At 48.9% G+C, this 46031-nt stretch carries 50 protein-coding genes; 8 read left to right on the top strand and 42 right to left on the bottom strand.

Annotated elements, in window-relative coordinates; all coding sequences use genetic code 11:
* The 9 genes from VGA08_00685 to VGA08_00725 all read right to left on the bottom strand — a co-directional run.
* Positions 1-767 (bottom strand): type II secretion system F family protein (locus VGA08_00685; GenBank protein ID HEX9679121.1); only part of this gene is annotated, 767 nt, incomplete at its 3' end.
* 3 nt (positions 768-770) lie between these two features.
* Positions 771-1835, bottom strand: coding sequence for a type IV pilus twitching motility protein PilT (locus tag VGA08_00690; protein HEX9679122.1), 1065 nt, complete (start codon positions 1833-1835; stop codon positions 771-773).
* A 17-nt stretch (positions 1836-1852) separates the two neighbouring features.
* Positions 1853-3652 carry a GspE/PulE family protein gene (locus VGA08_00695; GenBank protein HEX9679123.1) on the bottom strand — a complete coding sequence of 600 codons (1800 nt, stop codon included), beginning with the start codon at positions 3650-3652 and terminating at the stop codon, positions 1853-1855.
* 12 nt (positions 3653-3664) lie between these two features.
* Positions 3665-3919: a hypothetical protein gene (locus VGA08_00700; protein ID HEX9679124.1), complete on the bottom strand. Its 255-nt coding sequence runs from the start codon at positions 3917-3919 to the stop codon at positions 3665-3667.
* A complete protein-coding gene (gene pilO, locus VGA08_00705; protein HEX9679125.1) occupies positions 3916-4536 on the bottom strand; it encodes a type 4a pilus biogenesis protein PilO in 621 nt (206 codons plus the stop codon). The genes VGA08_00700 and pilO overlap by 4 nt, the downstream gene beginning before the upstream one ends.
* 1 nt (position 4537) lies before the next feature.
* Entirely contained in the window at positions 4538-5254 is a 717-nt protein-coding gene (locus tag VGA08_00710; protein HEX9679126.1) for a hypothetical protein, read from the bottom strand.
* Entirely contained in the window at positions 5251-6300 is a 1050-nt protein-coding gene (gene pilM / locus VGA08_00715; protein ID HEX9679127.1) for a type IV pilus assembly protein PilM, read from the bottom strand. The genes VGA08_00710 and pilM overlap by 4 nt, the downstream gene beginning before the upstream one ends.
* 54 nt (positions 6301-6354) lie before the next feature.
* Positions 6355-8796, bottom strand: coding sequence for a hypothetical protein (locus tag VGA08_00720; GenBank protein ID HEX9679128.1), 2442 nt, complete (start codon positions 8794-8796; stop codon positions 6355-6357).
* A gap of 47 nt (positions 8797-8843) precedes the next feature.
* Complete coding sequence (locus VGA08_00725) at positions 8844-9353, bottom strand: CDC27 family protein (GenBank protein ID HEX9679129.1); 510 nt, start codon at positions 9351-9353, stop codon at positions 8844-8846.
* Between the two features lie 75 nt (positions 9354-9428).
* On the opposite strand from VGA08_00725, the gene ychF reads away from it, so the two are divergent.
* Both ychF and VGA08_00735 read left to right on the top strand, forming a co-directional pair.
* Positions 9429-10520 carry a redox-regulated ATPase YchF gene (gene ychF / locus VGA08_00730; GenBank protein ID HEX9679130.1) on the top strand — a complete coding sequence of 364 codons (1092 nt, stop codon included), beginning with the start codon at positions 9429-9431 and terminating at the stop codon, positions 10518-10520.
* Positions 10513-10890 carry a DUF4260 domain-containing protein gene (locus VGA08_00735; GenBank protein ID HEX9679131.1) on the top strand — a complete coding sequence of 126 codons (378 nt, stop codon included), beginning with the start codon at positions 10513-10515 and terminating at the stop codon, positions 10888-10890. The genes ychF and VGA08_00735 overlap by 8 nt, the downstream gene beginning before the upstream one ends.
* Here VGA08_00735 and VGA08_00740 read toward each other — a convergent pair.
* From VGA08_00740 to VGA08_00805, 14 genes are all read right to left on the bottom strand, one after another.
* Positions 10869-11597 carry a TlyA family RNA methyltransferase gene (locus tag VGA08_00740; protein ID HEX9679132.1) on the bottom strand — a complete coding sequence of 243 codons (729 nt, stop codon included), beginning with the start codon at positions 11595-11597 and terminating at the stop codon, positions 10869-10871. The two genes, VGA08_00735 and VGA08_00740, sit on opposite strands and share 22 nt — an antisense overlap.
* 5 nt (positions 11598-11602) lie before the next feature.
* A complete protein-coding gene (locus VGA08_00745; protein HEX9679133.1) occupies positions 11603-11878 on the bottom strand; it encodes an ArsR family transcriptional regulator in 276 nt (91 codons plus the stop codon).
* Positions 11879-11990: 112 nt separating this feature from the next.
* Complete coding sequence (efp, locus tag VGA08_00750) at positions 11991-12638, bottom strand: elongation factor P (protein HEX9679134.1); 648 nt, start codon at positions 12636-12638, stop codon at positions 11991-11993.
* A complete protein-coding gene (gene rpsR / locus VGA08_00755) occupies positions 12559-12750 on the bottom strand; it encodes a 30S ribosomal protein S18 (GenBank protein HEX9679135.1) in 192 nt (63 codons plus the stop codon). Before rpsR ends, efp begins: the two co-directional genes overlap by 80 nt.
* Before the next feature lie 9 nt (positions 12751-12759).
* Positions 12760-13233, bottom strand: coding sequence for a single-stranded DNA-binding protein (gene ssb / locus VGA08_00760; protein HEX9679136.1), 474 nt, complete (start codon positions 13231-13233; stop codon positions 12760-12762).
* 4 nt (positions 13234-13237) lie between these two features.
* Positions 13238-13609, bottom strand: a complete 372-nt coding sequence (gene rpsF, locus VGA08_00765; GenBank protein HEX9679137.1) for a 30S ribosomal protein S6 — start codon at positions 13607-13609, stop codon at positions 13238-13240.
* A gap of 106 nt (positions 13610-13715) precedes the next feature.
* Entirely contained in the window at positions 13716-14330 is a 615-nt protein-coding gene (locus tag VGA08_00770) for a helix-turn-helix domain-containing protein (GenBank protein HEX9679138.1), read from the bottom strand.
* Positions 14305-16446: a DNA translocase FtsK 4TM domain-containing protein gene (locus tag VGA08_00775; GenBank protein ID HEX9679139.1), complete on the bottom strand. Its 2142-nt coding sequence runs from the start codon at positions 16444-16446 to the stop codon at positions 14305-14307. The genes VGA08_00770 and VGA08_00775 overlap by 26 nt, the downstream gene beginning before the upstream one ends.
* Positions 16447-16478: 32 nt before the next feature.
* On the bottom strand, positions 16479-18476 hold the full coding sequence (locus VGA08_00780; GenBank protein HEX9679140.1) for a ribonuclease J: 1998 nt from the start codon (positions 18474-18476) through the stop codon (positions 16479-16481).
* A gap of 8 nt (positions 18477-18484) precedes the next feature.
* A complete protein-coding gene (locus VGA08_00785; protein ID HEX9679141.1) occupies positions 18485-19051 on the bottom strand; it encodes a uracil-DNA glycosylase in 567 nt (188 codons plus the stop codon).
* Between the two features lie 34 nt (positions 19052-19085).
* Positions 19086-21197: a polyribonucleotide nucleotidyltransferase gene (locus tag VGA08_00790; protein HEX9679142.1), complete on the bottom strand. Its 2112-nt coding sequence runs from the start codon at positions 21195-21197 to the stop codon at positions 19086-19088.
* A 143-nt stretch (positions 21198-21340) separates the two neighbouring features.
* Entirely contained in the window at positions 21341-21607 is a 267-nt protein-coding gene (rpsO, locus tag VGA08_00795; GenBank protein ID HEX9679143.1) for a 30S ribosomal protein S15, read from the bottom strand.
* 33 nt (positions 21608-21640) lie between these two features.
* Entirely contained in the window at positions 21641-22333 is a 693-nt protein-coding gene (truB, locus tag VGA08_00800; GenBank protein HEX9679144.1) for a tRNA pseudouridine(55) synthase TruB, read from the bottom strand.
* Between the two features lie 41 nt (positions 22334-22374).
* Entirely contained in the window at positions 22375-23949 is a 1575-nt protein-coding gene (locus VGA08_00805; protein ID HEX9679145.1) for a hypothetical protein, read from the bottom strand.
* 322 nt (positions 23950-24271) lie between these two features.
* Here VGA08_00805 and rpsT point away from each other — a divergent pair, with 322 nt between their 5' ends.
* The gene (gene rpsT, locus VGA08_00810; protein ID HEX9679146.1) at positions 24272-24619 is read left to right on the top strand and encodes a 30S ribosomal protein S20; all 348 of its coding nucleotides are present in this window, start codon (positions 24272-24274) and stop codon (positions 24617-24619) included.
* Here the strand turns inward: rpsT and holA are convergent.
* The 3 genes from holA to VGA08_00825 form a co-directional block, all read right to left on the bottom strand.
* The gene (holA, locus tag VGA08_00815; GenBank protein HEX9679147.1) at positions 24616-25548 is read right to left on the bottom strand and encodes a DNA polymerase III subunit delta; all 933 of its coding nucleotides are present in this window, start codon (positions 25546-25548) and stop codon (positions 24616-24618) included. The genes rpsT and holA overlap by 4 nt on opposite strands.
* Entirely contained in the window at positions 25545-26438 is an 894-nt protein-coding gene (mutM, locus tag VGA08_00820; protein ID HEX9679148.1) for a bifunctional DNA-formamidopyrimidine glycosylase/DNA-(apurinic or apyrimidinic site) lyase, read from the bottom strand. Before mutM ends, holA begins: the two co-directional genes overlap by 4 nt.
* A gap of 101 nt (positions 26439-26539) precedes the next feature.
* On the bottom strand, positions 26540-28150 hold the full coding sequence (locus VGA08_00825) for a hypothetical protein (GenBank protein ID HEX9679149.1): 1611 nt from the start codon (positions 28148-28150) through the stop codon (positions 26540-26542).
* 113 nt (positions 28151-28263) lie between these two features.
* Between VGA08_00825 and VGA08_00830 the strand changes: the two genes are divergently transcribed.
* On the top strand, positions 28264-29268 hold the full coding sequence (locus tag VGA08_00830) for a hypothetical protein (protein HEX9679150.1): 1005 nt from the start codon (positions 28264-28266) through the stop codon (positions 29266-29268).
* 2 nt (positions 29269-29270) lie between these two features.
* On the opposite strand, the gene VGA08_00835 is transcribed toward VGA08_00830, so the two are convergent.
* Positions 29271-29831 (bottom strand): HAD family phosphatase, encoded by a 561-nt coding sequence (locus tag VGA08_00835; GenBank protein ID HEX9679151.1) that lies wholly within the window; start codon positions 29829-29831, stop codon positions 29271-29273.
* 106 nt (positions 29832-29937) lie between these two features.
* Between VGA08_00835 and VGA08_00840 the strand changes: the two genes are divergently transcribed.
* A complete protein-coding gene (locus tag VGA08_00840; protein HEX9679152.1) occupies positions 29938-30111 on the top strand; it encodes an AbrB/MazE/SpoVT family DNA-binding domain-containing protein in 174 nt (57 codons plus the stop codon).
* On the opposite strand, the gene VGA08_00845 is transcribed toward VGA08_00840, so the two are convergent.
* Both VGA08_00845 and polA read right to left on the bottom strand, forming a co-directional pair.
* Entirely contained in the window at positions 30108-30512 is a 405-nt protein-coding gene (locus VGA08_00845; GenBank protein ID HEX9679153.1) for a hypothetical protein, read from the bottom strand. The genes VGA08_00840 and VGA08_00845 overlap by 4 nt on opposite strands.
* 164 nt (positions 30513-30676) lie before the next feature.
* Complete coding sequence (gene polA / locus VGA08_00850) at positions 30677-33331, bottom strand: DNA polymerase I (protein HEX9679154.1); 2655 nt, start codon at positions 33329-33331, stop codon at positions 30677-30679.
* 55 nt (positions 33332-33386) lie between these two features.
* Here polA and VGA08_00855 point away from each other — a divergent pair, with 55 nt between their 5' ends.
* On the top strand, positions 33387-33956 hold the full coding sequence (locus VGA08_00855; GenBank protein HEX9679155.1) for an AAA family ATPase: 570 nt from the start codon (positions 33387-33389) through the stop codon (positions 33954-33956).
* Here VGA08_00855 and rpoD read toward each other — a convergent pair.
* Both rpoD and dnaG read right to left on the bottom strand, forming a co-directional pair.
* Positions 33949-35052, bottom strand: a complete 1104-nt coding sequence (gene rpoD / locus VGA08_00860; GenBank protein ID HEX9679156.1) for an RNA polymerase sigma factor RpoD — start codon at positions 35050-35052, stop codon at positions 33949-33951. The genes VGA08_00855 and rpoD overlap by 8 nt on opposite strands.
* A complete protein-coding gene (gene dnaG, locus VGA08_00865) occupies positions 35052-36776 on the bottom strand; it encodes a DNA primase (GenBank protein HEX9679157.1) in 1725 nt (574 codons plus the stop codon). Before dnaG ends, rpoD begins: the two co-directional genes overlap by 1 nt.
* A gap of 67 nt (positions 36777-36843) precedes the next feature.
* Here dnaG and VGA08_00870 point away from each other — a divergent pair, with 67 nt between their 5' ends.
* Positions 36844-37362, top strand: a complete 519-nt coding sequence (locus tag VGA08_00870; protein ID HEX9679158.1) for a hypothetical protein — start codon at positions 36844-36846, stop codon at positions 37360-37362.
* On the opposite strand, the gene VGA08_00875 is transcribed toward VGA08_00870, so the two are convergent.
* On the bottom strand, positions 37354-37719 hold the full coding sequence (locus VGA08_00875; GenBank protein ID HEX9679159.1) for an MmcQ/YjbR family DNA-binding protein: 366 nt from the start codon (positions 37717-37719) through the stop codon (positions 37354-37356). The genes VGA08_00870 and VGA08_00875 overlap by 9 nt on opposite strands.
* 48 nt (positions 37720-37767) lie before the next feature.
* On the opposite strand from VGA08_00875, the gene VGA08_00880 reads away from it, so the two are divergent.
* Positions 37768-38745 carry a calcium/sodium antiporter gene (locus VGA08_00880; GenBank protein ID HEX9679160.1) on the top strand — a complete coding sequence of 326 codons (978 nt, stop codon included), beginning with the start codon at positions 37768-37770 and terminating at the stop codon, positions 38743-38745.
* On the opposite strand, the gene orn is transcribed toward VGA08_00880, so the two are convergent.
* From orn to VGA08_00930, 10 genes are all read right to left on the bottom strand, one after another.
* The gene (gene orn, locus VGA08_00885) at positions 38742-39329 is read right to left on the bottom strand and encodes an oligoribonuclease (protein HEX9679161.1); all 588 of its coding nucleotides are present in this window, start codon (positions 39327-39329) and stop codon (positions 38742-38744) included. The two genes, VGA08_00880 and orn, sit on opposite strands and share 4 nt — an antisense overlap.
* An 8-nt stretch (positions 39330-39337) precedes the next feature.
* On the bottom strand, positions 39338-40531 hold the full coding sequence (locus VGA08_00890; protein ID HEX9679162.1) for a CapA family protein: 1194 nt from the start codon (positions 40529-40531) through the stop codon (positions 39338-39340).
* Between the two features lie 6 nt (positions 40532-40537).
* Entirely contained in the window at positions 40538-40930 is a 393-nt protein-coding gene (gene msrB / locus VGA08_00895; GenBank protein HEX9679163.1) for a peptide-methionine (R)-S-oxide reductase MsrB, read from the bottom strand.
* Between the two features lie 80 nt (positions 40931-41010).
* Positions 41011-41298 (bottom strand): MscL family protein, encoded by a 288-nt coding sequence (locus VGA08_00900; protein HEX9679164.1) that lies wholly within the window; start codon positions 41296-41298, stop codon positions 41011-41013.
* A gap of 48 nt (positions 41299-41346) precedes the next feature.
* Complete coding sequence (locus VGA08_00905) at positions 41347-41784, bottom strand: DUF1761 domain-containing protein (GenBank protein HEX9679165.1); 438 nt, start codon at positions 41782-41784, stop codon at positions 41347-41349.
* 64 nt (positions 41785-41848) lie between these two features.
* Complete coding sequence (locus VGA08_00910) at positions 41849-42328, bottom strand: hypothetical protein (GenBank protein HEX9679166.1); 480 nt, start codon at positions 42326-42328, stop codon at positions 41849-41851.
* 51 nt (positions 42329-42379) lie between these two features.
* Complete coding sequence (gene argS, locus VGA08_00915) at positions 42380-44041, bottom strand: arginine--tRNA ligase (protein HEX9679167.1); 1662 nt, start codon at positions 44039-44041, stop codon at positions 42380-42382.
* Positions 44042-44077: 36 nt separating this feature from the next.
* Positions 44078-44731: a hypothetical protein gene (locus VGA08_00920; GenBank protein HEX9679168.1), complete on the bottom strand. Its 654-nt coding sequence runs from the start codon at positions 44729-44731 to the stop codon at positions 44078-44080.
* A gap of 134 nt (positions 44732-44865) precedes the next feature.
* Complete coding sequence (locus VGA08_00925) at positions 44866-45288, bottom strand: DUF1761 domain-containing protein (GenBank protein ID HEX9679169.1); 423 nt, start codon at positions 45286-45288, stop codon at positions 44866-44868.
* Between the two features lie 77 nt (positions 45289-45365).
* Positions 45366-45920, bottom strand: coding sequence for a hypothetical protein (locus VGA08_00930; GenBank protein HEX9679170.1), 555 nt, complete (start codon positions 45918-45920; stop codon positions 45366-45368).
* Positions 45921-46031: the final 111 nt, after the last annotated feature.

Here is a 46031-nt window from a genome sequence, read left to right on the forward strand (position 1 = left end):
AGGCTGGTTTTTAGCCGGTCAAAAGTGGCCCGGCCACCATCCGTTTCTATATAGCGCCGGGAAAAGTATCCGGCGCCAATGAGTAGTATCAATAGCAACCACCATAAATTGGTAATAAACCGGGACACCGACAACAACACGGCGGTTATAAACGGCAACGATTGGTTAAGGTCAGTATAGAGCAGCTCGACTTGAGGCAAGACGGTAGTCAGCATAAAAATTATTACGCCTAAGATGACAACCAAAACAATCACTGGATAGACCAAAGCCCCCCTGACTTTAGACAGGATCTCAGCGTCCTTTTCTTGCTGGGCGGCAATCCGCTCCAGCGCCAAATCAAGCGTTCCCGAAACTTCGCCTGCAGCCACTAGGCTGGTAAAAACACTATTAAAAACCTTGGGATATTTTTCCAGCGACTTAGAAAAAGCGTTGCCGCCCTCAACGTCGGCGATAACCGAGCTGACGATTTGCGACAAGGCGTGATTGTCAATTTGTTCCTGCACCGTTCTGAGGCTTTGGGTCAACGGCATACCGGCATTTATCAGCGTCGATAGTTGCCGGGCAAACAGTACCCGATCTTTGGCGGTTATGCGGTTTTTAAATCCCGCTAGCAGGCCTTTTTTTTCGCCCTTAATGCGAATACTAACTGGGGCCAGACCTTGTTCGCTGAGCAACTTGGCGGCGGCCTGTTCTGATTGGGCTTGAACGTCGGCTTTGATGGTTTGGCCGGTTTTAGTGTCGCGAGCGGTGTACTCGTAAGTCAGCATAGGCTATCCGCGCATCATCCTATCGAGTTCTTCCAGATCGACGGCGTAATTTCTAGCCTCGTCGTAGGTAATCGTACCGTTATGAATCATTTGAACTAAGGTTTTATCCATCGATTGCATACCGTGTTCAGCTCCAGTTTGAATAACGGCCTCGAGCTGGTGAGATTTGCCCTCGCGAATAATATTTCTTACCGCCGGGGTGGCAACTAATATTTCGGCGGCGGCGGAGCGACCCCCGCCAATAGCCGGTATCAAGCGCTGGGAACAAATCGCCATAAGGATATTAGCCAGTTGGGCTCTGATTTGAGGCTGCTGGTGCGGCGGAAAAACGTCAATCATACGATCGACCGACTGGCTAGCTGAGTTAGTGTGCAGAGTGGCAAACACCAAGTGCCCCGTTTCGGCGATGGTAATGGCGGCTGAGATGGTTTCCAAATCCCGCATCTCACCGATCAAGACGACGTCCGGATCCTGCCGCAGGCTGGAGCGCAAGGCCGCCGAGAAGGAATAAGTGTCGTAATGGACTTCGCGCTGGACGACCACGGCTTTTTTACTTTTATGGGTAAACTCGATCGGGTCTTCAATGGTAATTATGTGGGTAGCCCGTTCCTCGTTGATTTTGTCCACCAGTGCCGCCAAAGTAGTTGACTTACCCGAGCCGGTCGGGCCGGTGATTAGCACCAGTCCGCGCGGATAATCGGCAAAACCGTTTATGACGTTGGGCAAGCCCAATTGCTCAATCGAGAGTATTTCATTTGGAATCAAACGCAAGGCGGCAGCTAAATTACCCCGCTCGTGAAACGAGTTGACCCGAAATCGGCCTAACTCGCCAAAAGCAAAGGAAAAATCGAATTCTTTGTCTTTGAGTAAAATCTGCTTTTGATCCTCGTCTAAAATGGCGAAGATCAGAGCCTCGACCGCTTCTTCGTCCAGTACCTTGCCCCCCTGAACGGGAGTTAGACTGCCGTCTATTCTGAGCATCGGCGGCAGGCCGACTTGAAGGTGAAGGTCAGATGCTTTCTTCTTAATGACCTCTTCCAGGAGTAATTCGATTCTTTGTTCAGCCATTTCCCACCTCCGTTTACTTACGCGCTATCCAGCGCGGCTACCCGGTTGACTTCGGCGATTGAGGTTAACCCCTGCAGCGCCTTTAAGTAACCGTCCTCGCGCATCGTTACCGTGCCTTGAGCTTGCGCCAGTTTCTGGATTTCACCGCTGGTCGATCGTTTGGTAATCAAGTTTTCAATCTCCTCGTTGACGTCTATGACCTCGTACAACCCCATTCGGCCCTTATAGCCGCCGGGATTTTGCTTACTGTCATGACCTTTATACAAAGTATAAGCTTTTTCACCGGCCAGAGGCAAATTGTCGTAACCCAGATCCTGGGCCGCCTGGGCGGCGTCTTCTTTGGTTTTGGGCAGCAAGCGGCCCAATGTCTCCTGGATGGACTTGGTCTCGGCGTCGTTAGACTGATATTCTTCCTTGCCGCCTTCGTCTATGCGCCTGACTAGCCGCTGGCCAATGACGGTATTAACCGTACTGGCGATCAAAAACGGTTCGATGCCCATATCCAACAAACGCGGCAACACGCCCGAAGCCGAGTTGGTATGAAGAGTTGAAAATACCAAATGCCCGGTCAGCGCGGCTTGAACTGCCAGCTGGGCGGTCTCTTTGTCCCTAATCTCCCCGACCAGCACCACGTCCGGGTCCTGACGCAAAATAGCCCGCAGCCCGGAAGCAAAGGTCAGACCGACATCAGAGTTGACTTGAATTTGATTAACCCCACTCATCTTGTACTCCACCGGATCTTCCAGCGTAACGATGTTTATCTCGTCGGAAATAATTTCCTGTATCAAGGCATACATTGAAGTTGACTTACCTGATCCAGTCGGACCGCTGGTTAAGACCATGCCGTTGGGTTGTTTGATACCTTCTCGAATCGTTCTTAGGGCCCGGCCGCGATAACCCATGTCCTCTAACTTGAGGCTGACTCCGGATTTATCCAGCAGCCTAATGACAACCTGCTCTCCCCAGACCACCGGCGAGATAGCAATTCTTAAGTCAACTTCCTTTTCGGCTACCAAAATATCAAACTGGCCGTCTTGGGGTACCCGGTGCTCGTCAATTTTGAGCGAACTGAGAATTTTAACCCGAGAAACCAATGCCGGCTCAATTGATTTGGGCAACCGCATGATTTCTCTTAAAACACCGTCAATCCGGGCTCGGATCTTAACGTCGGTTGGCATGGGCTCAATATGGATGTCGGACGCGCCCGATTTGGCGGCATAGTCCAAAATAGTCGTCAGTGCCCGGCTAATCGGCGAGTCTTGGACGATTGTTTTGATGTCTTTGTCTTTTTTCTTATCGCTTTTGTGCTCGTCCTCGGCTTGATCGGCAGCTTTTTCTTCAGCTCCCAAAGCGGCGGATATGCCTTCATCCAAACCGACGTGATACTGGGCCAAAATTCCCTTTATACCTGTTTCGGACGCCAGATATACCTTCAGCGGACGGCTGATTTTATTCGATAAGAAATCCACTGCTTGAACATTATTGGCGTCTAGCATCGCCACCACTAACCTGTTATTCATCTCTCCCAGCGGAACGGCCATAAAACGTTCGGCGATATCTTTTGGCACGAGATTTAGAACTTTTGGGTCGATCGCCGCTTCTGATAAGTTCACGTAGGGCACGTTGGTGACGTTGGCGAGGGTTTTTGTCAGCTGTTCGTCGTTTAAGACGCCCTTTTTAATCAATAACTGAAACAACGGTTCTTTGGCCTTGGCGGCTTCGTCTTTATAGGAGGCCAGGTCTTCGTCGGCAATTAAACCAGCTGAAACCAAGGCTTCCTCAACCTGTTGCTGGTTTTCCGTCGAGAGGACACTCATATTGCCGAGAATTTAGTCGTTACTCTCAACAAACGGGGTATTGGTACCGTCGTCGCCAATCCGAATTAGTTCTGTCGGGTTTAAGGCTTCGTCATTGAATATATTGTCACTGGGAACACCAAACTCAGCGCTGATTGGGTTGATGACTTCCACTTCCGTCGAGCGGTTGGCGTCGGTGTTAATAATGGCATTACCCAAAAAGTAAGAAGCCACTAAACTGATGCTTACGACCAAAATTACGACGGCAATGTCACCTTGTTTGATCATTGGACTACCTTTGTCTCCGTGCCGATATCGGCCTTAGGTTGAAAATATGTTGAGATCGCGATGTCCGCCGTAATGGCTTGATCGGTACCGGAGATTGACAAAGCCCGAACCTGGAAGGGCCGGATGCTCCTATCAAGGTTGTCCACGAACTTTTTGAGGCTGTCGTAGCTACCGGCTACGCTGATGGAAAAGGCCATCTCAAACGGCGAGGGCGTAACTGCCGTGCCGGGTGCTTCATTGCTTTGATCAGTTCCGGCAAAGCCAGTCAGCTCCAGACCGCTACGCTTGGCAATCGAGTTAACTGACGTGACCAGCGCGGCGTAATCGTAGGTGCTCGGCAGAGCGTCTAGTATTTCACTAGACTTGACGCCGCTGGCTTCAAAAACAGAAAATTGCGCAGTCAATTCATCGGCATTGATTAGATTCTGCCTAAGCGTTACCTTGGCCAGGTTCTTCTCTTTGATAACCCGGCTGTTATAACCCCTCAAATCCCACAAAAAATTAACAGTAACAATCGAGAACGACACGACAATGGACGCGATTACTACACTAGTCAAGACCGTCGATTTAGCTTTTTCTATGGCTTGGCGCTTGGTCGAGAAGATAGCTAATTTCATCTCAGTTTTGCCCCTCTTCGCTCGGCGCCGCAAATAAGCCAGTCGGTCTTTCCTTGACCGAGTTACTGGTCGTGATTTTAGGAACGCTCAGTTTAGCGCCGGTCTTGGTGTTATCAAACAAAACCGGGTCAAACTTCAGGACAATCTTAAAAGTATTTCTATCTTCTTCAACCGAAAATTCTAAAATCACGCTGGTAAGTGGCTTGATGACTTCTGGCGCGCCGTCAAAAGTGAATTCGGCATTCTTTAAGGTGTCGACAAAAACATTGACGGCGTTGGCGTCGGGACCGCTGCCATTAATTTCCGCCCCGGCTTCACCCTCAGCACCAAATAGCGCGTTCTCGGAGGTACCGCCAAAGAAAAAGTCGACTTTGATTAATGAAATGTCTTTCGGTATTAACGTATTGAGGTAATCGAATAAACGCTGAGCCGCCGGTTTCTGATCGTGCAGGCTCGGCAAAGCCTCAATCTGTTTTTGAATGGTCACTATCTTGTCTAGGTCCGGTTTTGACTGAAGTTGGGCCAACGCTTCATCTATCTCGCTTTGGGTATTTGACCGTTCCAGCCGTTGGTATCCGAAGACAAAAATGGCTAACAGAATAGCGACGGTCACAAACAGCAGGCTGGTTATTATTGAACCTACCATCAATAGCCGTTTCAGCCGTTGGGTCTGTAAATACTCCTTTTTGATGTCAGGTAGGAGGTTGAGACTAATCATATCGATGCTCTTTCGGCTAAACCGACCGCTACGGAAAAATGATTGGATAGCGCGATCAAATCATTGTGCTTCGATTGTGGGTAGGACACATTTAGCCAGGCGTTGCCGATTTCCACTTGGAGGCCAACCTTGTTGGCCAGATGAAGCGGAAACCCGGGCAGGGTCGCCGCGCCGCCGGAAACGATGATTTTATCCAGCTTGACGCCGCCGTATCGCGCGTCAAAGTATTTGATTGATTTTTGAACCTCGCTGACCACGCTGTCGATCGTGCCCTCCAGAGCCCTATAGATCTGACCCTCGAGCTTGTCCTGGTTTAGGCCGAACTTATAAACAAATTGGGTTGCCTGCTTTTCGTCAACGTTGAGATTCTGCTGAGCCGCCTTAACAAACGTCGAACCGCCAGTCGGAATAGAGCGTACCAGCCGTGGATTGCCGCCATAATTAATAACCAAATCAGTAGCTCTATCGCCGATGTCGACAATCAGCCCGGCCCCAGTCGAACCCAGCGGCAATAGCGAGCGGCAAAGCGCTAAACCGTCGGGCTCGAGCGCCACGACGTTAAGACCAATCCCCTCAAGCAGATCAAGCCGGCCCTCGGCAAAGGAGTTGGATACGGCCGAGATCAGAACCTCTACTTTGTCCTGACCGGTCGGGGAATCGCCCAGCACTGCCCAGTCGACTTTGGACTCACTTATGGACATCGGGATGTGTGTCTCCAATTGGTATTGGATAGTTTTCTCTAGTTCATGTTGGGCTAATTTGGGAAAATCAACCACCGTGGCAAACATCTTATTAGAAGGTATTCCCACCACGACTTCCTTTACGCCCACACCCGTTTGCTTGACTGCCTGGGCAATCACGTCGGCTAGTCGCTTTTGGTCGCTGGCGGAATCGCTCTCAGCTGTTTTGGCGTCAATCGGCACGCTGCCATAACGAACCAAGCTCTTGGTTCCGCCGCCACCCCGCAGTTGGACAATCCGAACAGCCGTCGTCCCGATGTCTAGGGCAAAAAATTCACTAAAACCAAGTAAGCTCTTGAGGTTCATCTTCTTCCGTATTTTAGCATAAGCTTTTTATCCCACCCATCTTTAAATACTTACCTAAAACACCGGAGGTAGATCTCTGACTGATTGAGTCTCGAGCGCATTCGGATCGCCTAATAAAAGTGGGGGGTTGGCGTATAGCTCGGGGCCAAAGCGGAATATCTCGGCATGGCCGGTTCGGAGTACGCCTCGGAGTACGCCCTGACGGGTTCGGTTCAAAATCAGTTGCTTGGCAATGACGGCTCCTCTGATTTCTAGCCGGTTGTTACACAAACCGGTAGACAGTGTGTTGATCTCTGCACCACTGACTTCTACGCAAGTGTGAATGAAGCCGCCGCCACCACTAGGCGGCACAGTTTCGTCAAACAATGACACGTATAGCCCATCCAGCCGGGTGACGTCCCGCTCGATATAGATATTGCCCCGGACAATCAAGGCAAAGGCCGGTCCGCTGATCGAACCATTGTTGCTGCTAAAACCGCTCTGGTTATATTCAATATTGCCCCTTATCTGAACATCGCCGCTAATAATTATGGTGGTGCGTCCGTTTATCGTCCAGCCGCTGTTGCGTCCTAGTTTAAAATTAGAATTCGGATCGGACTTATTGATAAAGTACTGACCGGTTGGAGGCACGCTAGTGTAAGCGTTGGGAGCGGTCTGGGTTAAGCTATCGCTCTTATCTAAGTAGTTAAATAGGTCGTAAATACAAAGTGGGCTAGCACCAAGGTTGCCCAGCGGTCCGGTGTTAGCAAACGTCAAAGCCGTGCCGGTGGGATTACCGAGCGTGCCAAACTGGTTAATGTCGCCCAGGCTCATGGCAGCCAAGTCGCCATAGGCGCCAACGCCGCCGTGTTCAAACCCGCGGATGCCCGCCTGGCCCATGGTTGTAACGCCAGAGCAATCCAGCGGATCAGACGCTGGATTGGTTCGATTAGCGTTGGCAAAAACCCCGCCCGACCAAATGTCATTGTTGGCAATTCTAAAATAAGGCGCTTCTTTAATAAGAATGCAGACGTCGTCAAAAATCCAAGCCGGCCCGTCTTCGTCGTCCGTTGTGTTGTCGGTGTTGTCTTCCGTAGCTGAGCCCGGTGGCCCGCCGGCCGGTCGAACGATGCCGATAAAGCACACTTCGTCTCCGGGCCGGGCGTTACTATTAACCTCGTAGGTTACTCCTCTGATCCGGCTTTGGCCGGGATCCAGCCCCGATTGGTCCCAGACCGCGCCCATGGTGGTGTTATCTATTGAACTGGCGCTGGGCTGAGATCGACTAACAATCCTGAGGATATTTTGAGCGGTTGCGCGCCAGTTGTTTCCGCCACTAACCTGAACTCTATGCTCGTACCTATCGCCCGAAATTTCACCATTATTAATAACCTCGCTATCGACTGTGAACCTATCCCCCGGAAACAATACCGAACTACTATTTACGCCCCTAAGTTGAATATCGTAATCCCACGCCCCGCTTACCGGGCATAAGATCCGATAGTTAATTGAGTCATATGGCAATCGGAACTGAATACCGTTAGTTTTCTTGACGTTATACCAAGTCCATTCGTAAACGAAACCTTTCTGCACCGTTATCTCGGCCCAGCCATTTGGACTACCGGGTATACCATTGCCTAACCAGCCACTAGTAGCATTAAAATTGTTAGTGCCGCTGTAATCCATAAACCAAGTCTGGTTAACGCTACCATCGCTGCGCCGTAACTCTCGTACTTCCATTCTATAGTTACTATTGTTCTGAATTGTTGCACCATTAATACCAGCGCGGTCATCATCAAACCATTCCAGCCTCACGTCTACTGGATCGGTTACGTCGCAATCCGGTGCGAACCCCAAATTAAAATCCGTCAAGGTATCATTCGTGCCGTTCCTGTCTTGAAAAGCAAATTTAGCGTTACCGTTGTCTCTGGTGCCAATGGCTTCTGCCCCCGGAGCTCGGACTTTAAAGGCATTGACACCGCCGACTCCGGCCGTATCAACCCTCAACTCGACCACATAATAGCCGTCGTAGGCCTTCTTGCCGCCTGTATTAATTTGCTCCAGCTGGTTTCTGGGAAAGGTTAAATCAACCGGCTGGCACTGCGCGTTGCCTACTTGGCCCCAATCCCTACTGGAGTATGAATCCAATAAAGTTGCAGTATCCGTAACGTCATTGCCGCTTACTTTATACACATTGAAGACTGTCGGGGCATACACGTCGGAATCAATATCTCCTGATCCGATCGCGCCAGAACAGACGTCAGGATGCAGTAATCGTACGGTTTGTGGTCCGATTATGCTTGGTGGAAAGTAAATTCTGACCCTAGAGCTCGGGGCGTCCAGACCATTACCCGCACCATAATTAGCTACCAGCATCCAAACGTCGCCACCGCCATTACCCGACGGACTGGCGCCTGGTACAAAATTATTCGGTTCGGGCATTCGGTTGGTAACCGAAAAAGCCCCTTGAGCGTAAGCTTGATCGTGGTTGAATACTGCCCAGGCAAGGACAGTCATCAGTAATAAGATTACGGTTTTGATATGGCTCGTGACTAATTGATAGGTCATAAAGACTCCAACTGCGAATCGATTAGTTCGACTTCAGCGGTCTCGACTTTAGCCCCGTAGACTGACTTGGCTTTTTCCAGATAGGTTCGAGCATTTGTTTTGTCGTTTAGATTAATGTAACAAAGCGCTATCATTTTTAAAATTGATGGCTCGTTAGGGTCGGCTGTTTCTTTTTCCCGATAAATTTCAAGTGCTTCTTTATACTGCGCATTATTAAAATAGGCTATGGCAAGAGCTAGTTCAGCATTTTCTCGGTTTTCTTCGTTAACATGAGCTACCGTGTTTTCCAGATCGTTAACATTAATTTGTTCAGCCGTCAGCGGCCCGGTGGCGGGCGGATCATTTTTAAGCCAGTAGTAACCGGCGATCGCTCCCACCACGAGGATAACCGCTCCTAAAACCAATCGTAGTTTCTGCTGGGACACACCGACTGAGCCAAACGTCCCCTGATCTTGGACTTCGGCACTTTTAGCGGCTGGTTTATCGCTTTTTTTCTTTCGGGGCATGTTGATGCTAACGCTTATGTTAACAACATACGCTAATTACTTCTCTAAATCAATCTGTTTCTGTACGATATTTGTATGAGTTTATCGATCGGCATCGTCGGCTTGCCTAACGTCGGCAAGTCCACCCTATTTAACGCCCTGACAAAAAATGACATATTAGCGGCTAATTATCCGTTTGCCACAATCGAGCCTAACACCGGCATTGTGCCTATTCCCGACGAGCGGCTAGTTAGTCTGGCCGGCCTTTACGACTCAGCCAAGATTACGCCAGCCGTCATTAAATTCGTCGACATCGCCGGCCTGGTGGCCGGTGCCAGTAAAGGTGAGGGCCTGGGCAATCAATTTTTAAGCCACATCAGAGAAGTTGACGCCATATTGATGGTCATCAGAGTGTTTAAAAGCGCCGATGTCAAACACGTTGAGAATTCGGTTCATCCTCAAAGAGATGTCGCAATTATTCTGACTGAGCTCGTACTGGCCGATCTGCAAACCGTCAATAAACGACTGCCGACCCTAGACAAGGAATCCCAATCAAATACCAAGTTAAAGGCGGACGTCGAGCTACTTATCCGGGCTAAGGAACTACTCGACGCCGACCAGGCGCTCAATCGGCATCCTGACTTTGTAAATAAAGCCATCCAGTCTGACAATTTTCGTCAGCTTCAACTGCTGACAATTAAGCCAATTATCCATGTATTCAACGTGGATGAGGCTGATTTAACAGATATGAACAAACAACATGAACTGAACAAGTATATTGTTCAAGATAAAGCTTTGTACGTTAATGCCGACATGGAGTCGGAGCTTAAAGATTTACCAGAAAATGAAGCCAAAGAGCTATTAAAAAGCGTCGGAGTCGACGAGCCTGGCTTAGATAAGCTGGCCAAAACTGCGTATTCCACACTCGGCTTGCAAAGCTTTTTAACGGCTGGGCCAAAGGAGGTCCGAGCATGGACAATTTCAGCCGGGTCTACGGCCTGGCAAGCTGCCGGGGTCATCCACGGCGACTTTCAACGCGGCTTTATCGCCGCTGACGTTGTTGATTTAAATGATCTTGTCGCGGCCGGAACGTGGCCACAGGCAAGAGCTCATGGTAAGGTCAAAACTGAAGGTAAAACCTACATTATGCAGCCAAACGACGTTGTGGAGTTCAAATTTAATGTCTAGGCCAACTGTAGCTTGGCTTCGTGCTGAGGGTTTGATTATTTTGTTAGCCAGCTTGTTTGTCTACGCTGAGCTGGGTGGCCACTGGCTTTGGTTTGGGGCCCTCATCTTTAGTTTTGACGCCTCTATGGTGGGATATCTAAAGAATGACAGGCTAGGCGCCCTGACATACAACATCGGACATAGCTTGATCCTGCCTCTAATTTTGGCGGCTGCTAGCTGGCAACTAAACGAAGATCTGTGGCTCAAGTTCTCGGTTATATGGCTGGCCCATATTGGGCTCGATCGTTCGTTAGGTTATGGTTTAAAGAGCTTCGACGGATTCAAGTACACTCATCTGGGAACAATCTCTCAAAGCGACCGCAGCAAGTAAAATCTTTCCCTGTTACCTTTGGCTCCGCTGATCTCTGAGTCGGCTTTGCCGACGATAGAAAACTTATTTCTCACCCATTCCTCAAATTCTTTGAGGATTTGCCGTCTGATGGCGTCGTTTTTGATTACACCTTTGTGCTTGTAACGGCCGCCGGCCTCAAACTGAGGCTTGACCATGGCCAGAATTTGGGAGTTAGGAACTAGAAGTTTGGAGATAGCAGGTAGTACCTGGCGCAAACTTATGAAAGACACGTCAATCAGCACTAAATTGATTATTTGATCTGTCTGGAAGTCCCGAATATCGGTCTTTTCATGCAGTTCGACCCGTTTATCGGCGCGCAAAGTCGGATGAAGTTGATTAGTACCGACATCGACGGCTATAACTAATTTGGCACCATGTGCGAGGGCATAGTCAGTAAACCCGCCGGTGGAACTGCCGACATCAAGCACTATTTTGTCCTTAAAATCTACGTTTAGTTTCTCGACGGCCGACGCCAGCTTGAATGCCGCGCGGGAGACATACTGCTCGCCGCTTACGGACAGTTTGTCTGTTGCCTTTATCGGTTGGCCGGCTTTGTCCGCCGGCCGGCGATTAACCTTGACCCTCCCCAGCTTGATATATGATTCGGCCTGCGAGCGGCTCATTAACAGTTTGCGCTTAACCAGCTCCACATCCAGTCGTTGCCTTGGTCTATTTTGCTTATTCATATCTGTTAATCTAAGTTTCTCAAGAAAGTTAGAATCTGCTTTCCTCGCTTCGTTATATAAATTTGGATAGTAGGACCCTTAAACTCTTTAGCAATTAAGCCCGACCGATGCAGACGCTGCAAGTGCATATTTAACGTTTTGTAATGCATCGGTACATTATCCTGTATTTCATCAATGTAGAGTGGGCTCTTTCTGGCCAGTGCCAGCAGAACTGCTACGCGCTTAGCATTAGCCACGCCCTTTGCTATATCTTCAACTTTAATTATTGTTGCGTTATTCATAACTAGACTTTCTGACTTTCTCAAGAAAGTTAGAAACTTATGTACAGCATACAACGATGAATGTCGTCAACCATGAACGTTTTCGGGGTCAAGAAAATACAAAACTTAAAAACTATTTGGCGCGTTCGACATAGGAACCATCCCTGGTGTCAACCAGTATTGTCTCGTTATTTTTAATAAACATTGGGACCTGCAATTTATGGCCAGTCTCCAATGTAACTTCTTTTTGGACGGTCGATTGCGTATCACCCTTTACAACTTCTGGAGCAGAGACTATCTTAAGCGGTACCTTGACTGGTAACTCCAACCCGATCACTTTGGCGTCATACAGCTGAATTTGAACACTAACGCCCTCGGGCAAAAAACCGAGCGAGTCCCGAGTGATATCAATCGGCACTTCGAACTGTTCATAGGTGTTAGCATCCATAAAATGCGCGGTGTCGGTGTCGGCATATAAAAACTGGACCTTTCTCCTCACAATATCGGCGGCTTCGACTTTTTCATTCCCTTTGTAAGTTTTATCTAGCACGCGGCCATCTTTGAGGCTTTTAATCTTAACATTAACGATCGAGCCTCCCCGACCCATTACCTTCTGGGCATAGTCGACTATCTGATAGGGTACGCCATCAACGTCAATGACGATTCCCTTTTTTAATTCGGTAATCCCGTACACCAGCTGCCTATCTGACAACAAAGGGCAGGAGTGCCAAATGTCGGGCTTTTTTAATGGCTCGAGCCAATTGTTTTTGTTGTTTTTCATTTAAACCGGTCTTTTTGCGACTCTCAATCTGCCCAAACTGGTTAATGTATCGTTGAAGTGACTTAAAATCTTTGTAATCAAAAACGGCTGGATGATCGTTGCGTCTGGCCATAGGTCCTCCTTAAAAGGGAATGTCGCTTAAATCTACCGGTTCGTCGTCGATGTCCTCGATCACAACGTCATCATTGGCGTTTTTAGCGCTGGGCTTAGCCGAGTTGGCTGAACTTGATGCTGCCTTACCGGTAGCTGGCGCGGCCGACTCTCCCGGCCCGCCGACAAAGTTAAAGTCCTCAACCACGACATCGACCTTGGAGCGCTTTTGGCCGTCTTGTTCCCACGTTCGTTGCTGTAATCGGCCTGAAACCAAGAGTGCCCGGCCCTTTTGCATATATTGGTTGATGATTTCAGCCGCTTTACCCCAAGCATTACAGTCAATGTAATCCACCGCTTCCTGTTGCTCGCCATCGGCATTACGCCAAGTTCGGTTTATTGCCAGTGAGAAACTGCATACGTTCTGACCGCTAGGAAGCGCTTTTAACTCTGGGTCGCGGGTTAAATTACCCAGTAATATCACTTTGTTAAATCCTCGCGCCATTTATCTAATCCTCCTTAACCTTAGTGGTTTTTTTAATCGGGGCCTTGGCTTCGTCGTCGGCTGCCTCTTCGGCCTCTTCTTCTACTTTAGGCACCGGGTGGGTCACCAAATATCGCAGCACTTCGTCGGTTATGTTGAGCGCTTTTTCCAGCTTACCGATCGATTCGCCCGGCAGTTCAACCTCGTAGAAAACGTAAACCGCAAAATCTTCACCGGCTATCGGGTAAGCTAACTTTCGCTTGCCCCAGACATCAGTTGTAACGGTCTTGCCTTTGACTTGATCTATCAGGCTTTCGACCTTTTTTAGCGGCTTATCCAGGTCGATTTCCAGATCTGGGTGCAGCAGCAGCACCATTTCATATTGATTCATTTGCATCCTTACTGATTAGTTGGTTTTAGCCCACGCACACTAGCGGTCGCAGACTTAAGGTTTTTATATTGACGTAATAATAGTCCATCTACCCCTGTTTGTCAACAGCAGGCTAGGGTTGATAAACGACCAAACGACTGACCTCAACTTGCCGGCCGAATCCATTTATGGCGATGATTTGTATATTGTTGGTGCCCCGACTGAGGATGACCTCGGTATGAAAAGACCCATCCGGGCTAACTGGTACGTTCAAACCGTTGATATAAACTTGAGCACGCTCTGAAGTTCGGCCCGACACCGCCGCGAGCGGGCTCGATAGTACCTGTTCGTTGACCGGCTGGTCAATCATTAATCCTGGTCGGGCGGTGGCTTCAAACGTGCGCCAGCCAATGAAACCGAACAAGACGATCAACAAAGACGCTATGAGTAAGTTCAAGCTAGTTCGGCTAAGTACGAACAGCCGGCTTTTATTAACCGTTGTACGTTCTTCGTCCGGGACATAGCCTTCAAAATCGGCTGGATTTTGATCCACGACAATCGCGTATTTTCTAACTAGCCGGCGGGACTGAGCGTCAGTAATATTGGATAGATCCCACCGGTCGAGATGTTTGATAACCTCAGGCTTGACATTTAATCGGCTAGCGACGGCTTGACGGCTTAACCCAGCGGCTTGCCGTGCCCGCTGGAGTCGTCGTCCGGGATTAAACCTGCTCTTCGTTATTGGCATCCGGTCCAAACACCTCATCGTGGCCGCTGACTAAGACATCACGGGGTTTATTACCGTGGGCCGGGGCCACGATTCCTTGCTCTTCCATCATATCAATCAATCTGGCCGCCCGGGTGTAGCCAATGCTGAAACGCCGCTGCAAGAAGGAGGTTGAGGCTTTACCGGTGTCAATTACCATTTGTACTGCGTCTTTGTACAGCGTGTCGTCCACGTCGTCTGCACTGGCACCGATACCGCCGCTGAGTTGGACCGGCTGGGCTACCACCTCGTCGTCGTACTCCGGCGCCCGTTGCATACGGATAAAGTCCATGACTTTTTCTACCTCTTCGACTTCAATCAAAGCACCTTGGAGCCGCCGGGGTTTTGGCATCTGGGCGTTGGTATAAAGCATGTCACCCTGACCTAGTAGTTTTTCTGCTCCCATCTGGTCTAAAATTGTCCGCGAATCAACCTGGCTGGCGGTGGTAAAAGCAATCCTGGCCGGCACGTTGGCTTTGATCAAACCAGTAATGACGTCAACGCTTGGGCGCTGAGTGGCCAATACCAGATGGATTCCAACCGCACGTGATTTTTGGGCTAGTCGAACCACTAGTGATTCGACATCGCGGGCCGCCATCATCATCATGTCCGCCAACTCATCAACCACGATAACAATAAAGGGCATGCCCTCTTCTTTTTTCAGTTTGTTGTATTCGTTGATGTTGCGCCGGCCGGCGTCAGACAAAGACTGGTATCGCCGCTCCATTTCTGCCACTGCCCACTTAAGTGCGGAGATTGTTTTTTCTGGCTCGGTTATGACCGGGGTAAGCAAGTGGGGAATCTCATCAAACGGCTTTAATTCCACCCGTTTGGGGTCGACCAGTATCATTTTCAGATCCGACGGCGAGTTACGATAGAGCAAACTGGTTAGCAGCGTATTGATCATGACGCTTTTACCGGAACCGGTTTGGCCCGCTACTAACAAGTGCGGCATCCTGTCCAAATCGGCGATAACTGGATTACCGGCGATATCTCGACCGATGACAAAAGTCAGCGGTGACGTGTCGGCTTGCCATTCTTTACTGCTAATAACGCCGTGGATTCTAACGCTGGCTGGTTTCTGGTTTGGCACCTCAATACCGACTGCCCGTTTACCCGGTATCGGCGCTTCCATTCTGATTGATTCCGCTGCCAGGTTAAGAGCCAGGTTATTGTCGAGCGAAGTTATTTTGCTGAGCCTAACACCGGCCTGGGGTTTTAGCGTATATTGGGTTACCCGCGGGCCAACATTTGCACCTTCCATTTCAACCGCGATATTAAAGTCTTCCAGCGTATTTTTAATTATGTCAGCGTTTCCCTGAACATCGCCAGGATTGGCCTCGTCCTGTTTATCGATCAGAAGCTCTAGCCCGGGCAGCTCCCAACCCGGATCTTTGGTCGTGGTTAAAGCCTGGTGGTTTTCAGTCGGAGAGAGTTTTTGCGCCGTATCTTTAAAGTTACTCAGCTTGGCCGAAGACTTCTCGATCGGTACTCCTTCGTTGAGCTGGAAGTGATTTTCTTCTTTGTCTTGATCCGAACTGCCATCAGGCTGGGCCCGAAAAGATTTGATAAACAAACTCAAAAAACTTTTTATCGGAACTCTCAGGATAAATAATACCGCCAGCAAACCGATCGTTAGCAGTACTAGGGCCGTGCCAATCCGATCCAGCAGCGGAAATAGGGCTGAATCCGTCAGATGACCCAACATACCACCTCTCTGGCCACGGTCAGCCGTTGCTAGTGATTGATCGCGCGATATCCCCAGATGAAACAGGCCACTCAAGCTCATTAAGAGCAGAACTATGCCCCAAAATGAAGCCTTTGGCAGCTTATGATCTTCACTTCTAAACATCTTAAGCGCGGCGTAGACCAACAGGACGGGAGCCAGATAGGCTGTAGCCCCTATCAACCATTTGGTAGAGTCGAATAATCTCACCGGCAGACTGCCGCCCAAGCCAAACATCGCCAGCACCAGTAGCGGCGCGAAAACCGCCCCCAGAGTAAAAGCTAAGGCCTGCCGTCCAAAACCTTCCGGGCCGGCTTTGGTTTTTTCTTCGACGGATTTTTTGCTCTTGTTTTTCTTCTTGGTTCTGGCCATTCTGCCCACCAGTATAACGGCTTTGTGGTCAATCAGCGAGGTTGGACCGCTGTTGGTTCCTTGGACCGGCTGACTTCGTTAATAACCACAATAACTATTGGTGTTCGTTCGGTTTCATCGTAGAGGATGTGGGCTACGTCTTCTCTGATTGATTTTTTCAAATCGTCCAGATCCGGCTGGTCGGCAGCGTACGCTTTGATCACTTTTTGCTTAAGATAGCGTCGAATCTTACTCATTAATTCCTCGCTATCCCGCAAATAAATGAAGCCGCGGGAGATTATGTCAGGACTAGTCATGAACTGGCGAGTAGCCTTATCGATGGTCAAAATGACAGTAAAAATACCCTCGGTGCTCATGTGCAATCGGTCTTTTAAGACGACTTCGGACACTTCTTCCGCGGCACCGTCATACATCACACTGCCGACTTTAACCCGTCCGGTCTTAGCGGCCTGTTTAGCAGTTAACTCCAGCACGTCGCCATTGTCCATGACGAAGATATTCTCACGCGGGGTTTTAAACTCCCGGTGAATAAGCTCGGCGTTATGCACTAGCATATGGAATTCACCATGGATTGGCATATAGAACTTAGGTTTGAGGATATTTATCAGTTTGACGTGATCGTGGTAGTTTCCGTGACCACTTAAGTGCAGCGGTCCGCAACCGTCAAATTCCCGAATTCGGTTTTCCAACACATGGGAGCCTTCGCGCATCAATCCGTCAACCGTTTTAACGACATTTATTTCATTGCCAGGAATCGGATTTGAGCTAAAGACAATAGTATCTTGCGGTTTTACCTTGATATGCCGATGCGAGCCAGTGGCCATACGCCATAGTACAGCATTCATTTCTCCCTGTGAGCCGGTGCAGACCACAACCACTTTGCCATCGGGCAGTTTGATGATGTCGTCCATTTTCATGATGACACCGTTTGGCACTTTAAGCGCTCCAGCTCTTAATGCGACCTCGATGTTTTGAATCATGCTGTAACCGGCAAAAGCCACGTGTCGGTTATTGACTTGGGCGGCTTCTAAAACCGATTGGATACGATGGATCTGGCTGGAAAAAGCCGAGATGATAATCCGGCCGGGCCGTTTCATTACTTCTTTAAATGACTCTTTAATGTCAATCTCACCGTGCTCGATCTTGTCCATGTACTCGCAGTTAGTGCTTTCATTCATAAGTAGTAAGACACCATCCTTGGCGACTTCGGCCATCCGTTCAAGATCAAATTTCTTACCGTCGACCGGGTTGTCTTCGAACCGCCAGTCTCCGCTATGGATGACCAGCCCGACCGGGGTCTTGATGGCCACGGCCGTACTGTCTGGTACCGAATGATTGACCCGGATTAGCTCGATGGTAAAAGCGTCTCCCAGCTTAACTTTTTCGTGAGTATCCGGATTGAGGACATTCAAATTGGGAGAGTAGCCGGTTGGGTCCTCTTCCATCTGGCGCTGGATCATACTGATAGTAAATTTGGAGCCGTAAACCGGCGCTGGCAATCGCTTTAATAGATGTTTTACCGCGCCGACGTGGTCGAGATGAGCATGAGTAAAGATAAGGCCACGAATTTTATGCTTCCGCTCTTCCAAATAGGTAATATCCGCCACCATATAGTTAATACCCGGGTAATCATTGCCGGGAAAAAGCAGGCCCATGTCGATTACGATAATATCGTTTTCATATTCCAGTAGGGCCATGTTTTTACCGATTCCCATTTCGCCTAATCCGCCCAAAGGTATTACTTTGAGCGTCTTTTCTTTGGCGATGGGCAATTGGCTGGCTCGCCTTAGATCACCAGTCGTAAATTGCTGTCCCTGGCGACCATTAAATTCGTTTTTATTGACCGGCACGTTGATAATGTGCTGGCTGGCTTTGGCGTTAATAAGGTCACTGTTACGCCGACTGGCGCGCATGACTTCTCCCCGTCTAGTAGCCGTACCAGCTAGGACGGCGGTGTCAGGTGTATGTTTTTTGTTAGTTTGCTTTCTCCGGTCGTCCGGAGCAGGTGTTTTTAGTCTTTGCTGACCCATGTTTTCTCCTAATTTTTTAGTTGATCGAGTATTTTTGGAATCTTTTTGAAATCGGCCATGAGAATTTCCTTCATCGAACTGTTATACAGCGCAGCGGCCGGGTGATATAGCGGCAAATAAACAATTCCGCTGGTTCGTTTCGGTTGCCCGTGTATCTCGCTGATTCGGAAATCAGGGAGAAACGCCGACATCGAATGTCGTCCTAAGGTTACGATTAACTTGGGTTTGATAATCGCCAGTTGCTTGTGCAGGTACGGCAAGAATTCTGCTTTCTCATCTGGTTCAGGGTCACGATTATTGGGTGGTCGATATTTGACAATATTGGTTATGTAGACGTCTGATCGCTCGAGGTGAATTAATTGTAACATATCGTTTAAGAATTGTCCAGCCCTACCTACAAATGGTTTGCCTTGTTTGTCCTCTTCTGCGCCAGGGGCTTCGCCGATAAAGACAATGTCGGCATTCGGGTTGCCCTCGCCAAGCACCAGCTGAGTAGCTTGGCTGGCTAAAGCGGGGCAGACCTTATTTTTGACGATTTCATCGGCTAATTTTTTTAGTTCTTGGGCTTGATCCATGGCGTTTTTAAGTGGCTCTTACCCGCCTTCAGGGTCAGTTTCCTGCTCGTTTAATACTTAGGTTATTGCGGCCCCGATCGTCAATCGCTATCAGTTTAACCCGGACTTTATCGCCCTCTTTCAGCTCGTCCTCCACTCGCTCTACTCGATGATCGGCGATTTCCGAGATATGAACCATGCCATCTTTACCGGGGAGAAACTCGACAAATGCGCCGAAATCCATCAGTTTAACTACTGTGCCGTCGTAGACTTTGCCAATCTCTGGCTTAGCGGTCAGGTTTTTAATCCAATCAATTGCTTTATCGATATCGACTTTGTTCTTGGCGGCTACAAATATCATTCCGTCGTCTTTTATGTCAATTTCGGTACCGGTCTCACCGGTAATTTTCTGGATGGTTTCCCCGCCTTTGCCAATCACTTCCCGTATTTGCTCGACGTCAATCTTTAGGCTTTCTACCCGAGGAGCTTCCGGGTGTAATTCGGCTCGCGGCTCAGCTAGGGTCGATAGCATGTGCTTAAGAATAGCGGCCCGTCCGGTTTTAGCCTGATCAAGAGCCTTAACCATAACGTCCTGGGTAATGCCTTGGATTTTAATATCCATTTGCAGAGCTGTGATACCGTTGGCTGTCCCGGCGACCTTAAAATCCATGTCGCCAGCAAAATCTTCGGTACCTTGGATATCGCTTAGTACAACGAATTTTTTCCCGTCGCTCATCAAACCCATGGCGATGCCAGAAACCGGCGCTTTGATTGGTATCCCGGCATCCATCAAGCTGAGGCAGCCGGAACAAACCGAGGCCATACTGGTTGAGCCGTTGCCGCTTAAGATTTCCGACACCGTCCGGATGGTATAAGGAAAGTCCGCAACATCAGGCACGACCGCTCTTAAGGCTCGTTCCGCCAGTGCGCCATGGCCGATTTCTCGGCGGCCGGGACCGCGCGGACGCTGGATTTCTCCGGTAGAAAAACTCGGCATATTGTAATGATGCAGGAAGTACCTCTCCGTAGCGTTTTCGTCCATCGTGTCCAGAAGCTGTGCGTAGCTGCTCGGCGCCAGGGTGGTGACGTTAAGGGCCTGGGTACTCCCCCTGGTAAACAGGGCCGAACCATGGACCTGGGGCAGCACGCCCACTTCTGAGCTGAGCGGCCGGATTTCATCCGGTTGGCGATTGTCAGGCCGACGGCCATCTTCTAAAATCGCCCGTTTAACCTCGGCTTTAATGGCCAAATCATATGCTTCCAAATATGGAGTTTTATCAGTTTCATCGTCTTTCACTAAAGCCGCCAGCAAGGTCTGCTTAAGCTCGTCTAAGCGTTGGTCGTATTCTAGTTTCTCGCCGCCGCGAATTTTTTCGCCGAGCTTGCCTTTAAGGAACTTATCGACTTCTTCCGTGACGTTCTTTGGTGGCAATGTTAGTTCAAACTCCTTGGCTTTGACTCCCACTTTTTTAACCAGCTCCGACTGCAAGGTCAAGGCCGGTTGAATTGATTTATGGGCAAGCTCCAGGGCCTTTACCACCGTTGGTTCATCGACTTCACTGGCGCCGGCCTCGACCATCATGATAGCCTCTTTGGTACCGGCCACCATCAGATCCAAAGTTGACGACTTCAACTCGCTGGTAGAAGGATACGGCTTGAGCTTGCCGTCGACCAGACCGATTCTAACTCCGGCCACCGGACCGGCAAATGGAGCGCCAGTCAAACTTAAAGCGGCCGAAACGGCAATCATTGCTACCGTATCTGACTTAACTTCCGGATCAAGCGAATAAACGTAGGCCAAGCACTGGACTTCGTTGTGATAGCCCTTGGGAAACAACGGCCGGATTGGCCGGTCAATCAGCCGCGAGACCAAAACCGCCTCATCGGTTGGCCGGCCCTCGCGTTTATTGAAACGGCTGCCGGAAATTTTGCCGGCGGCATACATCTTTTCTTCGTAGTCCACTGACAACGGAAAGTAATCAAACCCAACGGCGGCTTCATCGGCGGCTTGGGCGACACCTAAAACCACAGTCTTGCCATAGGTAACCAGCACAGCGCCGGCGGCTTGAAACGCCAGCCGGCCAGTTTCGAATGTCAATTTTCGGCCGCAAAACTCTGTGTCAATTTTAATAATTTTACCGTTAAAAGGGTTAATGGTCCCTGCCATATGTCTTTCTCCTTATCTTCTTGGACAGCTTGTGGTAATGCTGAGCAGGACAAGATTTATCATCCTATTCGCCATCACCAAGGCTGTCCTTATTTAAAGCTTTATCTAAAGTCCGTTTTTATAAACGGACTTGCTGTAAAGCTCTATCCTCGTATGCCGAGCTTCTGAATCACTTTCTGGTAGGCCGGGCTATCGTTGCTTTTAAGATACTTAAGTAGCCGTTTGCGTTGGCCGACCATTTGCAGCAACCCGCGGCGCGAGTGATTGTCTTTTTTGTGGAGCTTAAGGTGCTCAGTTAGCTGTTGAATTCTGGACGTCAAAATTCCGACCTGCACCTCCGGTGACCCAGTGTCGGTCTTAGTGCGCTGCAACTGCGCGATAACATCGTCTTTGGAGTTCTTCTCCGCCATAATTCGCGGCTAACTGTAGCAGATAAGCGGCTATTATTCAAGGTTCGAAAGGTTGGCCTGAACACCGCCTTTATCCAGTTGCTCAAGCGTAACCGCCGCCGAAATCAAATATTGTCCCACGCTCAAACGTCTAAGCCCGCTAAGATATGCACCGCAACCCAGTTTTTGCCCCAGATCCCGAGCTAATGACCGAATGTAGGTTCCGCTTGAAACGTCGCATTCCAAGGTGATTAATGGATAGGTATAGCTGATGAGCTTGATCGATTTTATTTCCACCATTTTGGTTTTAATAGCCGGTGAGATACCCCGCCGCGCCAGTTTATAAGCCCGTTGGCCGCCGATTTTAACAGCCGAGAAGATCGGCGGCTTTTGCCATTGAGGCCCTAAAAACGCCCTTAAAGCGGTGTCAACGAGAGCTTTATCAGGCTTCTTATCAGATACGGGCTGTTTTTCGCCTTCGGCGTCGTCGGTCTTGGTTGTAAATCCTAATTTTATTTCGGCCCGATAGGTTTTAGGTAGCTTAGCCAGCCGGCCGGCTTGTTTACAGGTCGAACCGACGACCACTAGCAATAAACCGCTAGCTAACGGATCCAGCGTGCCAGCGTGGCCGACTTTTAAGCTTTTACGGCTTAGGCCGCTTTGAGTGGCTATCAGTGATTTGACTTTATTAACAACGTCAAACGAAGTCCAATTCAGAGGTTTGTCGATAAGCAACAGCCCGTCCATAGGCTAAAGTCTAAACCGGATCCGGAATTTATTGAAACTACTTAGCTGGGCAGTTTGAACTCTTCGTTACTGGTCGGAGCGCTGGCTGGCGAGGGTTGGATGTTGCCGCCCTCATCGATCGCTATCTCACCGGTGGTTACGTTGGGTAACGGCGCCGATCCGACAGATTGAAGCGGGTTTCCAGCTGGATTAAACGGTTGAGAGTTAACGGCCGCTTCGACGGCTTTTCGGGCTTCGTCAATATCAACCGGACCGTTGTTGGCGGCTGGCGTGGGTGACGATGCCGGATCCGCAGGCGGCATTAAGGTTGGCGGCATGATCGGTGGCGCCTTAGCCTCCGCCCGTTCGGTTGGCGGCTCTTCGTCTTCGTCCAAGGGTTGCCCCGGATGGCTTAAAATCGTCGAGTTTACGCTTTTTCTTAAATCAGACACCGCCTCTTCGTGGGCTTGTTCGGATGTAGCGTTAAATGTCCCACCCAGTAGCGGATTGTCGTCGACTTCACGCGGACCGTGGCCCTTAGGATGGCTAATTAGAGTAGGTTTATCGTCATGATGATAAGAGTCCATTAAGGGCTTGGCCTGGCGGATTTGGGACGGCGGTGACAGGATCTGATTGGCTGGCGTGGAGGGTAAGTCATTCGTAGACGGTGTCGCCGGTTTTGGTGGTTTAACTGGCGCCGGAGGTTGGGCCCCGGCTAAATCCGATATCTCGCTTTCTAGATCCTGCAGGGTTTTGTCGGGCGGTGGAGGTTCAACCGGAGGCGGAGTGGCCGGTGGTACGCTTGGCAGCGGAGCTTTAGGAGCTTCTGTCTCGTGTTTTATCGATAACTGAGTATCGTCCTTTGGCGGGGGCGGTGCTGGTGATTCTAGCCGGACGTTAATATTGCTGGAAATAAGCTGTTGGTTTGCGCCGGCAGCCATCAACTGGGCGGCCATGGTCATTACTTTTGGTGAAGTCTTGCCGTTACTAAAGTGATCTGTCGCCGCTACGATACCAGTCATGAAAGCGGTACTTATCTGCTCGTCTAATAGCCCGCTCCCAAACGATTCACTGATACTTACGAGCATTTCGCATAACGAACTGGCGGCCGGATCTTGCCAGTCAATGACACCAAGATCGCTGGTTTTACTGCCACAATTGATGGTGATGACCGTCGCGTCGTGCAGAATTCGGCCGTGGGCTTTGATGGCGTTATCAAGGTCGTCTCTTTTTCCTACGCCCAGGGCAACGACGGTATCGACGTTGAAATCGCCTTCAGAAAAACTCAAATCTTCTTTTGATAGGGCTGTCTTATAGGGCGTGATGAAGATCTTGACGACATCATCTTCTACTTTATAACGCAGTTTGTCAGCTTTATTCTTGTCCAGGGCAATAATAAAATCCCGCAGAGAGGATACGTCCTTGGCGATTCTTTGATTGGGCTGCAGGAACTGGATGGCGGGCGGTATGACGCCGCTAAAAACAGCGCTAGCGTGTTTGTCGAGCTTACCCAGCAGCAACGAAAACCCAATCAGCGCCGACAAATCATCAACCGACGGATTGGTGCTAACTGTGACCAGTACGTTGATTGAGCTTTTGAGACGCTCGACCGCTAGTTGCTTGCTGTTTTGCTCCATGGTTTTACTTTAATGCCGGCTTTTTAAGTTTCCCGCGGTTTTGGCTGCTAGACAATGGGCTCCAACGGGCATGCCCGTCGATTTGGGGGAAATTAAGCTGAGACATCAGTTTCCTTTTTTGTTTTTTAGGGATTTACAGAGGAAACACTAGCACAAAAACAGATAGGGGTCAAGAGGTACGACGGCTGGCCGCAAGGTTTAGGCCTGCCTAGGCCGCCTGGCCCAACAGCGGCCGAATTAGCCGTTAAGTTCTTTACTGGCTCTGGTTATTGCGATATAGTTGGCACTCGAGCTCACCCCATAAGGAGTTAGGACAAAATTTATGCCTATTATTAGGTCGGCCGCTAAAAGAGCCAGGCAGACCAAAATCAGAACCGCCCGCAATAATATTGTGAAACGACAGTTAAAAGACGCCACCCGGGCGTTTGAGGCCGTCATTGCCGAAAAAAAAGCCGCTAAAATCAGCGATAGTTTATCCAATATTCAGAGTGCCGTTGACACGGCGGCCAAAAAACGCGTTATCAGCCGGAGCCGGGCCAGTCGGATCAAGGCCCGTTATGCTGCAATGGCTAAGACAGCTGGCGGTAAAAACCCAGTAAAATCGCCTAAAAAAGTTGCTGCAAAAAAACCAGCCGCTAAAAAGCCGGTCAAAAAAGCCAAGAAACCCTAAGACATAATCTTCCGGACGATCCGATCAATTAACAGTTTGACTCGTTGGTCGGCGTCCAACCCCCGGTATTTCATGTCGTAGTCGGCCTCTAAAATCAATTCGATCAAGTACTTGATCGATCCCAGCGTCAACCGCCTGACCAGTCGGCGGGTTTTATCGACCACAAACGGCGCTAAACCGGCCTTGGCTGACAGTTGGGCGGTGTTTAGCGCGTAGTTTGCCCGGACAATTAACATATTATGCATTTGCCAGCTGAGCAGACCAAGGAATTGATGGGGCTCTATCTCCGCTCGTCTTAGCTGTGAATAAAGTTGGTGCGCCCGTTGGCCGTGGCCAGCCACTACAGCGTCGAGTAAATCAAAGACCGTATCTCTTGGCGTCTCTTCGACCAATAGCGCGACGTTCTGTTTAGTTATCTCCGGGTTAAAGCTGATGAGTTTGTCTAGATCCTGGCTCAGACGCCATTGATCCGTACCTGCCCGCGCGATTAATAACTCAGCGGCCGATTGGTTTATGGTCGCACTCTCGCTTTTTGCGTAGTCTTTCAGCCAATTGACCAGCAGAGCTGGTGTCAAGTGCGGGAAGTCTTTAACTGTCATCCGCCGACTCAGAGACTTAAACCACTTGGTTCGTTTGTCCGGCTGAGACTCTACGGCGTAAAAATCGGTCATCGGTGCGACTTTGTCGGCGTAGTTTACTAACTCTTCTGCCAACGATTTGTTAGCGCCGAGATCTTTGATTACAACCAGCTTGTGGTCACTGAATAATGACGAGTTTTGCAGCAGCATTGGCAAATCCTCCAGACCCAGGTCTTCGGCTAGCCTGATTTCCAGCGTGGCGGCCGGATGGTCTTTAATAATATCGCGCTGTACTTGGTCTAAAAATGTCTTAATTGCGTAGCCGTTTTCACCTGTTAACAACGTGTTCATGGCCGCCAGCTCCGCGGAACTGGCTGACAGACGGGACAGTAATGCGTACCCCGTCCGGCAACCCTGGTTTTAACTATCGTGCCGCCGCAAACCCGGCAATCTTGGCCCTCCCGCCGAAAAACCCTGGCAATTAGCAAGTAGTCACCTCTGGCGCCATCGGCGTTGACATAAGTGGTAAAACTCGTGCCGCCGCGATCTACACCGTCTTTTAATACTCTAATAATTGACTCGAACAGACTATTAACCTGTTTTCTGGGCAGGCTACTGGCTTTGCGGGCCGGGTGGATCATGGCCATATGCAGCGCCTCGTCGGCGTAAATATTACCGATACCGGCCACGATTTTTTGATCCAGCAAAACAGCCTTAACCGGTGTTATCCTATTCTTTATCTTGTCCCAGAAATATTGTCGGGTAAAAGAGTCGCTGTCGTGCTCCGGACCAACCGTGGACAAAAATTCATCGCTGTGTACAGCTTTAGTTGGCAACAACTTTATCCAACCGAACTTACGTTGATCGTTAAAGTAAATTTTGGCCCCATCTTCCAGTTGGAACACGGCCCGAGTTGTGTTGTCTGGCAATTTTGACTTTAAACCCATGCTGGCAGTTGGGTGTCCGCCGGAAAACCGGTCCTCGCTCGGCTGATCGATAATAATTTGTCCGGTCATTTTGAGGTGAAACAGCAGGCTGTATTGACTCGATAAATCCCAAATCATGACTTTAGCTCGACGCCAAATTGAACTAATTTTGTATCCAGCAATTACCTCTGTAATTAAGGCTTTTTCAAACTGAATTGAACGTTTTTCCAGCACTTTTAAACTGACTATCTCCCGATCGATTACGCGTCGTCTTAAGCCCCTGACTATGGTCTCAACTTCCGGCAGCTCCGGCATGTGCTCGTTAGACTCCTTTTAATCTAACTATTGTATGGCATTACTTAGATTTTACTGGCACTTTAGTTACGGTGTGTGCGTACTTAGAGGGCTTAAAGATATCACCCCGTCCTGGGCAAAGTATCTAGGAATTTTTCATATTTGTCGTGATCGGCAAAGATACCTACGATGCCGAGCGTCTTATTAGGGCCGTCGATAAAAAACACTATTCTATACTTATCAACTCTTCTGCTGAAACCCTCACCCTTCATATGCTGGCGGATATTTGATGTTCGAAACCTGATGGGAACCCCTTCCTTTTTAGTACGCTGCTTGACCTGCTTAGAGTGATTCATAGGGTCCGCCGATAAAATTTTTATTATTCGCACTATGTCATCTGCCAGTAGTCCATCGCTTCCACTTACGACTTTAATTTCTTTTGCTAATCGATTACTGTCATCTGCCAGTATGAAGCCTTTTCCTGGACTATTGACGAAATATTTCACATATAATTGTTTCTCTACATGCTCATGCTCGCCTCGCTCGGTTGGTATTACGTCTTCCGCCCTCACGACCTTACGCTGAATAGTAGATGGTGGTTTTTTATGCGAATCAGGAATTCCTTTTTGGCCAAATACGCGCCGATATAACCTGTCGACAGCGTCCTCGAAATCATCAAACGTGGGCATCAGCATTTCTTTTCTTATATAAGGTGTGAGGGCTTTATCAAGTTGGGTCTTTAAGGTACTAATTCTAGCCTTCATATAGTCGCTGTAATCCTGCTTCATACTTGGTGGCCAATCAGCAAAGCCGCGAACAACATCGCCGATAATTAACTTCTTTGCCGGTTCGCCCTCGATCCTATCAAAAATGTAGTTGAACGCTGGATCCTCGTAGATTAGCTTTGTGATAAATTCTTCTGCAATGGCGTAGCCGTTGCTGGCTCGTTCTTGCATTGATGCAACCGCCATAGACACTACCGAATCTGGGCCGTTTAGATAGTGTTCAGTCGCTAAAAGACTGATCAGGGTTCTAACAGGACTAGAAACTTCACCTGATCCAGGTTGTAATATTATGTCTTCGATGAAACGAGCAGGATTTTCAAGAACTTGAGTATTATCCCATAGCGACTGAAATATACTTATCTCGTTTTTACTCATCTTTTTACATGTCGGGAAAATTGATTTTTGAAAACTAGCTATTTCTGACTCAAAACTTCTGGTAGCAAGACCTCTATTGATGAGGCTATCCTGAAAGAGGCCAAGTCGTTTGCCTTCAATCCTGTTAAAGTGGTCCTTAAACTGTGTGCGTGCCGTATTTATTAGGGAAATTATGTTGCGTTCTTGATCGCCTGCTAGTTCGAGCGCAAATTCTTTTTTGGAAGCAAATATGCGGGTCGACATAATGGCGGTCTGCACGAAGAGCGGGTATAACTCCTTTGTCTGGGCAAAATTAATACGTCTTTGTGATCTGTTGTTTTGCCAATATGCTTTTTGTTCGGCAATCATTCCTTCCATAAGATCAGATATATTATCGTCGTTTATAAGAACGGTTGTCAGCGTAACATATGTAGCCAAGGCATCGGCATAATTGGCCAGCTCTTTCTCGATTGGTCGAATTATCCCTTCTAAGCCAGGATCATCTAGCGATTCTGATCCATACTCACCGACAGCAGTTAAACCCACAAACCGGCGCAGGCGATTAGTAAACTGAGGTCGTATTTGTTCTGGCATGAGAAACCTGTGTTAGTTGAATGTTAGATTATACAATATATCGGTAATAAAGTCGAACATCCGACCCGGCTTATGCTTGTGCTGATGTCAGTTTGTCAGTACTATCCCTTTAAATGGCATTGGGTCACGAGCGTTTAACCACACAAAGCGATGTTGAGTATCCCTCCGGAGAAGATTTTAGGTCACCAATAGGCTTAGAGGCGGGTTTGGAGCAAATTTATTATCGCGAAGAAGAATATGTAGCGATGCATAAGTTCTTTTGGAGAAAAGCCCGCCAGGACGATCCTGACGCCGTGCTGGTCGAGGGATTAGATAAACGTTTTGGCCAGTTTGAACCACATCCCGGGTCCTGGAAAGCGGCGGAGGCTTTGGCAAGAAATTCAATATCTAATCTTGATCGGTCTTCTGGTCACAGCAATCCGTTATTAGAAGTATGTAATAGAAATGTCAGAAGGCTAGGTTTAATGAAACTCCTTGATGAGGCTAGTGTAGTCATCGCGACAAATCATCAAAGTTTGTTTAACCCTGGAGAAATTATCTACGGGATATCAGTCGCGTTTAAGGAGATTTATAACTACGACATCCGGCCTAAGACATATATGCTGATCGGCCCGACAATATCGACCTCGATGTTCAGGATGCCAGCGGGAGTAGAAGACATTTACATGCCGTCTCAGATAAATACCTACTGCAATTGGATTCTGACAGTGCCAGACACCAAAACGAGTAGAGTTAGCCAAGCACCCAGACTAACAAGAGAGATTAATCTCAATGCCGCCAAAATAGTGCGTGATCTTAAGGCCGAGCCCGGCAATATCATAATAGTTGCCCCCTCCGGCCGTAGAGATACAAAACACGGAATTTACGCAGAGACGCCTAGTGCCGGCAGTTACAAGCTAGTGTCGCCTTCAAAAACCTGCGTGGTAATACCGGTCGCCGTCGCTGATCGGGGTATTGAAGCCGGGGCCAAAAAAGGTAGTCCCGTTCCGGTTGGGATCGCTTTCGGCAATGTATATCATTCGACCGGCCTAGATACAAAAAATCTAGAACTTGCAAAACATATCGTCGACACCACACTATACGGGCAACTAGTGCCGCAAGCTGTGCGTTTTCGTTAAGGCTAATGCCCTAGCAATCTATTGAGCTCAACCTTCAACCGCTCTAGGTTGTGGTAGAGCAAGCCATTCATGCCAACGGCCTCGGCGCCAGCGATGTTTCGTTCGATATCATCAATAAAAACCGTTTCTTCGGCTTTGACGTTAAGGTTCTCTAGCAGCAGCTGATAAATCCGTGGATCCGGCTTAATAATCCCGACTTTGGACGAAATAATGATGGCGTCAAAGACCGAATCCAAGTTGGTTTTATCAAAAATCGGCTCGAGAAACTCGTGGTGGGCATTGGTAATAAGGCCGGTTTTATATTTGTTATGAAGTTCTTGGACAAATGCCAGGATAGCTGGGTTGATCTGTTCCTCGGCGTACATGGCTTTGACCTCTTCGAAGGATTTGTTGGATTTATCAGCCACTACCTGAACGAAGTCCTGCCAGTGAATCTTGCCCAAGTTAACCTTGTTAGCGACGCTCAAAAATTCCGACGTTACATCCTTATCGGCATCGACAAACTCCCAGTACTCATCCGAGCTAACCACCCCAAAGTAATCAAATATGATGGCTTTGACCATTTAATTTAAGTATACCCTCTTCTTTACTCGGACCGAGAATAGACTTTCAATTCTACTAAATATGATTTAAATTAGATTTAAATCATATTTAGTAGAAGGAGTAACTATGGGTACTAAAAGTCGAGAATTATGGCTGGAACGTTCGCTCCAGAAAAATAATACCGGCAGCTACAGCGTTAGTCTGCCAGTTGATCTCATCCGGGCCTTAAACTGGCAAAAAGGCCAACGTGTTCGATTAGCTAAAAAAGGCAGCGCCCTTGTCATTAAAGACGTCCCCTAATTAATCTCCACTAGATCTATGACCTGATCAACTGAGTCAACATGATACGTGAATGAAACACTTTCAAAGATGTGGCTATGCTTTTCGCCACCCACAATTATAAGTTTGGGGTTCGACTTCGGGTTTTGTAGCTGGGATAGCAGAAATGCGCCCATCTCAACATAGGTACCTCTCATGCCGGAATCTGAAAGCAGTATAAATATTTCGGCATTGGATGCTGACAACAATGCCTTCCTAACGAATTGATAATAATCCCGGTGCGCGCCCTTGTTCTGGATCCTATTTGTAATAACTTCATCAAACCACTTAAAAGTCACGGAGTGTTTTTCTTGCTCAAGTTTATCCGCTAAGTAACATGCGTCGTCTGCTCGCTTGGTTCTGGCGGCAATATATACCTTCATTTGTCTTTATAGCTTCTGACGATTATGGGCTTCGTTGAATGTGACGTTAGTCACAGAATGAGCGGCGAGGCTCGGTTTGCTTGCAAACTCGGCATTGCCGACCGAGCGATGAGAAACCCGAACCTCTAGGGTGCCATTTGGGGAGAGGTTGGGGTGTCTCATACCTAAAGTTCACCCCAGTTTTGGCCGATCGTTACATCCACATCAAGCGACACCGGCAGCTTATAAACTCCCTCCATAATCTCTTTCATCTCTTTGGCTACTTTTTTGGCTTTCCAATCAGGGGCTTCTACCAGGATCGAGTCATGAATTTGAAGTAACTGGTCGGCTTCGGACGCCAGTTCGGCCTCGATCTTGATCATGGCCAGCTTGGTTATGTCAGCGGCCGTGCCCTGGATTGGCATGTTAACCGCTTGCCGGTAGGCCGCCTCGCGAACCACGAAATTTGATGAATTTACGTCCGGTGTCGGCCGCCGACGGCCAAACATCGTTTCGACATAGCCCTTGTCCTTGGCCATGCTTTTGGTCTTATCAATAAAATCCAACAGCGGTTGCCTCAGCTCAAAGTAACGTTCTATAAACTCCTTGGCGGCTTCGTGAGTCATGCCGGTGGCTTGGCTCAGTCCGTGCGGGCTCATGCCGTAAAGTACTCCAAAATTAATGACTTTGGCGTCGCGGCGCTGATTTTTAGTGACGTCGTCCATGGCCACGCCATAGACTTGAGCGGCCGTTCTAGTATGAATATCGAGACCATTATTGAAAGCTTCGATCAGATCATCGTCACCGGCTAAAACAGCGGCAATACGAAGCTCGATTTGCGAGTAATCGGCGCTGATAAATACATTGCCCTTGGCCGCTACAAAGGCCTCGCGGATGCGTCGTCCCAGATCAGTCCGGACCGGTATGTTTTGCAGGTTCGGCTCGGAGCTTGATAGACGACCGGTCGGCGCCACCACCAATGAAAAGTCCGTGTGCAAGCGGCCGGCATCGTCGACTAGCCCGGGTAAAGCGTCGACATACGTGCTCTTGAGTTTAGCGCACTCCCGATAATCAGTTATTAGATTAATAATTGGGTGTAGCCCCCTTAATTTATCAAGCTCGCGGGCGGCCGTGGAATAACCGGTTTTGCCTTTTTTAACACCTGTAGTGGGCAATTTTAGACCATCAAATAATATGTCTGCCAGTTGGCCAGGGCTAGCAATGTTAAACTCCCGGTTGGCATGGCCGTAAATTTGCTGTTCGATATCAGATATTTGCTCTTCAAGCTCGCCCGACATTTTCTTAAGGTAGCCGCTATTAAGCTGTATACCGCGGTGCTCCATTATCGCCAGTACGGGAATAACCGGAAATTCGATCTTATGAGCCATATCCGCCAGCTTGGGAATAGTTTTTAACCCTTTATGCTGCAAATCATATAAACCCCAGATGCTGGCGGTGATTTTTGGCGCTGCGGCTTGGATGTCCATCGGCGGCACGTTTTCTAGTTCCTGCCCCTCATAGCCGAGTTCTGACTGAGCTAAGTCAGTCAAGCTGAGGTCGCGCGTCAGTGAATTAAGCAAAAAGGCGCCAACCTGTACGTCGTGGCCGACCGGCCGGGCCTCAATGCCAAGATGTAACAAAGCTTTGAGACTGTTTTTAATGTTGTGCCCGATTTTGTCGGTTTTTTTGTCTTTGAGTAAGCTGCCCAGTTTGGCCTTGACGCTTTCTGCCTCCAGCTGTCCGGTCAAATCGATCACCACGCAGCGGTTAGGAGTGTCGCTAAGAATAATGTGCGACAAATCGCTAAAGTGCGCGCCGACGGTACGAGTGTGCAGAACCAACTTGTCAGTTGGTTGAAGCTTAAGGTTCTTTAAGTCCGCTGCCGTATAAATCAATTCTACTTTGGCCGCCGGTTTGAAGTCCCCGCTTTGAGCTACTTTTTCAAGTTCGGCTTGGGTTTGTTGCATGTCTTGAGGCAGCTGTCGGATAAGAGTTCTAAATTCGAGCTCGCGCAAAAGCGCGCTTAGCGTATTGGTGTCTAAGTTCTTGATATCCGCCGTCTTTAAGTTGAGTCTTACCGGCACATCTTCGTCTAAAATCACCAGCTCCCTGGTCAAAAACGCCATGTCCTTGCCAGCTTCTAATTTAGATTTAAGCGACCCTTTAATCTTGTCCAGATTATGATAGACGCCGTCAAGCGAACGGTAATCGTGGATTAATTTGACCGCCGTTTTGTCGCCAACCCCCGAGACCCCAGGTATGTTGTCCGATGGGTCACCCTTTAAAGCTTTGTAATCGACAAACTGCTGCGGGGTCAGGTCGTAGACCTCTTTTAGGCGCTCCTCGTCAATTACGTCAACATTCGTCAAGCCCTTTTTCAGAAGAGCGACGTTAGTATGGCCGTTGACTAGCTGCAATACGTCGTGGTCACTAGTTATAAGCAGCGTATCGACTTTATGTTGGTGCGCCTGTTTAGCCAGCGTAGCCATGATGTCATCGGCCTCGTGGTCGTCGATCTCGAATAACGGCCAGCCAAAGGCTCCGAGCAGCTCGTGCAAAATTGGCACTTGTTCATAGAAATCCGGTGGAGCCGGCTTACGGTTAGCCTTGTACTGAGGATATATTTCAGTCCGGCGGCGAATATTAGTCTTGGGCTTATCCCAGGCCACCGCTACGTAATCTGGCTTGAATTTTTTTATAACCTCCAAAGCCATAACGGCAAAACCATAAACTCCGCCGGTCGGCTTACCGTCTTTTGTCGCCAAGTTTGGCATGGCGTAATAGCCGCGGTAAAAAACGCTCTTGCCGTCGATTACGACTAGTCTTTTTGTTCCAGACATGGGTTAATTATACCCTCTGAACAACTATATTAATTGAGATATACTCTTTATTGATATGAAACAAAACCTAGTGCTCGCTATCGTCGGTATGCCAGGCAGCGGTAAAGGCAGCGTGGTGGCCTACCTGGAGAGACGCGGCTGGCCGTCTGTCAGGTTTGGCGCGATTGTCTACGACGAGATTAAACGTCGCGGACTCGATATCGTGAAAGATGAAAAGGCCGTCAATAAAGACTTGCGAGACAAAGAAGGGCCGTTGGTACTGGCAAAGCGGGTAGCCAAACGGGTTGAGGCGCTTTTGGCCGTAAACCATCGAGTCGTAGTGCTGGATGGACTCTACAGCTGGTCGGAGTTAAAGTATTTTCAGAAAAAACATAGTCAAAGACTAGTGGTCATAGCCGTCGTGGCTAATCGACAAATAAGATATGAACGCGCGTCGGCTCGACGCGATGGAGAACGGATATATACCCCGGCAGATGTAATGGCCCGCGATATCCACGAAATTGAAAACCTCGAAAAGGGCGGTCCAATAGTTTACGCCGATTATTACATTCAAAATAACTCCAGTCTTTCAAGCTTGGAGAGACAAATAAAAAACGTGCTTAAAGATTTGGGGCTATCTACTTGATATAGTCGTACAGTTTTTTGGCGTCTTTATGCTTGCGCAGTTTGGCTAGGGCTTTGGCTTCAATTTGGCGGATACGTTCGCGCGTGACGTCAAATTCACGGCCGACTTCTTCAAGCGTGTGGCTTTTGCCGTCTTCTAAGCCAAACCTCATCTTAAGAATCTTCTGCTCCCGCTCGCCGAGGATGTCTAAAATGTCCTGGACGTGCTCTTTTAATAACTGGGTGGTGGCCGATTCGTCCGGCGTTGGCGTGTCCTCATCTTCGATAAAATCGCCCAGAACCGACTCGTCCTCGTCGTCGCGCACGCTGGCGTCGAGTGACGATATATCCTGCTTGATCTTCATTATGTGTTCGACTTTGTCGACTTCAATTTCCATCTCCTGGGCAATCTCCTCATAGGACGGCTCGCGGTTTAGTTCCTGGGTTAGACGCCGCTGTGTTCGAAGTAGTTTATTGATAGTCTCGACCATGTGAACAGGGATTCTAATCGTCCTGGCCTGGTCGGCGATGGCCCGGGTGATAGCCTGGCGAATCCACCAGGTGGCGTAAGTCGAGAACTTAAAACCTTTGTCCGGGTCAAATTTTTCAACGGCGCGCAGAAGCCCGGTGTTGCCTTCTTGAATCAGATCTAACAGATCCAAGCCCCGCCCGACATAACGCTTGGCGATCGATACCACCAGCCTCATATTAGCTTCGGCCATTTCGTCCTTGGCTTTAATTTCGCCGGCTTTTACCCGTTGGGCAATTGCCAGCTCCTGCACAGGTGTCAGCAACGGGATCTTGCCGATTTCACGCAAGTAAAGACGTACTGAGTCGTCGGCGATATCGTCAAGGTAGGCGCTATGTTTGGCCTTTTCCAGCGCTTCATTGTCTGCCAGGTCGTCTTCTTCATCACTGAGGATCTCAACCCCTTCATCTACAAGTTCCGAGTGGAGGGCGTCGAGCAAATCAACGTTTTCCTCAGTGTCAGGAATTTTATCGAAGACTTCTTTTTGGGTAATAAAACCTTGCTTCTTGGCTTTTTGGGTAAGCTCGTCCTTGATTACCGCCAATTGGTCAGTATCAGAGTCGGACACCTTTTTCTTACGTGGAGCCACTAGCCCTCCTTCTTGAGAGACTTGCTAACAATCTTAAGTAGTTCTTGATGCGATTTTTCATCGGCCGAATCCAAAGCCTCACGCATCCGGTGTGCTATTTCAGCCGTTTGTTTTTTCTTAGTTTCTTTGGCGATACGGCGAGCGGTTTCCATGGCGTCGGCCAATCTGGCTGAGCTGGAGCTCGATCCGTAAAAGTCTTCCGCCCTAAACGTGATTATCTTGACATACTCATCGGCCTCAAGCAAATCATTTTCTTTTATGCCCGGTTGGCTCTTTAGCTGAGCAATAATCTTTTGCTGCTCGGAAAAAATAAAGTCATGCGGGCTTAATTTGCTTAGACAATCGCGGGTCTCCGGATATGCCACCAGCAGACCGATGAATGTATCTATGTAATTAAACGTTCTTGTCTTCGACTCGTTACTAGGTTGCTGGCTTTTTTTCCTGATTGGGCTGTTTCCCGCCGGCCGGCCGATTTTTTCCTTGATTCGGTCTGGCGGAACGTTAATCTTGGCCGATACTACTTGAATATAGTGCTCCGTCTCTACCGGATCGGTAACCCGCCTGATGATTTCTATCAGCTTGTCGCTGAATAGGCGTTTGCCCTGGGCCGTAGAGATGTCAAAAACCGAAGCGTAGTGATCCACCAGCCAATCCATGACATAAACCGAAGCCTCCAGCGCCTTCGGCCAGGCAGCTGGGTCCTTGCTAATTAATTCATCGGGGTCTTTACCGCCAGGCATTGAGACGATTGACAAACTGACACCGACATCCTGGGCAATCGGGATAGCCCGCTCGGTGGCACTTAGGCCGGCTTGATCTTGGTCAAAGGCTAACAGCACATTGGTACTAAGCCGGCTGAGTTGTAGCAGTTGATCTCTTGTCAGGGCCGTACCGGCCGTCGCCACGCAGCGGTAAACGCCGGCCTGGTGCGAGGCGATAACATCTAAATTGCCCTCGACTAATACGGCCGAATCCTGCTCTCGAATGGCCGCTTTAGCCAGGTGGAGACCAAAAATGTGGCGGCCCTTGTCATAAATCAGGGTTTGCGGCGTGTTGATGTATTTAGGAGAATTCGAATCATCGATTAATTGGCGGGCGGTAAATCCGACGGGTTGCCCCTGGCCGTCCATGAGCGGGACCATAATCCGGCCGCGAAACATGTCAAACCAACTGCCCCGCCGATTAACAATCAAACCGGCTTTTTTTACGTCTTCTGGTTTAAATTTTCGTTTTATCAGGAATTTGTACAGCGCCTGGCCTTGGGACGGTGCATAGCCTAGTTTAAAGTCTTTGATGGTCTCCGACTTATAACCGCGCTGTCGCCGCAAATAATTGAGCGCTGAAGGGTTTTTGGCCAAACTGGCATGGTAGTACTTAAGCGCCAACTCGTTAATCTCAATCAAGCGTTTTTTGAGTTTGGCGGTCTCGCCCGACCCCCTTTGGTACTGTGATAAATCTATACCGGCTTTGCGGGCTAATATTTCCATGGCGCCGACAAAGTCAACACCCTCCATCTCCATCACGAATGTAAAGATATCACCGCCCTTATTAGCGCTGAAGTCATGCCAAATTTGCTTATCCGGACTGACCATAAAGCTCGGGGTTTTTTCGTTGCCGAACGGACTTAGTGCTTTGAAGTTTCGGCCGGACCGTTTGAGCTCAAGATAAGTTCCAACCACATCCTCAACGCTCAGACGGCGTTTTATATCGTCTTTGGCATCCATATCACCACTTAGTATAAGGTTGAAAGCTTGTTCTAATAAAGCATATGGGTTTAGCTATAAGTAAGTTATGCAACCAAACCAGGTCTATTTTGACCCCAACGCTACCCAGATAAAGCAGCGTAAAATGATCAAACTAATCATTTCCCTCGCGGTCGCTACCTTTTTAGTGTTGCTACTGGGCTTGTTATTTAGATCGAGCGAGCCATCCCGAGGAGATCTCGGTTTGACACTGGCCCGGCACAACGAATTGGTTAGGGTGATCGACGAATTTGAAGACGAAGCCCAGTCAATTGCTACCAAACAATTGCTGGCCAGAACCAAGTTGGTGTTAATAAGTGGTGCCAACGAACTGATGTCAATTGGCGTGGCGGCGGACGACCAACAGGTTTCGCGCGTCAAAGTATTAGATGCCACTCTGATAGAGGCCGTCGGCAATAACACCTTTGATTCCGCCATCACCGACTTAATTAGGTCGGCGGTGGCTGCCAGTGAGCACGATTTGGCGCTACTTAAAGACCCTTTTAGCAATACTGAAACCAGCCAAACCATAAACAACCTGCTGGCTGATTATGCCCAATTACTTTGATTTGGCCAGTTTGTCTCGCGACGTCTGCGGTAAACCAGCCACGATCAAGCTGTACGAGTGATCGATCAAATCAAATATCTCATTGTTAGTTAGTTGGCCGCTCAAGATAATAGTGTTCCAGTGACGCTTACTCAAATGATAACCGGGCATGACGCTGACGTACCGCTGCCTCAGAGTTTCGGCCAACTGAGGGTCGCATTTCAGGCTTAGTCTGAGCGGCGACGTTTTTTCCGACACCAAGGCAAACATTTTCTCGGCCACTTTATAGACTCCAACGCTTTCGCCGAAAGGGTAATCCAGCCTAGCGCCTGGCTGGCTGAGCAAGTAGTCCTCGACTTGGCGGTGAGTGAGCATCATTTAGCCGAGTATAGCACCGCTTTGCTGGTGTTATGATGTACGTAAGTTATGGAAGTGCTTTTGCTTATACCAGGATTCTTGCTGCTAATAGGCGGGGCTGAGTGGTTGATTCACGGCGCTTCCAAGCTCGCTAAGCGACTGGGAGTCAGCGAACTACTAATCGGCCTGACGGTAGTGGCCTTTGGCACGTCTTTACCCGAGTTGATTATCAACGTTATGGCTGGCAGCCGGGGGGCAAGCGAGCTGGCGATTGCTAATGTCGTGGGTTCGAATATCACCAATACGCTGCTAATTTTGGGTATAGCCGCCTTGATCAAGAATTTAACCGTACACCGATTAGTAGTCAGCCGTGAAATTACTTTTAACGTGTTAGTGTCCGCTATGGTTCTGCTGCTGGCGGCGGACAAGCTTTTTCGCGGCGACGAATCAAGTAGTTTAGACGCCATTGACGGCCTAGTACTAATCTCCTATTTTCTAATTTTTCTGTATTACATTTTCGGCTCGGTTCACTCGCGGCAAAACGCCAGGCATTATGTCCGAGCAGGATTGCAAAGCGATATCCCAAAAGCTTTTCTACTGGTTATTGTTGGCTCGATCGCCGTATCGCTTGGTGGTAAATGGATAATCGACGGCGCGCTAGAAATAGCCGATTGGCTCAACGTCTCCCAAGCCTTAGTCGGAGTAACACTGGTGGCGATTGGCACGTCAATTCCGGAACTGGTCACCTCGCTAGTAGCCATCCGGCAAGAAAAAGTTGATATCGCGATTGGCAATATCATCGGTTCTAACCTCTTTAATATGATGTGGGTATTGGGCTTAAGCGCTTTTTTGAGCGACCTTAAATTCAGTGACGAGCTACTGGCTGACACGGTATTTATGCTCGGTATTTCGATTGTCCTGTTGATTATGCTCACCGTCGGACGGTATAAACATCAGCTATCACGGTTTGAAGGAACCTTGTTAATTACCATGTATGCCGTCTATTTAATAACTACCGTTTGGGAGAGTCAAAATGTCTTTAACTAGTATTTCTTCAGTAGTTTTAGGTAGTATTTGAGTTCCAGAATGCTACCGCGGATATCTTCTAATGCACGGTGCTCGTCTGGTTTTTTAAATTCCAGGTGATGAGCCCCCTGCATCCAGACTTTGAGCGAGGATACGTCCAGCATCCGATAATGCAACAAGTCTTCAATTCTGGGCCACTGGTGTCTGATAAATTGCCGATCCATATGGATTGAATTGCCGGCTAATATAGCTCTTTCTTTGCCAATATGCTTTTTTATTAGCTTGGTTAGGTCGGCCGTGACTTGGCTTTGTGGGCGGCCATCGGTTTTGACTTTGTTAAGTAACCCATTACGCGAGGCTGTGTCATAGACCGTTCCCGCCTTCTTTCTTATTCTCCCGGTCCAGTCATACCAAGGTGAAAGCTTCATTCGATTGAGCACGCGTTGAGGTTGTTTGATGACCGCTTCAAAAGTAGCCAGTTCTCTAAATTTAAAATCTGTGATGATTACTCCGACCTCCAAAACCCTATCATTAACCGGGTCTAGACCGGTCATTTCTAAATCCAACCACAACAGCTGCTGGGGCCACGTCTTTGTCCTGTCCATGGCCTTAATTATAACTGTTCCAGTTGGCTAAGGGTTTTGACCCAATTGGTACGCTCAAGATTCAGCCGATGTATGTTGTCCGGCGCTTTGCGAGTTAGGGCGTCTTTATGCCAGGCACTGACGAGCTCATAGCTAAAGTTAAATTCGAGTTTAGTCAACTTTTGCTGAGTGGCCAGTTTCAGGCAGTTATCTTGAAAAGTCTCGCACTTTTGCCCCAGCTCGAGCCAAGCAGCGAGATTGTCATCGTATATTAAGGAAATCCCCAAATCCAACGCCACACCTCGCATGACCTCGTCCGACCATTCTTGATCAAACATAAAGTTGCCAACCGAGTACATAATGAGTTTGCCCTTATAAACTTCGGTGTTTTGCACCCAGTGCGGATGGCTGGCGATGACCATGTCCGCCCCCCGATCAATCATGCCCCGATAAACCTCTTGTTTAAATTCATCTCCTTTGGGCTGGTACTCGGCTCCCTGCTGCGGCGAGACAATCGTCAAAAACTGCCCGGCATAATTTTTAATAACGTCGAGCTCTTCTTTGGTCGGCAACCGAAAGACATTGTGGTAGCCACATAGCGCCACCGGCAGTTTGGACTCTCGGACTGACTTATCGCTCGCCTCGACCTTAATCGGCAGGCTGGCAATCTCGCAAATATCGTCTCGTACCGAGTTGTCAAAATGTCCGTAGTACTGAACGCCGACGCTCTCGAGGTTGGCCCGGGTCTGATCGAGTCCAGCTACACCGTTGACATTATCGATGTGGTTGTTGGCTAAAGAGACGGCGTTAAACCATTCTTCAAATTCCTCCAAATACTTCGGCTGGCAGTTAAAAATTAGGTCATTTGCCTGGACTTCAAATGGAATCACCTTGTCCGCGACTGGACACTCCAAATGCGCAATCCAGGCGTCGTATTGTTCACGATTAAAGGTATTAAGCCGGCTGAACAAGTAACTGGTTGGGTCGGGTTGGGTCTCAGCGATACGTTCCATCTGCCGGCCCCAAAAAACCTCACCCATAAACAACCAGCGGGCCTTGGCCTGTACCGGAGCCGGTGTGGCGGCGGGAGCCGATTCGTCAGATACCCCTGGATAATAGCTATCATCCAACTGGTTAATCCGCCAACCGGTGAAACCGATAATAATCAGGCCGACAATAATCAGGCCGGCTTTGAGCCATCTTTCACCGTCAGTGACGGCCATAGCTAATTAATCCTTCGCTGGTCGGGGCTTAAAATCCAGCGATAATGAGTTTATACAATACCGTTTGCCGGTCGTATCTTTGGGCCCGTCGTCAAACACGTGGCCTAAGTGGCTGCCGCAAGCGGCGCACTGAACCTCCACCCGGTTCATACCCAGAGAGTCATCTGGCAATAACAACACTGACGTATCGTTCATGACGTTGTCAAAACTCGGCCAACCCGAGCCGGAGTCAAACTTATTGACCGAATTAAACAACTCCGCCCCGCAGGCCGCGCAGGTATACACCCCCGTTTCCTGATTGTGCAACAGCTTTCCGCTACCGGGCGTCTCGGTGCCTTTTTCTCTCAATACGTGGTACTGCTCAGCGGTCAGTTTGGCCTTGAAATCCTGGTCTTTCATACTCAATCAATTATAGCCTTTAAATAAATAACCGGCCCGAATATTTTTGATTGAGCCGGTTATTTAAAAGTCGAGAGTTCTTATTTTTTCTTATCGAGTTTTAGAGCTTTAACACCCCAGTAGGCCACGGCAGCCACCAGTACGAAGTTGATGGCTACGGCCACCAAATTTCCCCATCCCAACGTGGCATCGCTGACGTTGACGGTCTTGGCCGATAAACTGGAGGCGTCAAACAGTATTCCCAGCAGGGGGTTAACGACATCATTTACTAATGAAGCTACTAAGCCCGACACCGCTCCGCCCAAGACAAAACCGACAGCTAGTCCAGCTACGCCCTGATTGCGCACAAAATCCGTAAAACCTTTCATTTATTCCTCCTGCAACTGATTAATTATTGCTTCTAGTTATACCACAGATTATAGGAACCAGCTCATTACGCCGCCCATCAATGCCAGCGCGACGATTGCATCCGCGCCTTGAATAGCGCTGAGCTGCGTATCTTTTCTCGCAAACAAGTTCAAAACGGCCTGAGGCATGGCTGTAAAGATCATGCCGATCAGTGCGCCAAGCAAGGCGCTGTTCCAAAATCCGCCGGTTGAGGTGGCGATCATCAGCGCCTGTAGCAGTGACGCTCCAAACAACGAGAATACGAATGCTCCGAGAAACATCTCGAGCATGCCCTTGCGGTTTTCGGCTTGTTTTTTCGATAGACCGGACAGTTTTTGCCAAGCGTCGCCGGCCACCGACGGCAGATACCAAATCGCTCCCCAAACCATGGCCACCACGGTCGCCACCAACACACCCAAATAATCCACTTCGGCCAAGGCTTCCCCCAGCCACTCGAGATTTGACATCCGATTTATCCCCCGTTAATTGTTTTGATTATACCTAATAAATGCCACTACTTTTCCAGCCGGATTATTCGGGCTGGATTCTGTCGGTCAGTTCTAGGTAGCCGATCTCGGCTTCGCGCAGGATGACTTTACAAAAAATCGCAAAAAAATCATCTTCCTGTAGGCTGCCCGCCAGGAATTGTTTCATTATGCTTTCAACCATTTCGTCAGCTGGCAGCTCCTCCGCCGTGATATCAACCTCGCCAATTACCAGTCCCGCCGTCTCAATAGCCGAGTTTATCTTCTGTTTCATCAACACGATCTCGGCTTGAGGCAAAGCCCCTTTGCTACTAACGGACAAAGGACCGTAGCTACGATCATCCGGGATTTTGGCAACCCGGGAATGGTGATGGATTGTAGTATGGATATTAAACAAGTCTATTATCAAATTTTGCTGCCCGGTGGCGCGCTTAAGAACGTCATTAAAAACATCCACCATATCCTGCAAGCGTTGGGCCTTGGCCATTTCTGGGTGTTCTCCCGGCGACCTATCGATGATTTTCATAACCGCGCGATACCATACCTATAATTGCTCGGTAAATCAAGCTCAAGCGTCTTACATTTTTGCCGGCAGTGGAATATTAAGCAACTTCAGAGCCTGGGCCGTGACATTTAAGACAGCTTTGAGCAGCTTTATCCGGGCCGATCGTTCATTATCCGCCGCGTCCTTAACCGGCACTTCCTCGTAGTAACGGTTCATTTCGCGGCTTAGCTGATAGATAAATTGGGCGATCCTATGCGGTTCCAGCTCTTTGGTTGCCTGCGCTACTACTTCTGGGTACTTGGCCAGGCTAACAAGCAGTGATTTTTCCGCCGACCAGTCGTAGCCGCTAAAATCCGACGGCTGGCCAGCTTTATTGAGAATAGATTGTATCCTGACAGCGGCGTATTGCACGTACGGCCCGCTTTGCCCCTCAAGGTTAATAGACTCTTGAACGTCATAAACTATATCGGCCCCGATGTTTTGTTTCAAAAAAGCGTATTTTATCGCACCGAGGGCGTTTTCAGTCGCCGCCTTGGGCTCGACGGATTTGGTTTTTATGGCCCGTTCTACCTCGTCGAGCAAGGCGACGGCCGTGACCACATTGCCGGTTCGAGACCCCATCTTGCCGCTGGGTAGCTTGACCACGCCGTGGCCGATATGCCGGGTTTTACCGGCCAGACCAGGGTCAATTTGCTCCAGAGCCTTGAGCATAACGGCAAAATAAGCGTTCTGCTCGTTGGCGGTTATGATAATTGACTCGTCGTAGTTAAAATCCTCGGCCTTCATAAACGGCAGGGCTAAGTCCTTAGCTTCATAGGTGGGCAACCCTTGGCTGTTAATAAACACCCGGGTATGCAAATCGTGCGACTCGCCGCGAAAGACCACAGCGCCATCGCTGGTTTCAAACACTGCATGGATATTGGCCCTGACGATTTTAGCGCCGCGTTTGGCGGCGTCGCTTTCCAGGTAGTGCTTCTCAAATCCAACGCCTAATCTCTGATAAACCGAGTCAAAGTATTCAAAGCTCCAGTCCTTAGCGGTTTTATAAATCGATTGTAAATCCGGGTCGGATTGCTCGTAAATCTTTTGGTTTAGCTCTTCGATTTGCGGCCGGACGTCAGCCTCTTTATCATACGCTTTGGCACCGCGGGCGTAAGCCCGGCCCAAAAACTCGGCTCGTTTGGTGGCTTTGACGACATCCAGCGGCTGGCCGTTTAACTCTTGTATGATGCCCCAAATCGCTTTGGCGATATGCAACCCGATATCACCGTGGTAGCTGACCCGGTGGACCCTGGCGCCGCCGGCCTCATATAGCCGGGACAAACTCTCGCCCACGGTATTACTGTAGAGATGCCCGATGTGTAATTCCTTGAACGGGTTCGGATCGGTATGCTCAATAACGATTTCCCGGTTGATATAGGCCTGGTTGTGACCGTAGCTGTCGTTGGTCGCTGGCTCCAGCGTTTGCCCGGCCAGCCAATCGGCCTTGAGCCAAATATTAACGTAGCCGCTCGTCACGTTGGCCCTTGCTACCGCTTCGTGCGATATAGCCGATTTAATTTTTTCGGCCACATCACTCGTCGCTTCACCGGCCGTTTTGGCTAGACCAAACACGGCAATGGCCAAGTCGGCGTCAAATTTTGGATTGGCATCGGCAACGACTACATCAAGGCCAAGAGCTGATTTGACCTGTCCGGCCAGATCGGCCCGTAAACTAGGCAAAGCGTAATCCATTGCTTAAAAGTATATCAGCGAAGCCAGGTCAAATAATCAGGGAGCCGTAAAGTTGGTCACGGCGTCGGCCACTTGGTTTTTAACGTCGTCCCATACGGCGGCTTCGGCCAGGCCGACGATGCTATAGACGCCGCCCGATTTGGTTATCAGCAGCAAGTGCTCGCCCAGGATGTCGGTGCCGTCGTCATTGGTAGCCGTAAAAGAACTGCGGATAAATTCGGTACCGTCGGCTTTCTGACCGCGTTCGGCCATATACTGAGTGTCGTTGAGCCTAATCGTACTGATAACAAACTGGTTCTGACCGCCATTGATTTGAGTCGTGACTTGATCCAGCGTGTTATTGCGATCCGCCTCTGGCAAGTCGTAGAACCCCGAGGCTGACGAACGTTGGCCGTAGGCAAACAGCTCGGCGTTAGGATTATCACCCGGCCCCATAACCGCCCTAAAAGCCTGCCGGTCGTCGCTGCGGTGCCAACCGGCCGGAATCTGAACAGTGTAGCCGGCTGAGGCATCGGTGTATTTGGCCGGATTTGACACAAGATTAAGAATGCCGACCGCTAGCAAAAGATTAGCAATAACCGACAATATCAACCATTGCCTCAGCCCGATTTCCGGCAATTTAGGCACGAATCGTTTAGACGAGGTCTTCTTTACAGTTTTCTTAGTAGTAGTTTTAGCTGCGCGAGCCATCTGCGCTCTCCCATTAGTCGATTCAGCTTAGCACGACTTTGACTTAGGGAGGAAATAATTCATTTTAAAGTCGCTACCCGCCAGTTGCCGAGTAGCTTCAAGGTGGGGTATTCCTTTTTTTAAAGCGTCAGCCTTTAAAGACCAACCATACCGATAACCCAGCCCATAACCAGCAGTGTCACCAGCCAGTTGCCAGCGTTAATCGCGCTGAGTTTCTTGCGCCGCTGCTCAAACAAACTGCCAGAGGCCACGACGGGCAAGACAAAGCCCAGCCACACCCAAAAGCCGCTGACTACGGCCGCTTTTTGGTAAGAGTAATCGGTAAAGAAATTAGCCGACAGGTACGATACGTGCGCCAGCACATAAGCCATTACCAAACCCAGCACAAACATTCCGGCCATGGCCATCGGCGCGTCGGTTTTAGCCCGCTTCTCGTCGACACCGGCCATTTTGATCCAAGCCGTGCCAAACACACTCTTGGCGTACCAGATACTGCCAACCGCCATGCTGGCCACAGCCGCCCAAAAAACCCCCCAGTTGTTAATTACCACGTCCATAAGCTACCCCCTTGTTAATGAGATTATTATATACCCATATGACTCAAGGGAAGTAGACCAGGGATTTAAGATAATGATTAAAGATATTTATTGATTATATAGGCTAGCAAAATGCCACCTATGTAGTTTACGAGGGTACCCAACATAAATTTATACCTTGTCTCTGTATTGCTGAGGCCTTCCTTTTCCTTAGAATCCTGTGGCACGGCAATTGTTTTTGCCGCAAACCAGCCGATAATATAGCCGCCGAATATTTTTAGTTTCTCAAACTCATCAACAGAGGCCGAAAAGTCACCATACCAGACAACATAAGTTACAATTGTTGTGATTGCTATCTCAACTATACCCATAATTCTTGTCACGGGTTTTTTAATTTCTGAATAAAAGGCTGTTATAGAAACCCTCTCCTTGGCCACCTCGATTAGGTGGTCGCTTCTCTTTGAATTTATAGCGATAACGCGAATATATTCCACTATCAAGTAGGTAACAAAGGACCATATTAATAAGAACAAGATGATAATAAGTAAATGGATGAAGGAGTTGCTTGTTAGGGCGCATTTAAAAAGAAGCCCCACGGCGAGAAGGACCCCAACGAAAAACCCCAAATATCCATAGTTGCGCAATGTGGCCATTAGCTCAATCGTAACAATTGACTGCCTCTCAAGCGAGCATAAGAACTTTACTAATACCAAACATAACATCCAGAGGGACCCCACCTTTGTGGGGCGGAAATGTTATGTTTG

The organism is Candidatus Saccharimonadales bacterium (genome assembly GCA_036397795.1).
Classification (GTDB): domain Bacteria; phylum Patescibacteriota; class Saccharimonadia; order Saccharimonadales; family DASWIF01; genus DASWIF01.

Coding starts and splice junctions, on each gene's coding strand:
- dnaG (HEX9679157.1), bottom strand. CDS start 36,776: ATGGATGCCAAAGACGATATAAAACGCCGTCTGAGCGTTGAGGATGTG.
- VGA08_00710 (HEX9679126.1), bottom strand. CDS start 5,254: ATGATTAGTCTCAACCTCCTACCTGACATCAAAAAGGAGTATTTACAG.
- rpsF (HEX9679137.1), bottom strand. CDS start 13,609: ATGCAAATGAATCAATATGAAATGGTGCTGCTGCTGCACCCAGATCTG.
- VGA08_00900 (HEX9679164.1), bottom strand. CDS start 41,298: ATGAAAGGTTTTACGGATTTTGTGCGCAATCAGGGCGTAGCTGGACTA.
- VGA08_00825 (HEX9679149.1), bottom strand. CDS start 28,150: ATGCCAGAACAAATACGACCTCAGTTTACTAATCGCCTGCGCCGGTTT.
- mutM (HEX9679148.1), bottom strand. CDS start 26,438: ATGCCGGAGCTGCCGGAAGTTGAGACCATAGTCAGGGGCTTAAGACGA.
- rpsR (HEX9679135.1), bottom strand. CDS start 12,750: ATGGCCAGACGCAACGATCATCCAGCCGTTTTTGATTACAAAGATTTT.
- holA (HEX9679147.1), bottom strand. CDS start 25,548: ATGAACACGTTGTTAACAGGTGAAAACGGCTACGCAATTAAGACATTT.
- VGA08_00835 (HEX9679151.1), bottom strand. CDS start 29,831: ATGGTCAAAGCCATCATATTTGATTACTTTGGGGTGGTTAGCTCGGAT.
- VGA08_00805 (HEX9679145.1), bottom strand. CDS start 23,949: ATGGAGCAAAACAGCAAGCAACTAGCGGTCGAGCGTCTCAAAAGCTCA.
- VGA08_00890 (HEX9679162.1), bottom strand. CDS start 40,531: ATGGCCGTCACTGACGGTGAAAGATGGCTCAAAGCCGGCCTGATTATT.
- VGA08_00925 (HEX9679169.1), bottom strand. CDS start 45,288: ATGGACGTGGTAATTAACAACTGGGGGGTTTTTTGGGCGGCTGTGGCC.
- VGA08_00930 (HEX9679170.1), bottom strand. CDS start 45,920: ATGGCCACATTGCGCAACTATGGATATTTGGGGTTTTTCGTTGGGGTC.
- VGA08_00725 (HEX9679129.1), bottom strand. CDS start 9,353: ATGCCCCGAAAGAAAAAAAGCGATAAACCAGCCGCTAAAAGTGCCGAA.
- VGA08_00830 (HEX9679150.1), top strand. CDS start 28,264: ATGGCATTGGGTCACGAGCGTTTAACCACACAAAGCGATGTTGAGTAT.
- argS (HEX9679167.1), bottom strand. CDS start 44,041: ATGGATTACGCTTTGCCTAGTTTACGGGCCGATCTGGCCGGACAGGTC.
- orn (HEX9679161.1), bottom strand. CDS start 39,329: ATGGACAGGACAAAGACGTGGCCCCAGCAGCTGTTGTGGTTGGATTTA.
- ychF (HEX9679130.1), top strand. CDS start 9,429: ATGAGTTTATCGATCGGCATCGTCGGCTTGCCTAACGTCGGCAAGTCC.
- VGA08_00720 (HEX9679128.1), bottom strand. CDS start 8,796: ATGACTGTCCTTGCCTGGGCAGTATTCAACCACGATCAAGCTTACGCT.
- VGA08_00690 (HEX9679122.1), bottom strand. CDS start 1,835: ATGGCTGAACAAAGAATCGAATTACTCCTGGAAGAGGTCATTAAGAAG.
- VGA08_00735 (HEX9679131.1), top strand. CDS start 10,513: ATGTCTAGGCCAACTGTAGCTTGGCTTCGTGCTGAGGGTTTGATTATT.
- VGA08_00785 (HEX9679141.1), bottom strand. CDS start 19,051: ATGGATCAAGCCCAAGAACTAAAAAAATTAGCCGATGAAATCGTCAAA.
- VGA08_00840 (HEX9679152.1), top strand. CDS start 29,938: ATGGGTACTAAAAGTCGAGAATTATGGCTGGAACGTTCGCTCCAGAAA.
- polA (HEX9679154.1), bottom strand. CDS start 33,331: ATGTCTGGAACAAAAAGACTAGTCGTAATCGACGGCAAGAGCGTTTTT.
- truB (HEX9679144.1), bottom strand. CDS start 22,333: ATGGACGGGCTGTTGCTTATCGACAAACCTCTGAATTGGACTTCGTTT.
- VGA08_00905 (HEX9679165.1), bottom strand. CDS start 41,784: ATGTCAAATCTCGAGTGGCTGGGGGAAGCCTTGGCCGAAGTGGATTAT.
- VGA08_00745 (HEX9679133.1), bottom strand. CDS start 11,878: ATGAATAACGCAACAATAATTAAAGTTGAAGATATAGCAAAGGGCGTG.
- VGA08_00790 (HEX9679142.1), bottom strand. CDS start 21,197: ATGGCAGGGACCATTAACCCTTTTAACGGTAAAATTATTAAAATTGAC.
- VGA08_00870 (HEX9679158.1), top strand. CDS start 36,844: ATGCAACCAAACCAGGTCTATTTTGACCCCAACGCTACCCAGATAAAG.
- VGA08_00910 (HEX9679166.1), bottom strand. CDS start 42,328: ATGAAAATCATCGATAGGTCGCCGGGAGAACACCCAGAAATGGCCAAG.
- VGA08_00845 (HEX9679153.1), bottom strand. CDS start 30,512: ATGAAGGTATATATTGCCGCCAGAACCAAGCGAGCAGACGACGCATGT.
- VGA08_00695 (HEX9679123.1), bottom strand. CDS start 3,652: ATGAGTGTCCTCTCGACGGAAAACCAGCAACAGGTTGAGGAAGCCTTG.
- pilO (HEX9679125.1), bottom strand. CDS start 4,536: ATGAAATTAGCTATCTTCTCGACCAAGCGCCAAGCCATAGAAAAAGCT.
- VGA08_00880 (HEX9679160.1), top strand. CDS start 37,768: ATGGAAGTGCTTTTGCTTATACCAGGATTCTTGCTGCTAATAGGCGGG.
- VGA08_00775 (HEX9679139.1), bottom strand. CDS start 16,446: ATGGCCAGAACCAAGAAGAAAAACAAGAGCAAAAAATCCGTCGAAGAA.
- pilM (HEX9679127.1), bottom strand. CDS start 6,300: ATGAACCTCAAGAGCTTACTTGGTTTTAGTGAATTTTTTGCCCTAGAC.
- rpsO (HEX9679143.1), bottom strand. CDS start 21,607: ATGGCGGAGAAGAACTCCAAAGACGATGTTATCGCGCAGTTGCAGCGC.
- VGA08_00875 (HEX9679159.1), bottom strand. CDS start 37,719: ATGATGCTCACTCACCGCCAAGTCGAGGACTACTTGCTCAGCCAGCCA.
- ssb (HEX9679136.1), bottom strand. CDS start 13,233: ATGGCGCGAGGATTTAACAAAGTGATATTACTGGGTAATTTAACCCGC.
- VGA08_00740 (HEX9679132.1), bottom strand. CDS start 11,597: ATGAATAAGCAAAATAGACCAAGGCAACGACTGGATGTGGAGCTGGTT.
- VGA08_00780 (HEX9679140.1), bottom strand. CDS start 18,476: ATGGGTCAGCAAAGACTAAAAACACCTGCTCCGGACGACCGGAGAAAG.
- msrB (HEX9679163.1), bottom strand. CDS start 40,930: ATGAAAGACCAGGATTTCAAGGCCAAACTGACCGCTGAGCAGTACCAC.
- rpsT (HEX9679146.1), top strand. CDS start 24,272: ATGCCTATTATTAGGTCGGCCGCTAAAAGAGCCAGGCAGACCAAAATC.
- VGA08_00855 (HEX9679155.1), top strand. CDS start 33,387: ATGAAACAAAACCTAGTGCTCGCTATCGTCGGTATGCCAGGCAGCGGT.
- efp (HEX9679134.1), bottom strand. CDS start 12,638: ATGAAAAACAACAAAAACAATTGGCTCGAGCCATTAAAAAAGCCCGAC.
- VGA08_00920 (HEX9679168.1), bottom strand. CDS start 44,731: ATGGCTCGCGCAGCTAAAACTACTACTAAGAAAACTGTAAAGAAGACC.
- VGA08_00770 (HEX9679138.1), bottom strand. CDS start 14,330: ATGCCAATAACGAAGAGCAGGTTTAATCCCGGACGACGACTCCAGCGG.
- VGA08_00700 (HEX9679124.1), bottom strand. CDS start 3,919: ATGATCAAACAAGGTGACATTGCCGTCGTAATTTTGGTCGTAAGCATC.